Annotated in this window: 47 protein-coding genes (2 of these 47 cut by a window edge); 20 read left to right on the top strand and 27 right to left on the bottom strand. The window is 44.3% G+C overall.

The window, feature by feature from the left end:
• From rseP to Q3W13_RS19270, 6 genes are all read right to left on the bottom strand, one after another.
• Window positions 1–702, bottom strand: the 5' portion of a protein-coding gene (gene rseP / locus Q3W13_RS19295) for an RIP metalloprotease RseP (protein ID WP_302866572.1). 636 nt of this gene lie to the left of the window's left edge; the window shows 702 of its 1,338 coding nt (coding positions 1–702); it begins with the start codon at window positions 700–702; the stop codon falls past the left edge of the window.
• 12 nt (window positions 703–714) lie between these two features.
• Window positions 715–1,899 carry a 1-deoxy-D-xylulose-5-phosphate reductoisomerase gene (locus Q3W13_RS19290; RefSeq protein ID WP_302866570.1) on the bottom strand — a complete coding sequence of 395 codons (1,185 nt, stop codon included), beginning with the start codon at window positions 1,897–1,899 and terminating at the stop codon, window positions 715–717.
• A 12-nt stretch (window positions 1,900–1,911) separates the two neighbouring features.
• The gene (locus Q3W13_RS19285) at window positions 1,912–3,411 is read right to left on the bottom strand and encodes a GH3 auxin-responsive promoter family protein (protein ID WP_302866568.1); all 1,500 of its coding nucleotides are present in this window, start codon (window positions 3,409–3,411) and stop codon (window positions 1,912–1,914) included.
• A gap of 3 nt (window positions 3,412–3,414) precedes the next feature.
• Window positions 3,415–4,116 (bottom strand): hypothetical protein, encoded by a 702-nt coding sequence (locus Q3W13_RS19280; RefSeq protein WP_302866566.1) that lies wholly within the window; start codon window positions 4,114–4,116, stop codon window positions 3,415–3,417.
• A 4-nt stretch (window positions 4,117–4,120) separates the two neighbouring features.
• Entirely contained in the window at window positions 4,121–5,089 is a 969-nt protein-coding gene (locus tag Q3W13_RS19275) for a glycosyltransferase family 2 protein (protein WP_302866565.1), read from the bottom strand.
• A 213-nt stretch (window positions 5,090–5,302) separates the two neighbouring features.
• Window positions 5,303–6,253, bottom strand: a complete 951-nt coding sequence (locus Q3W13_RS19270; protein WP_302866563.1) for a glycosyltransferase family 2 protein — start codon at window positions 6,251–6,253, stop codon at window positions 5,303–5,305.
• Between the two features lie 435 nt (window positions 6,254–6,688).
• On the opposite strand from Q3W13_RS19270, the gene Q3W13_RS19265 reads away from it, so the two are divergent.
• The gene (locus Q3W13_RS19265) at window positions 6,689–7,189 is read left to right on the top strand and encodes a hypothetical protein (protein ID WP_302866562.1); all 501 of its coding nucleotides are present in this window, start codon (window positions 6,689–6,691) and stop codon (window positions 7,187–7,189) included.
• 66 nt (window positions 7,190–7,255) lie between these two features.
• Here Q3W13_RS19265 and Q3W13_RS19260 read toward each other — a convergent pair whose 3' ends face one another.
• Both Q3W13_RS19260 and Q3W13_RS19255 read right to left on the bottom strand, forming a co-directional pair.
• Entirely contained in the window at window positions 7,256–7,687 is a 432-nt protein-coding gene (locus Q3W13_RS19260) for a cytochrome c (RefSeq protein ID WP_302866561.1), read from the bottom strand.
• Window positions 7,687–8,970 (bottom strand): sorbosone dehydrogenase family protein, encoded by a 1,284-nt coding sequence (locus Q3W13_RS19255; RefSeq protein WP_302866559.1) that lies wholly within the window; start codon window positions 8,968–8,970, stop codon window positions 7,687–7,689. The genes Q3W13_RS19260 and Q3W13_RS19255 overlap by 1 nt, the downstream gene beginning before the upstream one ends.
• A 146-nt stretch (window positions 8,971–9,116) precedes the next feature.
• Here Q3W13_RS19255 and Q3W13_RS19250 point away from each other — a divergent pair, with 146 nt between their 5' ends.
• Genes Q3W13_RS19250 through Q3W13_RS19240 form a run of 3 tightly spaced genes read left to right on the top strand, consistent with a single transcriptional unit; the run spans window position 9,117 to window position 10,651 of the window.
• Complete coding sequence (locus Q3W13_RS19250; protein ID WP_302866557.1) at window positions 9,117–9,881, top strand: hypothetical protein; 765 nt, start codon at window positions 9,117–9,119, stop codon at window positions 9,879–9,881.
• A 3-nt stretch (window positions 9,882–9,884) separates the two neighbouring features.
• Window positions 9,885–10,220 carry a Rieske 2Fe-2S domain-containing protein gene (locus Q3W13_RS19245; protein ID WP_302866556.1) on the top strand — a complete coding sequence of 112 codons (336 nt, stop codon included), beginning with the start codon at window positions 9,885–9,887 and terminating at the stop codon, window positions 10,218–10,220.
• Window positions 10,217–10,651, top strand: coding sequence for a hypothetical protein (locus tag Q3W13_RS19240; RefSeq protein WP_302866555.1), 435 nt, complete (start codon window positions 10,217–10,219; stop codon window positions 10,649–10,651). The genes Q3W13_RS19245 and Q3W13_RS19240 overlap by 4 nt, the downstream gene beginning before the upstream one ends.
• Window positions 10,652–10,697: 46 nt before the next feature.
• Here Q3W13_RS19240 and Q3W13_RS19235 read toward each other — a convergent pair whose 3' ends face one another.
• The 8 genes from Q3W13_RS19235 to pbpC all read right to left on the bottom strand — a co-directional run bounded on the left by Q3W13_RS19235 (window position 10,698) and on the right by pbpC (window position 22,335).
• Window positions 10,698–11,417 (bottom strand): hypothetical protein, encoded by a 720-nt coding sequence (locus Q3W13_RS19235; protein ID WP_302866553.1) that lies wholly within the window; start codon window positions 11,415–11,417, stop codon window positions 10,698–10,700.
• Between the two features lie 14 nt (window positions 11,418–11,431).
• Window positions 11,432–13,030, bottom strand: coding sequence for a M1 family metallopeptidase (locus tag Q3W13_RS19230; RefSeq protein WP_302866551.1), 1,599 nt, complete (start codon window positions 13,028–13,030; stop codon window positions 11,432–11,434).
• Window positions 13,031–13,032: 2 nt separating this feature from the next.
• The gene (locus Q3W13_RS19225; protein WP_302866548.1) at window positions 13,033–13,797 is read right to left on the bottom strand and encodes an energy transducer TonB; all 765 of its coding nucleotides are present in this window, start codon (window positions 13,795–13,797) and stop codon (window positions 13,033–13,035) included.
• A 51-nt stretch (window positions 13,798–13,848) separates the two neighbouring features.
• Window positions 13,849–14,823, bottom strand: a complete 975-nt coding sequence (locus Q3W13_RS19220; RefSeq protein ID WP_302866578.1) for a polyprenyl synthetase family protein — start codon at window positions 14,821–14,823, stop codon at window positions 13,849–13,851.
• 92 nt (window positions 14,824–14,915) lie between these two features.
• A complete protein-coding gene (rnr, locus tag Q3W13_RS19215) occupies window positions 14,916–17,051 on the bottom strand; it encodes a ribonuclease R (protein ID WP_302866546.1) in 2,136 nt (711 codons plus the stop codon).
• Between the two features lie 218 nt (window positions 17,052–17,269).
• Window positions 17,270–19,000, bottom strand: coding sequence for an ABC transporter ATP-binding protein (locus Q3W13_RS19210; protein ID WP_302866544.1), 1,731 nt, complete (start codon window positions 18,998–19,000; stop codon window positions 17,270–17,272).
• Window positions 18,976–19,686 carry a 3'-5' exonuclease gene (locus Q3W13_RS19205; protein WP_302866543.1) on the bottom strand — a complete coding sequence of 237 codons (711 nt, stop codon included), beginning with the start codon at window positions 19,684–19,686 and terminating at the stop codon, window positions 18,976–18,978. The genes Q3W13_RS19210 and Q3W13_RS19205 overlap by 25 nt, the downstream gene beginning before the upstream one ends.
• Before the next feature lie 342 nt (window positions 19,687–20,028).
• Window positions 20,029–22,335 (bottom strand): penicillin-binding protein 1C, encoded by a 2,307-nt coding sequence (pbpC, locus tag Q3W13_RS19200; protein ID WP_302866542.1) that lies wholly within the window; start codon window positions 22,333–22,335, stop codon window positions 20,029–20,031.
• A gap of 92 nt (window positions 22,336–22,427) precedes the next feature.
• Here pbpC and Q3W13_RS19195 point away from each other — a divergent pair, with 92 nt between their 5' ends.
• Window positions 22,428–23,153 (top strand): glycosyltransferase family 2 protein, encoded by a 726-nt coding sequence (locus Q3W13_RS19195; protein WP_302866541.1) that lies wholly within the window; start codon window positions 22,428–22,430, stop codon window positions 23,151–23,153.
• A 48-nt stretch (window positions 23,154–23,201) separates the two neighbouring features.
• Here Q3W13_RS19195 and Q3W13_RS19190 read toward each other — a convergent pair whose 3' ends face one another.
• Entirely contained in the window at window positions 23,202–24,575 is a 1,374-nt protein-coding gene (locus Q3W13_RS19190; protein ID WP_302866538.1) for a dipeptidase, read from the bottom strand.
• Window positions 24,576–24,918: 343 nt separating this feature from the next.
• Complete coding sequence (locus Q3W13_RS19185; RefSeq protein WP_302866536.1) at window positions 24,919–25,458, bottom strand: hypothetical protein; 540 nt, start codon at window positions 25,456–25,458, stop codon at window positions 24,919–24,921.
• Between the two features lie 542 nt (window positions 25,459–26,000).
• Between Q3W13_RS19185 and Q3W13_RS19180 the strand changes: the two genes are divergently transcribed.
• Entirely contained in the window at window positions 26,001–27,437 is a 1,437-nt protein-coding gene (locus Q3W13_RS19180) for a tetratricopeptide repeat protein (protein ID WP_302866535.1), read from the top strand.
• Between the two features lie 305 nt (window positions 27,438–27,742).
• Here the strand turns inward: Q3W13_RS19180 and Q3W13_RS19175 are convergent, their stop codons facing one another.
• The 3 genes from Q3W13_RS19175 to Q3W13_RS19165 all read right to left on the bottom strand — a co-directional run bounded on the left by Q3W13_RS19175 (window position 27,743) and on the right by Q3W13_RS19165 (window position 31,067).
• Entirely contained in the window at window positions 27,743–28,036 is a 294-nt protein-coding gene (locus Q3W13_RS19175; RefSeq protein WP_302866533.1) for a hypothetical protein, read from the bottom strand.
• Between the two features lie 198 nt (window positions 28,037–28,234).
• Entirely contained in the window at window positions 28,235–28,603 is a 369-nt protein-coding gene (locus Q3W13_RS19170; protein WP_302866531.1) for a helix-turn-helix domain-containing protein, read from the bottom strand.
• Window positions 28,604–28,763: 160 nt separating this feature from the next.
• A complete protein-coding gene (locus tag Q3W13_RS19165) occupies window positions 28,764–31,067 on the bottom strand; it encodes an ATP-dependent helicase (protein WP_302866529.1) in 2,304 nt (767 codons plus the stop codon).
• 281 nt (window positions 31,068–31,348) lie between these two features.
• On the opposite strand from Q3W13_RS19165, the gene Q3W13_RS19160 reads away from it, so the two are divergent.
• From Q3W13_RS19160 to Q3W13_RS19145, 4 genes are all read left to right on the top strand, one after another.
• Window positions 31,349–34,009 (top strand): DUF5686 and carboxypeptidase-like regulatory domain-containing protein, encoded by a 2,661-nt coding sequence (locus Q3W13_RS19160; RefSeq protein ID WP_302866528.1) that lies wholly within the window; start codon window positions 31,349–31,351, stop codon window positions 34,007–34,009.
• 212 nt (window positions 34,010–34,221) lie between these two features.
• A complete protein-coding gene (locus Q3W13_RS19155) occupies window positions 34,222–35,361 on the top strand; it encodes a family 20 glycosylhydrolase (RefSeq protein ID WP_302866527.1) in 1,140 nt (379 codons plus the stop codon).
• Window positions 35,362–35,523: 162 nt separating this feature from the next.
• Window positions 35,524–36,288 (top strand): hypothetical protein, encoded by a 765-nt coding sequence (locus Q3W13_RS19150; RefSeq protein ID WP_302866526.1) that lies wholly within the window; start codon window positions 35,524–35,526, stop codon window positions 36,286–36,288.
• 82 nt (window positions 36,289–36,370) lie between these two features.
• Window positions 36,371–37,042 (top strand): cytochrome b/b6 domain-containing protein, encoded by a 672-nt coding sequence (locus Q3W13_RS19145; protein ID WP_302866525.1) that lies wholly within the window; start codon window positions 36,371–36,373, stop codon window positions 37,040–37,042.
• A 73-nt stretch (window positions 37,043–37,115) separates the two neighbouring features.
• On the opposite strand, the gene Q3W13_RS19140 is transcribed toward Q3W13_RS19145, so the two are convergent.
• From Q3W13_RS19140 to Q3W13_RS19130, 3 genes are all read right to left on the bottom strand, one after another.
• On the bottom strand, window positions 37,116–37,955 hold the full coding sequence (locus Q3W13_RS19140) for a hypothetical protein (RefSeq protein ID WP_302866524.1): 840 nt from the start codon (window positions 37,953–37,955) through the stop codon (window positions 37,116–37,118).
• 251 nt (window positions 37,956–38,206) lie between these two features.
• Window positions 38,207–38,734: a DinB family protein gene (locus tag Q3W13_RS19135; protein WP_302866523.1), complete on the bottom strand. Its 528-nt coding sequence runs from the start codon at window positions 38,732–38,734 to the stop codon at window positions 38,207–38,209.
• A 2-nt stretch (window positions 38,735–38,736) separates the two neighbouring features.
• The gene (locus Q3W13_RS19130) at window positions 38,737–41,268 is read right to left on the bottom strand and encodes a glycosyl hydrolase (protein ID WP_302866522.1); all 2,532 of its coding nucleotides are present in this window, start codon (window positions 41,266–41,268) and stop codon (window positions 38,737–38,739) included.
• Window positions 41,269–41,538: 270 nt separating this feature from the next.
• Between Q3W13_RS19130 and Q3W13_RS19125 the strand changes: the two genes are divergently transcribed.
• Window positions 41,539–43,542 carry a thioredoxin domain-containing protein gene (locus Q3W13_RS19125; RefSeq protein ID WP_302866521.1) on the top strand — a complete coding sequence of 668 codons (2,004 nt, stop codon included), beginning with the start codon at window positions 41,539–41,541 and terminating at the stop codon, window positions 43,540–43,542.
• A gap of 58 nt (window positions 43,543–43,600) precedes the next feature.
• Window positions 43,601–44,098, top strand: a complete 498-nt coding sequence (locus Q3W13_RS19120; RefSeq protein WP_302866520.1) for a peptidylprolyl isomerase — start codon at window positions 43,601–43,603, stop codon at window positions 44,096–44,098.
• A 65-nt stretch (window positions 44,099–44,163) separates the two neighbouring features.
• On the opposite strand, the gene Q3W13_RS19115 is transcribed toward Q3W13_RS19120, so the two are convergent.
• The gene (locus Q3W13_RS19115) at window positions 44,164–45,195 is read right to left on the bottom strand and encodes a LacI family DNA-binding transcriptional regulator (RefSeq protein ID WP_302866519.1); all 1,032 of its coding nucleotides are present in this window, start codon (window positions 45,193–45,195) and stop codon (window positions 44,164–44,166) included.
• A gap of 106 nt (window positions 45,196–45,301) precedes the next feature.
• Here Q3W13_RS19115 and Q3W13_RS19110 point away from each other — a divergent pair, with 106 nt between their 5' ends.
• From Q3W13_RS19110 to Q3W13_RS19100, 3 genes are all read left to right on the top strand, one after another.
• The gene (locus Q3W13_RS19110) at window positions 45,302–46,780 is read left to right on the top strand and encodes a xylulokinase (protein WP_302866518.1); all 1,479 of its coding nucleotides are present in this window, start codon (window positions 45,302–45,304) and stop codon (window positions 46,778–46,780) included.
• Between the two features lie 85 nt (window positions 46,781–46,865).
• A complete protein-coding gene (gene xylA / locus Q3W13_RS19105; protein WP_302866517.1) occupies window positions 46,866–48,176 on the top strand; it encodes a xylose isomerase in 1,311 nt (436 codons plus the stop codon).
• A 44-nt stretch (window positions 48,177–48,220) separates the two neighbouring features.
• Entirely contained in the window at window positions 48,221–49,912 is a 1,692-nt protein-coding gene (locus Q3W13_RS19100; protein WP_302866516.1) for a sodium/solute symporter, read from the top strand.
• 245 nt (window positions 49,913–50,157) lie between these two features.
• On the opposite strand, the gene Q3W13_RS19095 is transcribed toward Q3W13_RS19100, so the two are convergent.
• Entirely contained in the window at window positions 50,158–50,850 is a 693-nt protein-coding gene (locus tag Q3W13_RS19095; RefSeq protein ID WP_302866515.1) for a toxin-antitoxin system YwqK family antitoxin, read from the bottom strand.
• Window positions 50,851–51,165: 315 nt separating this feature from the next.
• On the opposite strand from Q3W13_RS19095, the gene Q3W13_RS19090 reads away from it, so the two are divergent.
• Entirely contained in the window at window positions 51,166–53,082 is a 1,917-nt protein-coding gene (locus tag Q3W13_RS19090; protein WP_302866514.1) for an ATP-binding protein, read from the top strand.
• A gap of 98 nt (window positions 53,083–53,180) precedes the next feature.
• Here Q3W13_RS19090 and Q3W13_RS19085 read toward each other — a convergent pair whose 3' ends face one another.
• On the bottom strand, window positions 53,181–53,693 hold the full coding sequence (locus Q3W13_RS19085) for an SHOCT domain-containing protein (protein WP_302866513.1): 513 nt from the start codon (window positions 53,691–53,693) through the stop codon (window positions 53,181–53,183).
• Between the two features lie 283 nt (window positions 53,694–53,976).
• Between Q3W13_RS19085 and Q3W13_RS19080 the strand changes: the two genes are divergently transcribed.
• From Q3W13_RS19080 to Q3W13_RS19065, 4 genes are all read left to right on the top strand, one after another.
• Window positions 53,977–55,140 carry a DUF1624 domain-containing protein gene (locus Q3W13_RS19080; protein ID WP_302866512.1) on the top strand — a complete coding sequence of 388 codons (1,164 nt, stop codon included), beginning with the start codon at window positions 53,977–53,979 and terminating at the stop codon, window positions 55,138–55,140.
• A 1-nt stretch (window position 55,141) separates the two neighbouring features.
• A complete protein-coding gene (locus Q3W13_RS19075; protein WP_302866511.1) occupies window positions 55,142–55,288 on the top strand; it encodes a hypothetical protein in 147 nt (48 codons plus the stop codon).
• A 221-nt stretch (window positions 55,289–55,509) separates the two neighbouring features.
• Complete coding sequence (locus Q3W13_RS19070) at window positions 55,510–57,042, top strand: hypothetical protein (RefSeq protein WP_302866510.1); 1,533 nt, start codon at window positions 55,510–55,512, stop codon at window positions 57,040–57,042.
• Window positions 57,043–57,056: 14 nt separating this feature from the next.
• Window positions 57,057–57,671, top strand: partial view of a sugar phosphate isomerase/epimerase gene (locus Q3W13_RS19065; protein WP_302866509.1) — the 5' portion only. The gene runs 306 nt beyond the window's last position; the window shows 615 of its 921 coding nt (coding positions 1–615); the start codon lies at window positions 57,057–57,059; the stop codon falls past the right edge of the window.

Here is a 57,671-nt window from a genome sequence, read left to right as displayed (position 1 = left end):
TTTGGCAGCAACCGAATCAACAGAGAATTTAAAACGGGGCGATCTGCTGATAAATTGCTCGATGCCAACATTTACCTCCGAAATATCATTTAAGATATTGCCGGGTACTTTTATGTGTAATGTTTTATCGCCGCGTTCTACGGTTAAATCGGTATTCCCCAATATCACTTCAGTACTGGTCAGTTCTTCAAAGCGTACCACCTCTTTACCATTCACAGCGGTGATCTTGTCGCCGGGCCTTAACCCGATTTTTTCGCCTACCGTACCCGGAACTATGCCGTACTTCAACTTAGCATTCGGCATATAGGTTTCGCCATATTTTATGGTCAATACCCAGAATATAAATATGCCCAATATAATGTTTACGATAATGCCGCCAAGCATAACGATAAGTCGCTGCCAGGCAGGTTTCGAACGGAATTCCCAGGGCTGCGGCGGACCGGCGAGCTGCTCGGTGTCCATTGATTCGTCAATCATCCCGGCAATCTTTACATAGCCGCCCAAAGGTAGCCAGCCCACGCCGTATTCCACATCTTTATATTTGAACTTGAACAGGCTGAAACCCCATGCATCGAAAAACAGGTAGAACTTATCTACCTTAATGCCAAATGCGCGGGCAGCCAGGAAGTGGCCAAGTTCGTGAAGGATTACCAGGATAGAAAGGCCCAGGATTAACTGGCCAACCATGATCACTATATTCATTTATACGTTTTATTAAAATTGTAATGCTTTTAACGGCATTTGTTGTATTAAATTTTCCGCAAAGATGCGTGTTTCCTTATCTGTATTCAAATAGTCCTCCAAATCCGGACTCCGGACGAAAGCAATTTGTTGCATACATTGTTCAATAATGTTGCTCATCGCTAAGAATCCTATGCTTTTGTTCAAAAACCCGGCCACGGCTACCTCATTGGCAGCATTAACGATACATGGCATATTTCCACCTTTTTTCAGCGCTTCAAACGCCAAACTTAAGTTACGGAATGTCACCATGTCAGGTTTTTCAAAAGTCAGATTCGGATAGCTTGTAAAATCAAACCGCTTGAAACTGGTTTCAATCCTGTCAGGGTAGGTGAGGGCATACTGAATGGGCAGCTTCATATCAGGCAAGCCCATCTGGGCTTTGATGGATCCGTCCGTAAACTGCACCATTGAATGAATGATGGATTGCGGATGGACGATTACCTCAATTTGCTCTGCTTCCAGTCCAAACAGCCACTTAGCCTCTATCACTTCCAACCCTTTGTTCATTAACGAAGCTGAGTCGATAGTAATTTTGGCGCCCATTACCCAGTTAGGATGTTTGAGTGCATCCTCGCGGGTAACATTCTCCAGGAAGGCCAAAGATTTATTACGGAATGGCCCGCCTGATGCAGTAAGGATTATTTTTTCGATGGGATTATTTCCCTCCCCGGCAAGACATTGGAATATTGCCGAATGTTCCGAATCAACAGGCAATATATTAACCTTATGTTTTTTAGCGAGGGCCGTGACAATTTCGCCGGCAACAACCAGTGTTTCTTTATTTGCTAACGCGATGTCTTTTCCAGCCTTTATAGCCGCTATGGTAGGTTCCAGTCCTGCAAAACCAACCATTGCGGTTAACACAATATCGATTTTTTTATCGGTGACAGTTTCAACAACTGCGTTAGCGCCGGCCAGTACTTTTGTAACGGTTTTTGCCAGCGCATCCTTAACGTATTGGTATTTGCTTTTGTCGCAGATGATAACATACTCCGGGGCAAACTGCAGAGCCTGCGCAATCAGTAAGTCAGCGTTGCTTTGAGCGGTTAACAGGTATGGGTGAAAAAGGCTCGGGTTGGCGCCGGTAACTTCCAGCGTTTGCGTGCCTATGCTACCTGTAGAACCGAGGATTGCTATATTTTTTTTATTGCTCAAGTTTTTCCTTTGTTATGCTATATATCCCTTCAATTCGTCTGCTATTTTCCTGTCGTTCGATAACCTTGGAACCTTGTTTTGGCCGCCCAATTTACCTTGCGATCTCATATAGTCTATAAAGGTATCTTTTTTTAGGCTTTGGATAACCAATGGCTGCAAAATGTTACCGGTAATCAGGTCGGAATAATAAATATTTTTCTTTTGCAGCGCTTCGTCAACTGCTAGTGCAAATGCTTTAAGGTCGGCGGGTTCTTTACCAAATTCTATCAACCACTCATGATAAGGCAATTGACCCACCGGTGGATTCACCTGGGGCGCTACCGTAAATTCAACAATGTCGATCCCTTGCTGATTAGCTACGCTTAACAGTGCATGCTCTACCTCCTCGCCAATAACATGCTCGCCAAAGGCCGATATATAATGTTTAATGCGGCCGGTTACAACAATCTTATAAGGGTTTTTTGATATAAACTTAACCGTATCGCCAATGCTGTAACCCCACAGCCCGGCACTGGTGTTAAGGATCAACGCATAGTTTTTGTCAAGCTGTACATCTTTCAAGCTGATACGGGTTGGATTTTCGTTAAAATATTCGTCAGTCGGGATAAACTCATAGAATATACCGGAATCAACCATCAGTAACAAACCTTTTTCTTTTTGCGAATCCTGAAAAGCAATAAAGCCTTCGGATGCAGGATAGGTTTCAACAGTATCTATTTTAAAGCCAATACTTTCTTCTATCCTGGCGCGGTAGGGCTCGTAGTTTACACCGCCATGCACGAACAGCTTGAAATTCGGGAAAACGTCTTTTATTTTTTTACCTCCTGACACTGCCGAAAGCCGGTCGAAATACATCTGGCACCAGGGTGGAATACCGGATATCAGCCGCATGTCTTCGTTTTTAGTCTCTTCAACAATAGCGTCGACTTTTTGCTCCCAATCTTCAATGCAATTGATATCGTAACTGGGCATACGGTTTTTTTGAAGGTAGGCGGGCACATGATGCGCCACGATGCCCGATAGTCGCCCCGTAGGAATTCCTGCCTTTTCAGCCAAGACGGGGCTGCCTTGTAAAAATATCAGCTTTCCGTCGACAAAATCAGCGTTACCGGTTTCATGAATATAGCTAAGCAAAGCATTGCGGGCCGCTTTAATGTGCTCGGGCATGCTTTCTTTGGATATGGGGATATATTTTACGCCCGAGGTGGTGCCTGATGTTTTGGAAAGATAGGCTGGTTTGCCGGGCCAAAGCACATTTTCTTCGCCTTTGGTTACGCGCTCGATGTACGGGCGCAGGTCTTCATACTCCCTTACCGGCACATTTTTCCTGAATTGCCCGTAATTACGGATCTCGTCAAAATGATGGTCGACCCCAAAAGCTGTGTTTTTTGCTTTTACAATAAGCTGCTCAAATACCTTTTGCTGCAGGGCCACTGCATTATAACGAAGCTTGTTTAACCGGAAATTAACAATTGCGGCGAAAGGTTTGCTTAATGCTGCCTTTAATCCCATAACTTAAACAGTTTCGGTAATATCGTCATCAACATCCATATGACTGTAAACCAGCTTGCGGTAGGCAACCACCAGCAAAATGTTTACAAACGGGATCACAAAAATCATCCCGATGCGGGTTATGGTGCCAATCACAACCATGGCCTCAATCAGCAGGAACAGAAGAAAATACTTAAAAAAATTTCCTTTTATGAGTTTAAAGCTCTGCGCCACAGACTCAAACGGTCCGGATTGATCGTCAACTATAAAGCACGCACAAATAGGGAAATAAAACAAAAAGAAAAATTGGATGAACATGAATATGCCCAGCCCCAGGATACTTTGAATAATGCCATCGCCCAGGTATTGTAGTGCATTGTTCATAAACACGGCAAGTGTGCTCACTATCACCAGTAAAAGCAGGTAACTTCCAAGCATTTTTATTTTTGGTACGATATCGCCAAATCCAAAGTCATAAAACTCTTTATCAATCAACTGGAAAACCAGCTTAATAAATCCTAAAAAAAGGAAACTCACACCAATCAATAGCAGCACTACCCCAATAGATGTAAGTACTTCGTCATTAATCAGGTTATAAATTACAAATCCGGCTCCGCCAACGATAATGAACGAAACTATAGTATACACCGCAATGGTAGCCACATTCTTTTTCAGAATGTGCCAGGCTATACTTAGCGTTTCTGTTACCGAAAATGGATGGTACATAGTGTTATGATATTTTAAAAATTATGCGCTTCACAAAATCCTGCATAAACCCCAGGCCATAAGCGGTAAGTTGTATAAAGGCTGCTACTAAGCTCAAAAATGCAATTTTTAGCGACTTGTTTTTAATCAACGAGTGAAAAAATATCAACAAAATAATAAGCAACAGGACAATATTACACACGATTGCAATTCTTAGTGTAAATATGTTGGCAACTAGTGTGAAAATGAGGCCAAGCGTGAATAGTGCCGGAAAGAAATGTACTGCCTTAAGCTGATCAGGAAAGAACTTATACACATTTATCCGGGCCCGGCCAAAGAAGTGTATCTGCTTATAGAAGTGCAGAAAATTGGTACGCCGCTTATGATAAACCCTGGCTTCGGGGATCAGCCCGATTTTAAACCCGAGGGAATGGATCCGTATGCTATACTCCAGGTCCTCAGCGGAGCGCGTTATGATAAATCCGCCTGCCTTTTCCCAAACCGCGCGGGATACCCCCATGTTAAAGCTGCGGGGATGGAATTGCCCGATGCCCTTTTTGTTGCCGCGAATACCACCGGTTGTGAAAGGCGAGGTCATGGAGTAGCTGATTGCCTTTTGCACAGGAGTAAACGAGGGATGGGATGCGTCCGGGCCGCCATAAGCATCCAGCCAGTTTGTCTTCAGCGAATCGTTTACGATTTGAAAATAATCTTCCGGTATCAGGCAATCCGAATCGAAGATAACAAAGTAATCGCCCTTAGCACGTTCAAAACCGTAGTTACGGGTGAAGCCCTGCCCGGAGTTAGGCTTTACAAAATATTTTACGTCTAACCGGCCGGCAAAGCTTTTTACAATATCAGCCGCATCATCTTTCGAGCCATCCTCAATCACCAAAACCTCAAACTGCTTATAGGTTTGCAGCGTAAGGCTTTCCAGCAGTTCTTTTATTTCCTGCGGGCGATTGTATAACGGTATGATAATGGAAAAAAACATTTTTTGGATGTGCGGATTATGAATGTGCGAATGTGCAGATGTAAGAACCTGAAAGTTGATGTGAGGATGTGCGGATGTGCAAATATGCGAATGGAGTGATTGATGGATTTGTGGATGAACAAATGTCGCAATAGATGTTACCCTTAGGTGGGTAGTTTATATTTTCCATTTCTTTCATTCGCACATCTGCATATCCACACATTCGCACAACTTTTAAAGCGTTTCTTCCACCTGGTAATTATTACGCTCGGGGGCGCTGCGGGCTACCAGTTCGGCCACGAAGCCGGTTAAAAATAATTGCGAACCTAATATTACGGCAACAAGTGCAATGTAAAATAAAGGCTGACTGGTAATGTCTCTATAATGCAATCCTTTTGATATAGCGTGAAGCTTGTCAATTATCATCCAGATAGTAATGATTGTTCCCGTAAGAAAGCTTAGCACCCCCATTGAGCCGAAAAAGTGCATCGGCCGTTTGCCAAACTTGCCAACGAAGAATATCGACAATAAGTCTAAAAAACCGTTGATGAAACGGCTCATGCCGAACTTGGTTTTGCCGTATTTACGGGCGCGGTGCTCAACAACCTGTTCACCGATCTTAGTGAAACCGGCCCATTTGGCTATTACAGGTATATAACGGTGCATTTCGCCATACACCTCTATGTTTTTTACTACCCGGTGCTTGTAAGCTTTCAGTCCGCAGTTAAAGTCGTGCAGGTTATGTATGCCCGACATGCGGCGTGTTGCAGCGTTAAAAAATTTAGTAGGAATGGTTTTGCTGAGGGGATCGTGGCGTTTGGCCTTCCAGCCCGATACCAGGTCGTAGTCCTCAACCATTATACGGCGGTACAGCTCAGGTATTTCGTCAGGGCTATCCTGCAAATCAGCGTCCATAGTAATCACTACATTGCCTTTTACAGCTTCGAAACCGGTATTCAGCGCCGCAGATTTACCATAATTACGCCTGAATTTGATACCCTTGATAAAAGGATTTCCATCGCGCAGTTTCTTTATCATTTCCCATGAACCATCCTTACTGCCATCATCAACAAGGATGATTTCGTAAGTAAAGCGGTTTTCATCCATCACTTTGCTGATCCATGATGTGAGTTCCGGCAATGATTCAACTTCGTTATAAAGTGGTACTACTACTGATATATCCATTTACTGGGAATAAGAAATAAAGGGCAGGGGTATAACGCCTTTAATCACCCGCAAAAATATAAAAATTATTGTTTTGTAATTTGACTGATTGTTTTTTGTGACTTCAAGGATTGTGAAAAGATTGCTTCGATTTGTTGATTTTCAGCGGCTGCGATTCGGCCATCATTGTTTAATCAGGCTTTTATTAAATCTAACTGCCGTATCAAAAAAACATGATATTTTAAAAAATCAGTAAAATCATGTATTTTTGTAAGATGCAACGTATTTATTCCTTTTCCAAATACAATTGTGTGCGGGCCTTTATGGCGCGGCAGCGGGCGCATTTTTAGAAACTTGCCGGCTGATAACGATTTCTACCATCTATCTTTCGAAAAACACGCTTGATTTAAAATCTTACGCTTTGCGGTTAGCATAGCTATTATTTATTGAATTTTTATGAACTCATATTATACCATTGAAGAAAAATACCTGAAAGCCGTAGACCGGGCCGTTTATGGAAAGGCGCAGAAGGCCCTGCAGTTATTTAACGAGATAATCAGCAACGACCCGCTTCATGCCAAAGCTCATCACCAGCTCGGGAAGATATATTACTATGAAATGGAAGATTACCAAACCGCTGGCTATCATTTTAAGACCTGCATGGAACTGGAGCCTTCTTACCCTGGTAATTACGGGCACTACCTGCATTTAGCAGTTTTCCTGAACATGGAAAAGCTGGTAAAGCAAATTGCCGGCAAAGCCTTAACGGTGCCCGGTGTAGATGTTTCCGATATCCATGACCAGCTTGGTTTAAGCGCAGAAAAGAACAAGCGCTGGCTGGACGCCCTGGCTTTTTACAACGAAGCCCTTGAAGAAGCGGTCAATAAAAAAGACCGTGAGAAAATTGAGGAAAGTATCGAACGCGTTACCGCAAAAATAAAACGCGCCGGTAAGTAAATGCCGGCTGCGAAGGGGATGACTGCCAAAGGCCTGCAACGTTTTTAAACTTTGCAGGCCTTTGAACTATTTACCGGCACGTAAATTTCGCGCTCTTACCTTTTTTACCTCTGCAACAGTAACAGCGCTTGCCTTATTACCAAAGCTTTTACGAACATAGGTTAACACATCGGCCATCTGCCGGTCTGTCAGATCCGGGTGCGGTGTCATGGTATTTGAGTAGCTCTGACCGTTGATCTTTACATCTTCATTAAATCCGTTCAGGACAATTTTTATCAGTGCTGCCTTGTCGCCCAAAACATATGTTGTGTTAACCAACGGAGGATTTAAATGTGGCACTCCCGCACCGGTTGCCATATGGCAGGCCAGGCACACGCTTTTATAGACAATTTGCCCCCGCGCCATGACAGCCTCCGTCCCGCTGCGCCTTGTCTGGGCCGACGCAACTGTCGCCATAAAAAAAGCTAATGGAAATATTAGCAGAAATAATCTCTTCATTATTTTTTGTAGCTGATTTTATAAAGTGAACCGCCCTGGTCATCAGTTACATATATCGAGCCGTCCGGACCCTGTGCCAATCCGCAAGGACGGTGCAGCGCGCCATCGGGTGTTTTTTTAGGGCCGGCAAAACCATCAGCAAATATTTCGTATTGACCGTCAGACTTTCCGTCTTTAAATGGTTGGAAGACCACGCAATAACCTTCCTGTGGTTCCGGTGCACGGTTCCATGAGCCGTGGAAGGCAATGAAAGCGCCATTTTTATATTTTTCAGGAAACTGGCTGCCTGTGTAAAACAGTAAGCCGTCCGGCGCAAAATGGCCGGGATAGCCCATCGCCGGACGGAGGTATTTAGCATCCGCTTCTTTTTTGCCGTCGCCCCCATATTCAGGGCCTTGCATTAGTTTTTTCTGTATCCAGTCGTAATATACATATGGCCAACCGGCGTCATCGCCTTTCTTAAGTGCATACATGCATTCTGATGGCAGGTCGGCGGACTGTTTAGTACTATACAATGATGGAAAAAGATCGTGCAGTGCATCGCGGCCATGCTGCATTACAAACAGCTGGTTGTCCTGCTGGTTCCAGTCCAGACCGACCACATTGCGCAATCCCGTCGCATATTTAACGCCATCGCTTTGTTTCTGGTTGAGCTTGTCGGCTTTAAACTGCCATATACCTGCGGCATCATTTAATACCGGGCAGCCCTTTTTATCTTTATCGTACTCTTCGCAGATATTTGAGTAAGCCCCAATGTTAACATAAATGTTTCCATCATTATCCAGCACAATCGACTTGGAGTTGTGCATGCGCTTATTGGTTAGTCCGCTCACAACGGTTTCGGGCGTTGCCGGGTTGATAACCTGGTTCTTATCATCTAATTTATAACGGTAGATATCGCTGTTTGAGGTGGCATATAAATAGCCATTTTTGATAGCGATACCCGTTCCGCCATAGTTGCCAAAATGAGACTTTACGGTAGCCTTGCCGCCATCGTCATGTAATACAACAATGCCATCACCGTTATCCTCCGATTGCTTAACGTAAATATCTCCCTGCGGAGTAACAGCGAGATGACGCGGCCCTTTTAATTTTTCTGCCAATACTACAGCGCTGAATCCCGAAGGTACTGTTAATCCTGCGCTGGAAGTTGTCGGTTTTATCGCGGTAGCAGTGCTGTCATTGGCAGCTGTTGAACCTTTATCCGGGCTTTTACACGCGTTGAATAATATCAATCCTGCCGATGCATACGCCGATAGCAGGAAGACAGATGCTTTCTTCATTTTCATAAGTTTATGTGTTAGCTTTTCAAAGTTACCTAAACAACAATTAAATAATAAATCTGTTATGCAGAAAGGGTGTAACATCCGGCTTTGATTTCGCTTTTTACTTTTCTGTTTTTTCGGTATTTTTACTTAAATTTTGCATTATGAAAAAACTTTACTTCCTGGTGCTGTTTTTCGTTCTTTGCAGCCTTTCTTCATGTCTCGATATAGAAGAACATTATACTTTTAAGCAGGATGGTTCATGCGACGTAAAGTATGGTTTTGATATGAGCAGCGCCATATCGGTACTCACCAACCTGCTGTCTGACTCTTTGCGCGAGACGCCTCAATTTTCATTGGTGAAAGACACCACACTGAATTTTTATTCCGCATTGCCCGACAGCACGCAGCAAAAAATGACGCCTGATGATATCAATATGGCTAAAGCAAGCGATCTGTCGATCAAAATGGATTTAAAAAAATCTATTATGAAGGTAAATGTTACCCATTCTGCAAAAAATTCAGCCGAACTTGAGTATTACCTCAAACATATTTCAAAGATATCGATGGATAGCCAGTTGAAAACTTTGCAGAAAGGGGAGAAGCCGCCGGTAGGTTTCAGCGCCCAGCAACTTATAGCTGGAGAAGATTACTATACATACGAAATAACACCTCATAAATTTTACCGCATAATCGATAAGGATAAGTTTAATGCATTTTTAAAGAAAACGCAATCGGCTTTTACCATGGCGAAAGCAATGCTGATTGATATGCCTTACAAGGTAATACTTAACTTTGCAAGGCCGGTTAAAAAAGTAAACAATCCTAAAGCGATAGTTTCTGCCGACAGAAAACGTGTTACACTTATCACCAATATGGACGATGTGATGAAGAATCCGTCACTGATGAACTTGAAAATTGATTTCTGATCTATGAATTGGTACCCGGTACCTGGTGTCCCCGATGTCAATAAACCGTTTATGACTAAAGTTAAAGTCCCCGGCGCCAGTATTTGCGTGGTAGGCTATGAAGGCAAAATATATGCGGTATCGGCAATTTGCCCGCACCATGGCTATGATATGACCGGGGGCGGCTGGTGCGAAAACGGAAAAATTATTTGTTCGCTGCACGGTTATTCATTTGATTTGCAGACCGGCAAAGGTTCATATGATTATATAAAAACTTACCCCGTTAAAATAGAGGGCGACAAAGTGTTTGTTAGCGCCGGATCTATTTGGAACGATATAAAACAACTATTTATTAAATGACTACAAGGGCGATTGATTACGTTACAGAAGATTTTTATGAGTCGTTAAGCTTTCAGGACGGGGAACTGCCCGACCTGGAAACCGTAAAGGAATTATTTTATGGCAATGGTGTTCTGATCAATAACAGTTTTGCCAGGCCTGTTGAGTTTACGCTCGAAACATTTACGCAGGCTATAGAGTCGCAGGTGGCTGAAGGAAATTTACAGCAGTTTATGCAGCGCGAGCTATTTTCAAAAACAGATGTCTTCGGAAAAGTTGCCCAGCGCACCAGCGTTTACGAATATACTTTTGCTGATTATGGTACAGATAAACTGCCGCGCGGGATTAATTATATTCAATATATTATGGTTGATGATCATTGGCTGATCACGTCAATGGTCTGGAGCGATGAGAATGAGAATTATCAGATACCGGAAGAATATTTAAGCTAGATTATGCTGAGACCTGCAGCGCTAAAAAACGTCGCAGGTACAAGGTTTATTTTCCGTATTCTTTCTTAATTTCTTTTTGCACCTTTTCAGCCTGCGCTATCATCCTGTCATAGCCGGCAATTACGCCATTAGAATAGCTGATGGAAAATGTGAGAGCCATTTTACCGCGCGGGCTGCTTATTACGCGTAAGGGGTTGTCTTCCGCGGCGTTGTTACCCTGGCCTGAATACAAAATTTCCTCTATCCGCGCCTGATTGGCATTGAAGGCGTTCTCTGAAAAATCAATAAAAGGCACAGATTCCTGATAAAGCTTTAAGATATTATTGCGCAGCGAATCATTTTCGATAGTCTGTATCTTTCCGCTGGATTTAAAACCTTCGTAACGCCCATTGAGCGGCCGGTTATTAAACTTAGGTATAGTAAAGCTTTCTTTGATGTGATTTCTCTCTATACTATCGATAGTTTTTGACGTAAAATGAATTAATTTTTTATAATCAGCGACTAGTTCTAACATCTGTGTTTTGGAATGTTTTATCTGCTGCTCTTCGTACCGGATATCATCGCTTAGGCCCAGTAAAAATTCCTTCGCTTCGCCCTGCTCTTTATAATGCTCGCGGGTACGCTCGATAAATGCGGCGAAGGATACAGCAAAAATTATTATGGCGACCTCTATCATTACTTCCTTGAATTTTTCGCCCAAACCTTTTTCTTTGTTTCGTATCGCCTTTATTGCCTTTTTGGTATGGCCCATTATTTCGTGTTCCATCAGCTCAGTGGTGTTTATTCTATTATCAGTTTTTTAAGGTAATAGCAATCTTTATCGATTACCGGTGCGGTTTTGCTGGTCAACAAAATACCTTTGCTGTCTATCACCATGCGTTTGGTACCGGCATCCGTAGTTATATCCAGCGGCAGAGGCATCGAAATATTTTCTAAACTTATAGCATATTTATTCCCCGGCAGCGCCTTAACATGAATGCCGAGCTTATTTACTGAACGAAGATAAAGATCAAATAAGGGTTTCAGATTCCTGCCTGATTCCTGGCTGAAGAACTGCTCCACATCATCTGTAACAACCAGGTTGTCGTAAGTGTATTTGGGTGATGTGGCGAATTTTCTGACAGCGGGATAGAACACGCTGTCGCCAATTACATAGCAAAGGGTATGCATAAAAAAGGCGCCTTTGCCATAGATGTCGCCGTTATAGGCTGATTCCTCGTCGATATCTTTCCCCATAACTATTGGTATCTTGTTCTGAAACGTCACCGAGGCCTGCTTCCAGTGCTGAATATAAGCGTCGTTTCCCTCAAATTCTTTAATATAAAGCGCATCACCAAATGTGCAGATGCCTTCGTGTATCCAATAGTCGGCCCAATCTTTGGCGGTTACCTTATTTCCCCACCATTCGTGGCCAAACTCATGGTGCATCAGCCAGTCGTAATCTTCCCCGCCTATTTTGGCATATTTAAATTTATTGCCATAAGCTACCATGCTCTGGTGTTCCATACCCAGGTGCGGTGTCTCTACCATCCCGATCTTTTCCTTTGCCCACGGATATTCACCAAAATATTTTTCCTGCTCGCGGATGGTTTTTACGAAGATATCCAAAAAATGCGGCGCTTTGTCCTTGTGCTCGTTCAGCACGTAAAACTGTATTGGCACATTATGCCCGTCGCAGGTAGTGTATGGACGGGTGGCTACGGTATAATCTCCTGCATTAAACAATATGCTATAATTGTTAATGGTGTAATTTGTCTTCCAATGGAACGTGGTAGTTTCGCCATGTTTTTTAACGCTCTGCAATAAGCCCGGTCCGGCAACAACCATTTCTTTGGGAACGGTGATAATGAGATTAACTCCTTCATTTGGTTCATCAGAAGGATGGTCTTTGCATGGAAAATAAAGCTTGCCGCCAGTGCCCTCGGCAGTGATGGCCATCCACGGGTGCCCGGTTGAATCACGTGTCCAGATAAAGCCGTCATCCCACGGCGGGCGGCGCGCTACATGCGGCTTGCCGCCATACACCACTTTTACGTTTGCTTTACCGGCAGGTAATTCGTTTGCCGTGTTGATGCGTATCAGGTTGTCCTTATACTCAAAAGGTACTTTTTTATTGTTGACCAACACCTGGCTAACATTTAGCGAATCCAACAAGTCGAACAATAAAACATGCGTTGGCTTCCCCACTATCAAATCGATTGTGGTGTAGCCATTGATGCTTTTTTGTGCAGGGTTTACATCAAGGCTGATGGTGTAATGCCTGATGTCCATGTTGGCCTGCTCAGGTTTAAGTTTGCCACCCGAAGTGAGCTTTTGCTCCTGGCCGAAAAGGCTACACGAAACTAAAATTGGAATTAAGGTAAATATGTAACGCATCATTTTTAAATGTTTGGTTTAATCGGAACAGGAACAGCGAATGCTACTCGTACCGGTCGCCCGTATCGCATGGCTGGCAGCCATTTTGGAGAATTTTTCAAAAGCTTTAATGCTAACGCATCGCTTTTTGCGCCAACACTTCGCGCTATTTTGATGTCTGTCAGACTTCCATCGCGTTCTGCTACGAATGACACAATAACCCGACCCGCATCGGCTTCAGTGATCTTCTCGTTTTTTAAGCCGTCTTCAATATATTGAAAAAACTTTGCCATGCCGCCTGGGAATTGCGGCGCTTTTTCAACCGAAGTGTAAATTTTATCAGGTGGGTCGTTAGCGTCATTCCCGGAAATGGGTTCTTCTATCGTGATATCGGCATTGTGGCCAGGTGATAATTGTACGTCCTTAACTCTTACAGGCTGAATCACCTGTACGATAAAACTTATCGGTACACTGTAATTCGACTTAATAAACTTATTATTTTGCCTTGCAGGCACCCATTTTGGCGAAAGATTTATAACGCGCATTGCTTCCATATCAAGTTTTGGCGACAAAGCTTTAACTATATGGATATTCGTTAACTGCCCATCTTTTTCTACCGTAAAACCTACCGTTACTATGCCTTGTACATTCTTATCAGGCCAGCTGATATTCTTATTAAGAAAATCATGAAACGCGTTTTTGCCCCCGGGAAATTCGGGTGGCATTAAGGTTTGCGCGGTGGCGACTGCCGATAATGATAATAGTAAAAGGATGAGGGTTAACTTTTTCACGCACTAAATATAGCCAAATATCTAAAGCGGGAATATCAATTACCATACATTTCAATGCTCTCTTACCAATAATCCATCGGCAAAATTCCTCAGGTATTGCTTGTGATTTTCAGGAAGGTTAATAGCATCAAGTGCCTCGAATGCCTTATCGGCGTAGGTTTGCATGGCTTCTTCGGCTAGCTGGCGTATGCTAAGACTGTCGTATATTGCTGTCACTGCCTGTACTTTTTCGGTGCTGTTAAACCGTTTCGCATTCAGCCAGCTGTTCAATTCAGCTGATTGAGAGCTGTCGGCTAATTCCAGAGATTTTAAAAGCAGGAACGTCTTTTTGTTCGATATAATATCACCGCCAACCTGTTTGCCGAATTTTTCGGGGTCGCCGTAAACATCGAGAATATCGTCCTGTAACTGGAAAGCGATGCCGAGGTTAACACCGAAATCGCTCAGCAAGTCTGCATCTTTCGCGTCTGCACCGCCAATCAGCGCGCCTATTTTTAACGCTCCACCCAAAACCACGGCGGTTTTAAGCTTTATCATATTCAAATATTCGCTGATGCTGACGTTGGTAAGTTCTTCAAATTCCATGTCCAGCTGCTGGCCTTCGCAAACGCCGATGGCTGTAATATTAAAAATATCAAGGATAGGCCGCAGCAAGTGGTCGGGCACCTGCATCATCAGCTTATAGCCTTGCACCAGCATCACGTCGCCGGAAAGAATGCCGACGTTTTGGTTCCATTTGTTGTGCACGGTAACACTGCCGCGGCGCAATGGGGCATTGTCCATAATATCGTCATGCATCAGCGTGAAGTTATGGAACACCTCGATTGCGAGCGCCGGAGGGATGGCCGCCTCTACGTTTCCTCCGAATAAATCGCAGGCCATTAACAGCAGCGCCGGGCGCATGCGTTTGCCGCCTAGCGCCAGGATGTAACTTATCGGCTCGTATAGTTGTGCAGGATATTCCGGAAAATTCAGCTTGTTTACAGCATCACTGATAATATCCTGCAATTCGTGTAGTTCTCTCATTTGTTTTTTATTCCTGGCGGGGGCTTCCATTCCCCGGTACGCTTCGGGTATCCATTCAGGCCTTATTATCTTATCTGCGCCCATTAGCTGCTTTAGTCTTGTACTAAAGAAAAATCTATCTGTTTTTTGGTAAGGTCGACATTTTTCACCTTTATCTTCACCTCATCGCCCAGTTGGTAAACCTTCTTTTTTCGCTGGCCAATTATAGCGTAATTTTTTTCATCTAAGGTATAAAAGTCGTCCGAAATATCGCGCAGCCGTATCATACCCTCACATTTGTTTTCTATTATCTCCACATACATTCCCCATTCCGTAACCCCTGAAATAACACCGGCAAAGATATTCCCAATCTGGTCGCGCAGGTATTCGGCTTGTTTGTATTTCACCGAGGCACGTTCTGCATCCGCGGCCTTTTTTTCCATCTGCGAACTGTGCTGGCAAAGCTTTTCATAATGCTCTGCATTTGCAGAGTTACCGCCGTTTAAGTAATGAAATAACAAGCGGTGCACCATTACATCCGGATAGCGGCGTATCGGCGAGGTAAAATGCGTATAGTGATCGAAGGCCAAACCGTAGTGGCTCGAGCTCTTGGTAGTATAAATAGCCTTCGCCATTGAGCGGATGGCAAGCTGTGTCAGTACGTTTTGCTCCTTTTTGCCTTCCACGTCCTCCATCAGGTAGTTAAGCGAACGGGCTGTTTCCTTGTCCGATTTGGTGTTTATTTTGTAACCAAACCTTGCCGCGAATTGAGCAAAACCAGCCAGTGCATCAGGCTTCGGTGTATCGTGTACGCGATATACAAAAGTGTATTTGTGTTTGCCTTTTCCCATTTTGCTTACATGCTCGGCTACCTTTCTGTTCGCCAAGAGCATAAAGTCTTCTATCAGCTTGTGGGCGTCTTTCCGCTCTTTTACATATACGCCGGTTGGCTTGCCGGTTTCATCCAGCTTAAATTTAACCTCTGTGGTTTCAAAGCTGATGGCGCCGTGCTTAAACTTGCGGTCGCGAAGTTTATAAGCCAGTTCATTTAATTTCAGTATTTCGCCTTCAAAATCGCCATGGCCACTTTCAATTACGCTTTGTACTTCTTCATAGGTAAAGCGCCTGTCCGAATGGATGACAGTTTTGCCGAACCATTCATTTATAACGTAAGCATTTTCGTCCAGCTCAAAAACGGCGGCAAAGCAAAGCTTATCCTCTTTTGGCCGCAGGGAACATAAGCCGTTAGACAAACGTTCGGGCAGCATGGGTATCACGCGATCAACCAGGTACACCGAAGTGCCACGGTCGAATGCTTCTTTATCCAAAGCAGAATCGGGCTGTATATAATGTGCCACGTCTGCAATGTGTACGCCAACTTCATAGTTGCCGTTTTCTAATACCCGAAAGGATAGTGCATCATCAAAGTCCTTGGCATCAAACGGGTCGATGGTGAAAGTTGTTACGTTCCTGAAGTCACGTCTGCGGGAAATTTCTTCCTTGCTGATAATATCTGATATTTCTTCTGATTCCCGTTCAACCTCTGCCGGAAATTCCAGTGGGAAACCGTATTCGGCAAGTATGGCGTTCATCTCAGTGTCATTCTCGCCCTGCGCGCCCAAAACATGTTTAATGCGGCCGACCGGATTCTTGGCGTCAGCGGGCCAGTCGGTAATTTCGGCAATTGCCTTAATTCCATTTTTAGCGCCGTTCAGCTCGTTCATTGGGATGAAAATATCGTGCAGCATTTTTCGGTCGTCGGGTATAAACAGCGCAAAACGATCAGATAGCTTTACGATACCGGTGAACTCCATTTTGGCACGCTGCAAAATTTCTATTACCTCGCCCTCTTTATTTTTACCCTTACTTTTGGCGTAAACATATACCTTTACACGGTCGCCGTTAAGTGCGGTGCGCAGTTTGCGGGGGGCGACGAAAATATCATTTTCAAACTCGTCGTCTGTTACTATAAAGGCCGATCCGTCCGCTGTCATATCCACGCGCCCCTCGATAAATGTTTTCAATTCAAGTAATTGATATTTACCGTGAGAGATTTCCTTTAATGTGCGCTTTTTGGTTTCATCCCGCAGGATGCCATGTATAATGTCCCGGTCGTCGGGGTCATTCAGGTTCAGTTTTGCAGAAACTTGTTTATAGTTTAATGGCGTGTTGCCATTTTGTTCAAATATATCAAGCACCATTTGGGTGAGTATCTTGTTTATAGATGAACCGTTTTTCTTTTTTGACATAGATAGTATTAATGTATTGTTGCAAAGATACGATTAAAAACGCCGTGAAGACGCGACACTCCGCGTCTCCGTATGCAAATACAAATTGCAAGATTCGAGTGTTTGATAACCTGAAATTAATAGATATCGCTCAATAATGCAGTTTAACACGCGCCTTGGGATGTGTTGATATAATCGTCATGGGGACGACGCGACGCATCTTGGCTCTCCGTGTTTTATCAAAATGTGCCGGGTATCGATGCGATTAGCCGTTTGGTATATTCTTCCTTCGGCCGATGATATATTTCCTCCGGATCACCCATCTCTACAATCTTTCCCTTATTCATCACCATCATCCTGTCTGAAATATGCTTAATAACCGCTAAATCATGCGAGATGAAAATATAAGTCAGATTCAATTCATCCTGCAATTCACGAATCAGGTTTAAAACCTGTGCCTGTACCGAAACATCCAGCGCCGAAACGGATTCATCACAAATTATAAACTTTGGCTGCAGTGCCAATGCGCGGGCTACTACGATACGCTGTCGCTGGCCGCCTGAAAACTCATGAGGATAGCGGTTAAAATGTCCGGGCAATAAGTTAACCCGTTCCAGCAGTTCCAGTACTTTCTTTTTTCTTTTTGTATCGTTGGCGTAGAACCGGTGCACCTGCAGCGGCTCCATCAATGATGCGCCGACAGTAAGCCTTGGGTTTAAAGAGGAGTAAGGATCCTGGAAAATAATCTGAATATCTTTCCTGATGTCCCGCAGGTCGTCTTTATTCAGGTTACGCAAATCAATACCACCGAACTCAATGCTGCCCGAAGTGGGCTCTATCAACCTCAGTATGCTTCGCCCCAGGGTTGTTTTACCGCAGCCTGATTCGCCGACCAACCCTAATGTTTCTCCGGGAAACACTTCAAAGCTAACCTCGTTCACAGCCTTTACTACAGATTTATCGCGATTGAAAAATCCGCCTTTGGTCGGGAACCATGTGCTTAGTTGATTGATTTTCAACAATGGTTCCTGGTTGTACAAACGATTTTTACGATCTGTTATTTCGGCCGGTTTATAACTCAGGCTTTCGCGTATATGCCTGATGCTTTGATGCTTTCCATCGTGCCGGTCAAGAAAATCAGCGATTACCGGCAATTTCTTTAAATGTAATTCCGGTACCGGGCGACAAGCCAGTAACCCCCTGGTGTAAGGATGTTTTGGCTGATTAAATAGTTGTTTTACTGTAGCTTCCTCAACCACTTCGCCTTTATACATCACCAGTACGCGGTCGGCAATTTCGCTGATAACACCTAAATCATGCGAGATGAAAATAAGGCTCATATTGCGTTCGGCCTTTAATTTCAGCAACAACTCGATGATAGTTTTTTGAACGGTAACATCCAGCGCGGTAGTGGGCTCGTCGGCTATCAGTATTTCCGGGTTACAGCAAAGCGCCATGGCGATCATGACGCGCTGTTTCTGCCCTCCGGAGATTTGATGCGGATAGCTGTCGAAAATTGCTTCCGGCCTGGGCAGCTGCACTTCCTTAAACAGATCGATAGTGCGTTTTTTTGCTTCCGCTTTGGTGGTTTTAAGATGGAGCTGAATTGCCTCCGTTATTTGATAACCGCAGGTTAGTACCGGGTTGAGCGAGGTCATGGGTTCCTGGAAGATCATCGCCATTTGGTTACCGCGGATTTGGCGCATCTCGCTTTCAGTCAGTCCGCACAAACTTATATCATTTAGCTGTACTGCACCGTTAATTTGTGCCTGGTTTCCATCCAGCAAACGCATCAGTGCCAGCGAAGTTACCGATTTGCCGGAACCCGACTCGCCGACGATGCCGATTGTTTCTCCCTTTTTAAGATGGAATGAAATGCCTTTAACCGCGTCGAACAGGCCATTTTGTGTTTTAAACTTAACGGAAAGATTATTTACCTGCAGCATCAGGGGGTTACTATGGTAATGCATTCATCCGGTATCAAATCTTCGCCGCGATATCGTTTCAGCAATTGGGCGGTGGCTATCACATCTTTCTGGCAATAGGTGCAAATGCGGTCAAGATCATTTTCGTTCCAGTATACACTGCCCACCATGCTTCCGTCAATATCATCTTTAGGAGTGGGTATATTAAAGATGGCCGTAAGCAGGCTAAGCGAGGTGTAATTTTTATAATCGCCGAATTTCCATAGCTCCATGGTATCCAGGTGATTTATTTCCCAGGGCTTTTTACCGGACAGTTCTAATTGCGAGGGAATCTTTACACCATTTACCAGCATGCGGCGACAGATGTATGGAAAATCGAACTCCTTTCCGTTATGCGCACAAAGTATCAGGCTGGGCGGCTGATTATTCAATATCGAGGCAAATTTTTCCAGCAGTTCTTTTTCATCGTGCGATGCAATAGATTTTACCCTTAACCCGGTTACGCGGCCATTGGTAAAGATACCCATCGAAATACAGATGATCTTCCCAAATTCCGCCCAGATACCAGCACGCTCGTAAAATGCTTCAGCCGTTTCCTCTTTGCGCTGGTGTTGCGTTTTAGTATCCCAAAGTTTTTGAAAAACCTCCGGCATTTGATCGTGACTGCTGTATTGCGGCACGGTTTCAATGTCGATTACCATCAGGTTATGAAGGTCGTATTGTTCGAGCATTTCTTTTGAGTTCGATTTTTTGAGCAATATATGTAATCAGTTGGCAGTTTAGAGTGAGCAGCCGGCAGTTTTTTAACATAGAACAATAAATATTACAATTGAACCAATAAACGATTGCGTGCTTCAAATAATATGCCTGGAAACTATCTGAATCCAATGTGCCTGTTACAGCGTCCGTCCAAACCGAACTCCGGCGCATAATATTGAATCGTGCTGATAAAAAAGGTTTACAGGTACTTTACAGTTTTTAACTGTAACCTTACTTTAAGTAATTGATAATAAGTTATTTAATTGTTTCGGTAAGGTTTCACCTGAAACCATCTTTATAGTGAAACCTGGAAACTATTTTTCCAATACCTCAAATCCCAACCGTACCGTGTTACCGTTACCGTCAACTAAAGTGAGCAAGTGTTTACCTGCCGTGGGATTAAGTGCGAATTGGTGAAAACCCCTGGTTTCGCCCATATATTTATCATCCACATACCAAAAAATTTTCACGCCTGCCTGCCGGTGTGCGGCATTGAAAATCACCCTGCCCCGGGTACCGTCAGCCTCCAGGGGTACATATATTTTAGCGCCGTCTTTAGGATAGATAACTTCCATCGGCTGTGAGCTTTCTGCCTGTGCGCAATCTGGTCTGAAAGGGGGTAAAACCCGGTATTGGTAGTTTTTGGTTTTGTAATAATACTCCATAGAAGGCGGCAGCACAAACCAGGTTTTATTGATGATTTGATTAGGCGGGACACAATTACCCGTTACCTGCCATTTGCCATCGGCACTTAAATGTACCAACTGATGATAGGGGCAAACCGGCGCTTTCAACCCGCTTTTGGGTACCCATATTTCATCCGTATCATCGCAATACTGACCTGCACGGTAGCCGCTTTGCCGGCATACTTTGATCTTTACCATGTCGCTTACGGGCATCTCAAACCAATCAAGTGTTACAGGCAGCAGACGGAAAATTTCAAAAAGTATCGGGGCTGCGGTATTGATGCCGGTGAGGTTAGGCCTCCCTTCGCCATCGGTATTGCCTACCCAAACACCCACCACATATTTAGGGGTGATTCCTATTGCCCAACCATCGCGGAAGCCAAAACTGGTGCCTGTTTTCCAGGCAATGCGCTGGCTCGAGCTGAACTGCTGCCAAAGCATTTCCTCGCCCGGGCGCATTACTTCTTCCATGGCTTGCAGCGTATAATATATGGAACCCGCATCCAGGAGTCCATTTTTTTCTAATTCGGGCTGATGGTTTTCAATCTGGTTATAAATAGGGTTATGATAATCTGCCGGGTCGTATTTGCCTTTGTACTTGTTGTAATGATTAAGTACACGCGCCATATCTGCATAGGCGCCGACGAGTTCCCATAATGTATTTTCACCTCCGCCTAATATCAGCGAGAGACCGTAATGGTCTGCAGGTTTTTTCAGCGTGGTAATGCCCATTTTGCGCAGCACATCGTAAAAACGCTCGTATTTAAACTGCTGCAGCATCTTTACGGCCGGCACATTTAACGAACGGGACAAGGCCCTTGATGCCGGAACTGCACCATCGTAACCCAGGTCAAAGTTCTCCGGGTGATAGCCTGCAATTTGTGTAGGGATATCCGGCATAAGGCTGTTTGGCAGCAAAAGCCCGTCATGAAGCATATTGGCATACAGTAAAGGCTTGAGCGTACTGCCCGGACTGCGCGGCGCATCTGCCACGTCGACATCGCTTTCCATTTCGGGATCTTCCGGGTGAGAAATGTTTCCCGCATATGCCAGCGCTGCGCCGGTTTCCACATCCAGCACAACAGCAGCGATATTGTTTATTTCGTTCGATTTTAAAACCTGGTGATGCCGCTCCAGTACGTCGCTAACCTGTTGCTGCAGCGTTGCTTTGATAGTTGTTTTTAAACGGGTATCGCCATGTATCGTGGTTTCGTTGTCTCTTTTAAACCGCTGCAGCAGGTGAGGAGCGAGCTGGGGTAATGCTACCGGCCTGTCGGGTACCGGCTCAAATTTGGCCAACACCGCCGTTGTTGAATCGATTACGCCCTGGTGATAGAGCTTGTCCAGCAATAAATTGCGCTTTTTTAACAGTATCAACCGGTTTTTGCCCGGATGTACAAGCGATGGCGAGTTAGGCAGCACGGCCATCGCCGCCATTTCTCCCCATGACAATTTATCCGGGCTGCGGCCAAAATAACGCCATGAAGCCGCGTCAAGGCCGATAACATTGGTGCCAAAGGGCGCGTTACTGGCATACAGGGATAGTATTTCATCTTTGGTGTAACCGGCTTCTAACCGCAGTGCCATAAAAATTTCTTTCAGTTTGTTCCATAGGTTGCGTTTATGTTTTGTTGCCAGGCGGATAACCTGCATAGTAATGGTGCTGCCGCCGCTGGTTACTTTGCCAGAGTGAAAGTTTTGCTTCACAGCCCGAGCTAAAGCAAAAATATCGACACCCGGATGGTGCATAAAGCGCTTATCCTCAAAGGCCATGATGCACTGTTTAAACTTTTGAGGCACGCTGGCGTTATGCGGGAAACGCCATTGCCCGTCAGAAGCAATTGCAGCGCCGAGTAATTGGCCGTCCGCGTCATCTATAACATATGAGGTTGGGCTATTAAACATGGGTTTGGGCAGGCAAAACCAGAACAGCATCAGCAGTCCCAATAAAATCGTGAGTATTATTATTACTTTTGGTTTTTTCAGGAAAGTTTTAGCTCGATTTAAACCCAGTCGCATTTGTTGGAATGAAGATAGGAAAGTTATCAATTATTATCCCGGCTTACAACGAAGGTAATACCATACATTTAATTTTAAATAAAATCAAAGCTGTTGATCTGATTGAAGACATCCAAAAGGAAGTTATCATCGTTAACGATTTTTCTAAAGACAATACCGAAGAAGCCATTTTTACCTATCAACGCGAAAATCCGGAATTACCCATCAGCTATTACAAGCACGAATATAACAAGGGCAAAGGCGCCGCCCTGCATACCGGTATTGCCAAAGCTACCGGTGAATATCTTATCATCCAGGACGCCGATTTGGAGTACGACCCGGCCGAATACAACGACCTGTTAAGGCCAGTGTGCGCCGGTTTTGCTGATGTGGTTTACGGCTCGCGCTTTATGGGCAGCAACCCGCACCGTATCCTGTTTTTTTGGCATACCATTGGCAACCGCTGGCTCACGTTTGCGTCGAACATGTTCAGTAATTTAAACCTGACTGATATGGAGACCTGCTATAAACTATTCGATACAAAAATGATACAGTCCATTAAACTCACCGAGCAGCGTTTTGGGTTTGAACCGGAAGTAACGCAAAAGGTAGCGCGCATTCCCAAAATACGTATTTATGAGGTTGGCATATCCTACTATGGCCGCACCTATGAAGAAGGAAAGAAGATAGGATGGAAGGATGGCGTCCGCGCAATTTACTGTATATTGAAATACGGGCTGTTTAAAGCCAATTGATAATCATTTGTTTCATGTGTTCCACATGTCCCTGGTTCTATCCCGCCTTTACTCCGCGCTTAATTCCGCAAAATATTTATGGAAGAGCGGAATGGTTTCAATCCCTTTGTAATAGTTAAAGATGTCGTATTTTTCATTTGGCGAGTGGAGTGCGTCGCTATCCAGCCCGAAGCCCATCAAAACAGTTTTTATACCCAGCTCTGCTTCGAATAAAGCGACAATAGGTATGCTGCCACCACCGCGGGTTGGTATAGGTGCTTTGCCGAAAGATTCTGTAATTGCTTTCTCAGCAGCACGATAAGCAATGCTGTCAGTCGGTGTTACAACGGGTTCGCCGCCATGGTGTGGCTTAACAGTCACCTTAACCGATTTCGGAGCGATGCTTTCGAAGTGTTTGGTAAACAATTCTGTAATCTCGTCCGAAACCTGATTGGGCACCAGCCTCATCGAAATTTTTGCGAAGGCTTTAGAGGGCAATACGGTTTTTGCTCCTTCGCCTGTGTAGCCTCCCCAAATACCGTTTACCTCGAGGGTAGGGCGGGTTCCGGTGCGTTCAAAGGTAGTGTAACCTGTTTCGCCCCAAAGTTCGGTCACATCAAGATCCTTTTTATATTCATCCTCGTCATAAGGCGCATTGTTTATCGCTTTACGCTCGGCTTCGGTTAATTCAATTACCTTATCGTAAAAGCCAGGGATGGTGATATGGTTATTCTCATCATGCAGCGAGGCGATCATTTTTGCCAGGATGGTTGCCGGATTGGCTACTGCACCGCCATAAACACCCGAATGCAGGTCGCGGTTAGGACCGGTTACTTCTACTTCAAGATAGGAGAGGCCGCGCAGCCCTGTCTCCAGCGATGGGTGCTCCATACTGATCATAGCCGTGTCTGATATGAGCACAACATCAGCCTTTAGCCTTTCTTTATTTTGCTTTACAAAAATACCCAGGTTGTTTGACCCCACTTCCTCTTCACCCTCGATCATAAATTTGATATTGCAAGGCAAAGTGTTGGTTTGCATCATGAGCTCAAAGGCCTTAACATGCATATAGAATTGACCTTTATCATCGCAGGCGCCACGGGCATAGATCTTACCGTCACGAACAGTGGGCTCAAAAGGAGGGGTTTTCCAAAGTTCCAGCGGATCCGGCGGTTGTACATCATAATGGCCGTAAACCAATACTGTGGGCCTGGAGGAATCAATTATCTTCTCGCCATAAACGATCGGGTAGCCGGCCGTTTGGCATACCTCAACCTCATCAGCACCGCTTTCCCGTAGTTTTTGTGCTACAAATTCTGCCGTTTTTAACACGTCAGCCTTATATTTAGGGTCTGCGCTAACAGACGGAAAACGGAGCAGGGCAAAAAGCTCATCCAGTAAGCGTTCCTTGTTTTGATCGATATAAGCGGTAATATGCTGCATGGTTGATAATTTGAAGCAAATATAGCAACGGAAGTATAAAAGGCGAACCCTGGGCAGGGAAAGATTAAAATATCCGGCAACAATACCTTTTTGAGTTAGAGGACTCAATTTGCCGATCAGCCACTTACGGCTTTTGAAGTGTTCGTCCGTTCGCTAAAGCGACACAAATTAAAACAGATAAGACAATAAATGTAATTGCCTGCGCAAAAAAAAAAACAGCCCCGGAAATTGGAAGCTGTTTTGCAATATTGGTTAAAGATATACTTCAGTATAAAATTCAGACAAAATACAGCCATTAAGGCTAAAAATAGCCAGCTAAATGCTGTATGATGGTGCTTAAAACTTAAGCTAAATCTGAACTGCCGGTGTTGTGCTTGTCTAACAAGTCAGAGCTGCCAGTATTGTGCTTGTCTGAAAAGTCAGAGCTGCCGGTGTTGTGCTTGTCATAAGCTAAATCCGAGCTACCGGTATTATGCTTGTCTAACAAGTCAGAGCTGCCGGTGTTATGTTTGTCTGAAAAATCAGAGCTGCCGGTATTGTGCTTGTCGTAAGCAAAGTCAGAGCTGCCGGTATTGTGCTTGTCATACAGGTCAGAGCTGCCGGTATTGTGTTTATCGAACAAGTCAGAGCTACCGGTGTTGTGCTTGTCTGCAAAATCAGAGCTACCAGTGTTGTGCTTGTCGTAAGCGAAGTCAGAACTGCCGGTGTTGTGCTTGTCGTACAAGTCAGAGCTACCGGTGTTGTGCTTGTCTGAGAAATCAGAGCTGCCAGTGTTGTGTTTGTCGGCAACAACCTGATTTGCAGTTACGTTTTTAGCGTGCATAGAGCTTGAGAGAGATGCCGCGCTTAAAACTACTACTGCTGAAAATAATAATTTTTTCATACTGAGTGTTTAACGATTTTGTTTAAAATTTAATGATATGCTAATTTATTGTATGCTAATTATGCTGATAAATTAGTTGTATCCACGCGTATCTTTTTAATAGATTTTGCGTACAAAGCGTAGAAAACACCGGTATGGAGGGCTAGCAGCAAGGCTTTTTTAACGCCTCAGGAAGCAATGGTAAAATGGTTTTCATTCTCACAGTTTTGCCGGCCACATTTGTATGGAGACGACAAAACACCCGAACGAAATAACTCGTCCGAATGAAAAATACCATTGTTTCAAAGTGCTAATTCCAGGAAGTTAGTATTGATTTTAGAACAGAGCATACATGTTGGCAAAACGCTAAATAGCTTTACCCAAAACCCCTCTATCAATCTGACTTCGATGTCAAATAATTTATCAGCCTCAAAAGTATATAATACTTTTTAAAAAAACAAATAAAGTGGCGATTTTTTTAATTGAAACGATTATTATTTTCAATGCCGATTAATTGAAAATAAAATATAACCCTAATTCACTTTTGAACGTAATAGTCCCTGATGAACAAATTCCTGTTACTTGTCTTCAGTATTTTATTTGCAGGCATGGCTTTTGCCGACGGCACAAAGACGCTTGCTGCAGATGATACAACCAGCGTAATACAGCTGAATAAGCAGGGGTTTGACATGCGTTTGACCAGCCCTGAACAAACCATCGCCGATGGAAAGAAAGCCCTGGCAATGGCGAAAAAGCTTAACTATGTACCCGGCATGGCTGAGGCTTACCGTGTAATAGGCATCGGTTATTATTACCTGGACGAATCCGTAAAGGCAATAAATAACTACCTCACGGCCCTAAATTATTTCCAGCAGCTTAAGGACCTGGCCAGCCAGGGTAAAGTTTATAATAATATAGGTAACCTCTACCGCTATACCGATTACGATCTCTCCCTGGAGTTTTTTAATAAGACCCTCGTTATAGCAAAACAGCTTTCTGATGAGGCACTGATGGCCGGTGTGTACAACAACATGGGTACTGTTTATTACCATAAGAACAGCTTTAACCAGGCGTTGATCTATTACGAAAAAAGCAGTGCCCTTTATAATAAACTAAAAGATTCTACCAATATCGTTCAATTGATGCAAAATAAAGGCCTGATGTACTTCAACCTGCATCAGTACGACAAGGCTGAGGAGTTATTGCTGAAAGCAAATAAGGCGGCACATCAGCTGGATTTGAATGAGGTAGTTGCCGGTATCGACCTGATACTTGCCGAACAATACATCGCTCAGGAGAAATTTGCGGAAGCTAATAAAGCCATTGAAGAGGGCACTGTGTACGCAGGTATGATAAAAAGCGATAAGATGAAGTCGGATTTTGAGTATACCAGCTACCAGCTTGAATCCAAACGCAAGAATTACGAAAAAGCCTTGCGCTATCTGCGTAATATCTACACCAAAGACAGTCTTAACTTTAAACAGGGCGCTTCCACGCAGATAAAAATGATGGAGGAGCAGGTGAAACAGCAGGATGCTCAACGAAAAACTGAGATATTACTGCAACGCCAGGCTAACGACCGTATAAAGTTTTGGGCCGTTACCATTGTAGCTGGCTTATTACTGGTGCTGGTAGGCTTGTTGGTAAGCAACGTAAAACGCAAAGCCAAAACCAATGAGCAATTATCTACCCTCAACGACGAGGTATCGCGGCAGAAAGATAACCTGGACCGCATCAACCATCACCTTGAAGAAATAATTGATGAGCGTACCAAAGATCTGCAGATAAAAAATAAGAAGCTTTCCGAATACTCTTCATACCTGTCGCACCAGATACGCGGACCAATAGCCACCCTTAAAGGGTTAATGAACCTGGAAAAAGAGGGCCTTGTTGACCAGCCAGAGTGTATCCGCATGATGAACAAATGCGTAGGTGAGATCGATAACAAAATCATCGAGATGAGCGACATGCTGCATGATCCGGTGAAGACAAGCCTTTGAGTCGATAGTCGATAGTCGATAGTCCATAGTCCATAGTCCATAGTCGATGGTCGAAAGCCGGAAGTTCATAGTCTATAGTCGAAAGGCCATAGCCTATAGCTGTAGTGTTGGTGTATGCACCAGGGTTTTACTGTTTATCCTGATATATTGCGGAGACCGGGCCGCGCTTCTGCAAAACTATGGGATGATCTATATATAGGGATCAAAAGAATGGCTTGTTTAACAGCAAGTGTATATTCACCTGCTCGTGAGCCTTAAAATTTAACAGCAAGTTATCGTTTAATTATAAAATAAACCCCGCCCTGTTATACGGCTAATGGCAGGCTACTATGTATCTGGGCTTCAATTAAACCAAGATAAAGACAATACCAGGCTATCATATGCAGGATCAGCAGTTCACGGTGCTGATTGTAGCCTTTAGTTTCAAATGCAAGCATTTCGCCGTTCGCGTCAACAAAAAACCTTTTTTCGCCTTTTAACGGACCGATAGTCGATTGAAGCAAACGCACAACCTTAACTTTCAATTTGCTTGAAGGGTCGTGGATAGTACCGTCTTGCGCCGTACCACTGTTTGGGATCGATATCAGGTAGTTTGCCATGGCAGATAACTGTTGATGTGTTTAGGTCGCTGCAATTATTACTCCAAAAAACGCAGATAAATTAATATCATGCCGAATTTTGGAGTAATATAGTGGGTAGGGTATGAATGAAGTTAAAAGGAAAACAAAACAAAGGTGTTCTAAACGCCTGATAGTTTAGACATTAATGTAATGTTTAATGAACAGTGCTTGTAGAAATTACGCCATAACAGGTATCCTGTTCCTTAGTTCTTCGTAAAGTAAAATCACTTTTCGCTGCAGGTTTGCAATTTCGGCCTCGCGGTCCAGTATCTTTTTCTCTGCAATGCTCAGATGAGAAACCTGTGGTTCTGTATCTTCAGCATCCAATGCTAAAAGATTCACCACGTTGATTTCGTAAATGTTGGCGATCTGTTCCAAACGCGACAAATTAATGTCGGTTACACCTGTTTCGATTTTTGAGAATGCAGGAATGGAAATGCCCAAACGATTTGCGACATCTTCCTGGCTCCAGCCGCGCTGATGACGTACGGTGCGGATGTTCTTGCCAACAGTTTTGTTGGTTTTCTTTTTAAGGTTTTCAGTCATGAGTTTACTCGATAGTTTAAATTATAGAAATGGATTTAAGTAAACATTCAAACCTTATGCCATATTAATTAATGGGCAATACGCATTTGCTAAATGATTTAATAATTAACCGGGTGGGAAAACTGGGGAATGATTTCTACAGAGGTAGGAAAAAAATTGCTTAATTGTTAACTATGCGAAGCTTCGCGAATTTTAAAAGCAACTGCTTTTGGCCAATTTCCTTAAAGAAGATGGTAGCCTTTATATCGGGTTTATTCCCTTCAAGATTAATCACCTTCCCGAACCCGAACCTTTCATGTTCAACTTCCATACCAACCTGTAAGTTTGATGTGTCTGACGGTGCAAAACCGGCGCTTGGCACATGTGCTTTAGCTAATATAGATGTAGTTTTAACAGGAGGGGCCTTCGGTTTGGAAAACGTATCGGCAGATGGGCGATTACTGCCTTGTGAACCCGGGCCGCTGCTCCAGGCCTTGCGCTCATCTGCAAAAAATGGGTTATTGCTGCTGGTTGGGCGCGCAGTGAAATCAAGCTCCAGGTATTGGGCGTCAATTTCGTCCAGAAAACGGCTTGGCTCGCAGTTTATCAGCGAACCGAATTTAAAGCGGGAGGTAGCATAGCTTAAGGTAAGTTTATTTTCAGCACGGGTAGTGGCTACATAAAACAACCGGCGTTCTTCTTCCAAATCGCTGCGCGAGTTAAGCGACATCTGCGACGGGAATAAATTCTCTTCCAAGCCCACAACGTATACCTGCGGAAACTCCAATCCCTTGGAAGAATGAATCGTCATCAGCGATACCGTATCGGCGTTTTTGTCCTTGTCGTTATCGTCGTTGGTGAGCAGGGCCACATCCTGCATAAACACATCGAGGCCTTTTTCTTCAATGTCCTCGCGCTCCGAAAACTCCTTGATACCGTTCAAAAGCTCCTGAATATTCTCATAACGGTTCAAACCCTCTACCGATTTATCCTCATACAAGTCCTTCAACAAGCCGGAGTGCTGCGCTATATGCAGGGCCGCTTCATAAGCGCCTAAGTTTTGCGTGATCACCTGGAAGCTCTGGATCATGGTGGCAAAGCCGTAGACTTTGGCAGCTGTCCGTCCGTCCAGGTACTTCTGTGCGTTGATGATCACTTCGAACGAGGTAATGTTATTAGCCCCCGCTGCTACAATTAACTGATCTACCGTAGCGTCGCCAATACCGCGCTTGGGGTAATTGATAACGCGTTTTAATGCTTCTTCATCGGCAGGATTGAAAGTGAGCCTGAAATAAGCGATCAGATCCTTAATTTCCTTACGCTGATAGAAGGACAATCCTCCGTATATTTTATAAGGCGTGCCCTGCTTGCGTAAAGCCTCCTCCATGGAGCGCGACTGGGCGTTGGTGCGGTACAGTATGGCAAAGTCGTTCCATTTAAGGCCTTTGGTACTGCGTTCCTGCATAATAGCTTCGGCCACCAGCTTGCCTTCCTCGTTATCGCTGTAGGCACGCATCACCTTTATCTTATCACCCTTCTCTTTTTCGCTGAACACGCGCTTTTTCAGCTGCTCTTTATTATTGGCAATGATGCTGTTAGCCATATTCACGATATTTTGCGTAGAGCGGTAGTTCTGCTCCAGTTTAAACACCTTCAGATCCGGGTAATCCTTCTCGAAGTTCAGGATGTTCTGTATGTTGGCGCCCCTGAAGGCGTAGATACTTTGTGCATCGTCGCCCACCACGCAAATATTCTCGTTCACTGCAGCCAGTTTCTTTACAATCAGGTACTGCGAAAAGTTGGTATCCTGGTACTCATCCACCATCAGGTACTTAAACTTATGCTGGTATTTGTTCAAAACTTCAGGGTGGGTTTTCAGCAGCTCGTTAGTTTTAAACAGCAGGTCGTCAAAATCCATCGCACCGGCGCGGTAGCAGCGGGCAACATAATTTTGGTAGATGGCGCCCATCAGGTTCCTGCGGGTCTCGATATCATCGGCCTGTATCTGCGGGTTCTGCTGGTATTCCATCCACGATACCAGGTTGTTTTTGGCTGCCGAAATACGGTTGAGCACAAAGTTTACATTGTACAGCTTATCGTCGAGGTTCATCTCTTTAATAATGGCCCTTAAAACGCTTTTACTGTCGTCGGTATCGTAAATGGTGAAGTTGTTCGGGTAGCCGATCTTGTCAGCCTCAACCCTCAGGATCTTGGCAAAAACGGAGTGAAAAGTGCCCATCCAGATGTTTTTGGCATCCGGGCCTACCAGGTTAGTAATACGCTCGCGCATTTCTTTAGCCGCCTTGTTGGTAAACGTAAGCACCAGTATATTAAAGGCATCCACGCCGCTGCGTATCAGGTGCGCCACGCGGTAAGTGATCACGCGTGTTTTGCCCGACCCTGCGCCTGCAACAATCATCACCGGTCCGTCAATCTGCTCAACAGCTCCCCTTTGTTCGGGGTTCAATCCCTGTAGGTAGTCCAATATTCTTTTCCTCTTTTCTGCAAGGCGAAATTAATCGTTTTAGGCGAAAGCAGAAAGGGCGGAGGCGGAAAGGTTATTAACAGTGACGGCGTGAGCCGGCGAAAGGTTAAAGGTAAAAGCTGTTGGAGAGGACGATTTGTTGTACCCGGAATTATCTGTTAAAACATATTTCGCCTGATACGGGTTTAACTAACCGGTACCCTTAAAAATTTGGGCCATAATACTTTATAGTGCACATATACGTTTGTTTAGTTCCTGTTACTTATTTAGTGTTTATTACTTTGTTACGCATTCGTTGGGTTGGGGCATGTGGACCGGCTTATTATTACAGAAGTATCATTGACCGTTTAAGGCCGGTTAGTATCCCGTTAAAGTTAGCGGGCTGCCTGTGTTTGTGCCTGTTTGCCTTAAACACCGCCGCACAGCAAACCGACACCATTAAAGACGCCGCTGATACCGTTAAAGTAACCACCATTACCGGGCGGGTTTATGATGCTGCAACCGGCAGGCCGCTGGTGTATGTTACCGTAGGTTTTACCGGCACCATCTACGCCGTCAGTACCGATTCGCTGGGGAGATTCCGGCTGAGCAAGCCCGGCGCTTTTACAAAGGTTACCTTCTCGCAGGTGGGGTACCAGCCGGTAACCAAAGTAATTAAACCGGAGCAGGTTAACGAGTTGAATATAAGCATGTATGGCAGTCAGACCCAGCTAAAGGGCGTGCTGATCACATCAGCCAGGAAACAAAAGTACCGCAACAAGGATAACCCTGCAGTTTCTCTTATCCAGCAGATCATTAACCATAAGGCCGAAAACCAGATGGAAGCAGCCGCCTACTTGCAATATAACCAGTACGAGCGCACCGGAATTTCCTTTTTCGACCTTTCGCCAAAGTTTGTTAACGGTAAGTTTTTTAGTAAGTACCGGTTTATGCTGGATACGGTGACCGATGAGAACGGTAATAGCAAAACCCTGCTGCCCGTTATCGAGGGCGAAAAACTGTCGGAGATTTACTACCGCAAACAACCCGAAAAAAAGATACAGGTGGTAACTGCCCAAAAGCAGGTGAACATTATTAAGTTTATTGATACCGCCGGGCTTAACGTATATGTGAACCGACTGTATGGCGATAATCCCGACATCTACCAAAACAACCTCTTTATCATTAATAAGCAGTTTTTAAGCCCCATTGCCGACCACTCGCCCAATTATTATAAATTTTTTATAGTTGATACCATCAGCACACCTGCCGGTAAGCAGATTGAAGTTGCCTTTACCCCGCGTGTGAAGGGCGATCAGCTATTTGAAGGAAAGCTGGTGGTTACGCTCGACGGGCATTACGCCGTTACAGCCTGCGAGATGAACGTGAATAAGGATATCAACATCAACTTTATGCGCAGTATGCGGATACGGCTTGACTTTGCGCACCAGCCCAACGGCAGGTATTACCTTACCAAAAGTGATGTTACTGCCGATTTCGGTATCTCCAAAACAAAAGGCTGGGGAGCCATGGGCCAGCGAACGGTGAGCTATACCAACTATAAGCTGGACGCCCCGCAGCCCGAAATGTTTTATGACGGAAAGCCCCTGCAAATTGCGCCGCATGCCAACAATGCCGATACTGCTTACTGGGCCGCGCATCGTACTGACACGCTGACCCCGCAGCAGAAACAGGTTTACGGCAAAATGAACAGGCTGGCACAAATGCCCTCTTACAAGCGTACCATGTGGTGGGCAGCTACCATTATTGGCGGATATGCCGATGCAGGCCAGGTGCAGATAGGCCCGGTAGGCAGGTTCTTTTCGTTTAACAGCCAGGAGGGCATAAGACTTGAAGGCGGGGCACGCACCACGCCAAAGTTCGACAGTACCTTTTATTTGCAGGGATACGCCGCCATCGGCACAAAGGATAAAAAGGCCAAGGTGGACGCCGTCGGCTATATCTCGCTCAACAAAACTTCGCCTTACCGTTTCCCTAACGACTACTTTAAGGTGAGCTATTTATATGATGTGGATGTGCCGGGGCATACCTTTTCCATCACCAACAGGCAGGCTGCTTTTACCTCGTTCCAAACCGGAAAGACCAATTACTGGCTTTACAGCGGCATTTTCGAGCTGCAATATGTAAAGGATTTCGAGAACCATTTCTCCTGGAACGTCGCCTTTAAAAACTGGAACCAGTCGCCGGCGGCGCAGCTGGTTTACCAGATGAATGATGCAGCCGGAACCATGGTGCATAACCTTACCACCAGCGAAATTGACGTACACCTGCGCTATGCCCCGCACGAAATTATATTGCAGGGCACCGAGCAACGGCACTTCGCCCACGGCAAATACCCCATTTTTGACCTGCAGCTTAACCGCGGCATTAAGGGCTTTATGAACGGTTCCTACAGCTATACCGACATCGGGCTTAACCTGTACAAACGCTTTTATTTCGGGCAGTTTGGCTTTGCCGATGTTACTGCTATCGGCGGGTATGTGCAGGGTAAAGTGCCTTTTCCGTTGCTGAACATCAGCCCGGCTAACCAGTCGCTGGCCTATGAGCGCGATTTTTATAATGGCATGAACTATCTTGAGTTTGTGAGCGACCATTATGCAGGCATCAACTTTACCCAAAGCTTCAACGGCTTTTTCCTGAACCGCATACCGCTCATCAAACGCCTGAAGTGGCGCGAATACCTGTCGGCCAAAATTTTGTATGGCGGCCTGCGTGCCGAAAACGACCCAACCCAAACCGGGGGCCTTTACCGCCTGCCGCCAGCCACCAACGGCGCTTATGGCACCTACGCACTTGGCAGCACCCCATACGTTGAGGGCGGCGTAGGCATAGGCAACATCTTTAAGTTTTTACGGGTGGATGTCATCAGGCGCTTCAACTACCTCGACCATCCCGGTGTGTCGCGGTATGGGGTGAAGTTCAGCTTCCATCCGGATTTTTAAATCAGGAAAAAAGGAGAGAGACAGTGTAATATTTTCGTTTCAATATACAATGGCTTATCGGATTGTTATTACAAGGAATCGTTTGTGCGACTAACCGGGAACTATCATACTATTTTTACACTACAGTACTTAAATAAACGCTGCTGTTATATAAAACCCGGCCCATTTTGCTTTAACTTAGGTTGCCGGTTGATCCTTTTAATCCTTAACTAATGAAAAAGCTTAAATTACTGATGCTTGCCTCAATAAGCATCATTGCCCTGAATGTATCCGCCCAGCAAATTACAGACAGCCTATACCAGGTAAAAGGGTTTGCGATAGCCGCCCCCCGGCCAAACGGTGTCGCTGATTTTGTGAAATTTATAAATGAAGAACTGGCCCCGCGCAAGGTGAACACGCTGATTCTTCGGGTGGATTATAATTATGAGTTTAAAATCCATCCGGAACTGCGCGACTCTATTTGCCTTTCAAAAAAGGATGTCAAGAAGATCGTTGCGGCTTGCAAGGATCATAACATTGCCATCATTCCCCAGATTAACTTATTGGGTCACCAATCATGGGCAAGTAAACTAGGTAGTTTATTAAAAGTATATCCTGAATTTGATGAGACCCCGTGGATAAAAATGCCGGCCACGCCTGCCGAATACAAATGGCCCAATGCTGACGGTTTGTATTGCAAGAGCTATTGCCCGCTGCACCCCAGTGTGCATAAAATTGTTTTTGATGTGATGGATGAGGTGTTAGATGCGTTTGAGGCAAAGGCCTTTCATGCAGGCATGGATGAGGTTTTTTACCTGGGCGAGACTAAGTGCCCTCGCTGTGCAGGTCGCGACAAAGCTGTTCTGTTTGCTAATGAAGTGCAAACCATCCGCGATCACCTCGCCGAGAAAGGGCGTGAATTATGGATATGGGGCGACCGCCTAATAGATGGTCGTACTACCGGCATAGGCCAATGGGCTGCCAGCTATAACGATACCTGGAAAGCTATCGACATGATTCCCCGGGATGTGGTGATTTGCGACTGGCAATACGACCGCGACAATCAAACCGCGGTGTATTTTGCTATGAAGGGGCTGCGTGTCGTTACCTGTGCATGGAATCGCCCGAATGTAGCCTTAAGCCAGGTGGATAACTTTTACAAATCACGATTAATTTCAGGCAAAGAAATGAAGCCGCGTTTTTATGGCATTGCCGAAACTATATGGTCGACTACGCCGCAATTCCTGGACGGTTATTACGGGCGAACCGTTGCCACCCAAAACGGCGACAATACGCCCTGGGATACTTTTAGGGTAATGTTTGCAAAAATGGCGGAAGCCGAGCAAACAGCGCAAGCAACTACCAAACAATGATGAAGTGTCACGAGCCGGCGCTTTACTTTGTTACCGACAGTCTACCAATAAAGGTAAGTTGCAAATAGCAGGATTAAGCGCGAGAGCCGTGTATCGTCTACAAAAAAATGCTTCAATTTTAATACAGATTTTAACTTTAGTTTTAAAACGTAATTGGTTACTATGCTTAAACACTATCTTACTGCTCTTTTTGTATTTATTATTGTTATTTCCGCGCAAGCTCAGGATAATTACGAAATACAGGTTTATGGCTCTGAAACTGTTAAAAAGGGCCATACAATGCTTGAACTTCATAGCAATTTTACCTTTGATGGAAGCAAAACCGTTGTGGATGGCGTATTGCCGACCAACCATGTCTTCCATGAGACTATTGAAATTACCCATGGCTGGACACCCTGGTTTGAAACAGGGTTTTATTTTTTTAATACCATCGGCAGCGATGGCCGAACGGCTTATGTGGGTTCACATATTCGTCCCCGGGTAGCCGTTCCGGAAAGCTGGAAATGGCCTGTTGGTGTGAGTATATCTATGGAGTTCGGGTTTCAAAAGGCACAGTATGATGCCAATACTGCGAGCCTTGAGATCAGGCCGATAGTTGACAAGAAATGGGGCGCACTGTATGTAGCTATAAATCCAACGCTTGAGCAAAGCTTCAAAGGGCCGGAACAACACAGCGGAATGATTTTTTCGCCCAATGTAAAAGCAAGTTACGATGTGTCAAAAGTAGTTGCCCTCGGGCTTGAATATTATGGTAGCACTGGTCCGTTTTTTCATTACTATCCAATCCGGGATGAAGAACATCAGTTATTTATCGCCACTGATTTAAATTTTAGTCCGAATTGGGAATTCAACGCTGGTTATGGTTTCGGGCTTACTGATGAGACAGATAAATCTATCTTTAAAGTTATTCTGGGCCGCAGGTTTTAATTTAATGTAATCTATCGCCAACCGGAAGGACATTTTGTTGTTACTACTTACCAAAAAGAGTTACATAGTTAAATTAAAAAATATGGCCGTTATCGAACCAAAACGCAGAGACGTAGAGCACCCGGAACAAATAAAAAAATATTCAGCGCCTTTACGGCTGTGGCATTGGCTAAATGCTATTGTTATAACAGGTTCATTGTTAACTGTATTGCTCAATTCGACTCTTTTAAAAGGACGCAAAAATGCAGCGTTTATAAAAGATACGCTGCATGAGGCCGGCGCATCGGTAACGGATGAACAGGCACGTTCAGTAGCGCACGAGTTGACAGACAAGGTTTGGGCATTGCATACATATTTAGGCTATACATTGGCAGCGCTGGTCATATTCAGGATCATACTTGAGTTTTTTCAGCTCGCAGACCAAAAACTGATACGCAAGATAAAAGTTGCTTACCAGGACTACCAGGTGATAAAACAGCATAGGGAATTAGCCAGGCATGAATTTTGGGTTAAAACCATATACGCCATTTTTTACCTTTTTATAATCATCATGGCGGTAACCGGCCTGTGCCTCGCCTTTGAGGACGATGTGCCTGCGCTAAAGGCCATCCACGCTATAAGGGAAGTTCATCAGTTCACCATGTACCTCATACTCACCTTTATTGCAATACATATTGCCGGCGTAATACTGGCAGAAAGAAAGGATAGCAGTGGTATTACTTCAGACATGATCAATGGCGGTAAAGCGTCATGATAAGTTTGCTGATTTTGCTAAATCAAAAGCTCCCGTGGTTATTCCGGGAGCTATAAACTGATTCCGGCTGGGCTTAAATGTTGCGCGTTAAGCTGTTAATATCTTCCTCCCAAATATCCGCTGCGGCCGATGAAGATTTTTCCCGGGTTGCAGCTGATGTATTGCCAAGTAATTTGCTTTCTGCAAGGCTTGCTGAATAGCCGTCGGGAAAAACAGGTTTAAGTCTCATTTGCGAGTCAACATAGTGCCTTAGGCTAAATCCGCCTGGCGATGTGCCCAGATCGCGAAATTCGAGCCCATTGCCACGGTTAATTGCTTGCCATATCTGCTGACTTTCCGGATCGAACCAACTGAGATAACCGCCGGGCAGCACTTCCCGGGGCTTTTTTATAGAGCCTGTGAAACTATAACGCACAGAGGCCGATGCTACCGGGTCATGGTAGTTAGGGGTTATAAAGTCTGACACGGTGATGCCGTTAATGGTGTACGCAAATTGTCCGGCTTCACAAGGGTCACAGGCTTCCAGCAAATACATTACGCGTCCCTGACCCGGTTTTAGTGAATCTGCAGCAACAGTTTGATTACCCCATGGATCAATCAACATTTCAAGCACCTCGTGGCCTGTAGATAGCACCCAGTCGTTGCCCGCTTGTATTAGTGCAAATGGCTGATTGTGTCTTTTGGAGTGATAACCGCCCGCTCCGGCCTGGTGTATATTGTCTTTTATAACAACAGGCCAGTAGCCCGTGGGCACCGATTTAAGATGTTTAAAAACGTTTATGGTTGCCTTTGTGCCCCAGATAGGAGCCACGTCCCTGCTTACCTGTTTTTGAAGTGCTGCTGCAACTTCGTTCAGGTCGTCTGCCGATACTGAGCGGCTTTGACTGATAAGTGCCAGATTTTTGGTTAACATTTTCTGCGATTTTAATGGTTTAATAATGGGGTTTGTTATTTTACCGTTGGTTATATCAACAGGTGTTATATATATCTATATAAAGATAAGAGGCGAACGCCATAACCGGCAAGAGGAAAATTCCCTTATTTCTACCGTATTTTTACGCGACTTAAACTACGATTAAATGAATATTGCCTGGATTGGTTATAGTTGGTTCTGAATATCCTTATCGGGATTGAATTGGTTGTAACCTTTAAGGCTTTAGGGGTCTACTTTTGGAACAGTTCTTCGTCTATCCTTTTCTTTTGGCGTAAATGATGCCGCATATGCATTTCTGCAAACCGGAGCCAATCAAGCGCACTGAAATAAAGCAAGCCGGGGTGGCGGGTTTTGCCTTGAGCAGAATCCAGGTTGTGATCTGCACAAAGCGCGGCTATTTCCTGCTTAATGGTGTTAAGGTCATCTTTTAAAGCTGCTATATTAAATGGCTGAAGAGGTTGACCTGCTGTAGTATTAACAATTTTAATATCAGGAAAGCCATCATTTTTAAAGATCATAATAGCATCTTCATGCATCGGTTTATCAGTATTGTCATTTGTTTTGAGGGCAAGCCTGATCTGTTCAGCAAAATAGTGCGTATCATCAATGATATGCATATAAACCTGCCCGAGCGACCATGATTTATCTGCCGGTTTTTGCAGCAGCATTGCAAGGCTGTAATGATCAACGTTATCAATCCACTGTTGTATGGTATCGTTAAACCGCTCAAAATAAAAGTTGGAATTCACTTTACTCATTGCTAATACTCGTCCTCTGTGATCTTTACCGGGCCCAGCAATCCTGATGGCGATAATTTGGAATGACTGTCGAAATAATTCCAGGTGGTAAAGCAATACCTGCCTTTGGATGGCCGTGGCTGATTCTTCAAAAACCAGTCCGGGAATTCTTTTAAATACTCACCGCTGTTGTACAGGTACATACCCGGGGCCCATTTCATATCCTGTGGTTCCTGTTCATCACCTATAAGGCGGTTAGCCCAAGTGTTGGTTACCTCTATCCGCAGTTCATTGGTAGTTTTAAGTATAGATGATGGAATGGCTATTTTCCAGGGCGCAGTCCAGATCACTCCCGCTTCTTTATCATTTATAAACACCCTGGCAATATTGTCAACCTGGCCAAGATCAATGTAAGCAATGCTGTTCAATTTGGCCAGGTCGGTGTTCGGTATTTCAAATGATTTGGTATAGACAGCGGTGCCGCTGTAATATTTAATACCTCTGTTACTATTTATGGCCCAATCGCTTAGTACGTCAAACTTAACCGGATTTTGCGGTCCGCCCCAGGCGGCATCAAACTTTACTGTCCACGGACCGCCGATGTCAGCTACCGTTTTCGCTGCGGCAAAATTCGGCTTGCGCAACAGGCCCTGCCCGGTAAGTTTTTTACGGAACACAATAAAGAAACTTTGTGCGTCGTCGAAGTTTATCTCTATGGTTGTTTTGGCGCCATTTTCGCTGAAATCCTTCAGATCGCGCATTTGGCCGGTCACCGGATCCCATAATTCCGGCTGCATACCCGAAACATTAAATGTACAAATGGCCTTCCCTGGATAATGGGATGTATTAGCTACGAAATAAAGATCGGTACCCTTTTCTTTACGATGGATACATTTTACCACCATATTGATATTACCGGGTTTCAGACTAAAATCATCAAGCGTATTGGGCACATAACGTCCCCATTGCAACACTGCAGAACAACGACGCAGGTAATAAACAAAAGCTTTGGCCGGTTTCCACCAGGTTTGCGTGCGGTCGAAATGTGTTCCCCATTGGCCCATGGTAGCGCCGGGCAGGTATTTACTGTCCCAGGGCTGGTGCACGAAACGATGTATCAAAATTTTATTTACCCCGGCGCAAAAGGCCTCATCACCAATCGGCTTTAAAAATGCGGGTGTTTCCGTCCATTTGCTATCGGCAGGCTGCCCGGTAAATGCCTCGGCCACGAGTATATTCTGGTTGGTCTTGCGCAGGCCGGCAATTACGCCATCTAACTCATAAGGAGCAAATGTGCCGTCGTGTGTCCAGAATTCACCCATAACATTGGTTACCATCGGCAGAACTTCATCAACTTTCCAGGGACCGCCGTATGCTTCGCTCAGAAATTTCAGATTAGCGGCTTTTAGTTTTTTTGCGATGATAGTAAAGTAAATGTCGCGGTATAAATCCTGAATTGTATTGTAAAAATCCTGCCTGAAGCGATCGGTTTGTTCACGGCCCTCGATTGTCCGGCCGGCAAACGTGGCCAGGTAAGGCAAAATATCATATCCCCTGCGACTGGCGAATTCTTCGCGCATCTTTGGCGTCCAGGTGGCATCGTTTTCTTCGTAGCTGTCGAAATATATGTGGTCGACTGTAGTGCCCACCAGGTCGCCCAGGTGGCTTTTCATTTGGTTTATTATATGGTCAACGTGAAAAGACACGGCTTCTGGATTCATTTTATCGCATTCAAAGCCTGATGCCTGCCATTGCGCCGGCTGCCCTTTTTCGCCAAGCAGGGTATGGCCGAAGCGATAAATTACCCACTCTCCCGGAGGCGCATCCCATTGCAGCTTTCCCGCCGGTGTCATCAAAGGCGTCAGCTCGATGATGTTTTTCTTTGACACTGTATCTCGCGCGGGCATAGCAATAATAGCTATATCTTTATAATAGGTTTTGCGCTCAGGTATCTCCGGTAGCTCGATTTTTCCGTTTTTAGGGTTGTAAGTGGGGAAACGGGCATTCGCGCGAGGATTAACCGTTGGCCGGCTCAATTCTATTTGCTGTTTCCCTTTGCCGCCGTTTATCCGCTCTTGCGACCAACACAATTGCTGCATCGACAAATCCGGTGTAATCCAGGTGCCGCCGCTGGTAGCGTACCCGGCACCGTTGAACATACCCATTTTCATGCCCAGGCGTTTGGACTCAAGCGCTGCATGTTCAATAAGCTTCCACCATGGCTCGGTCCATGCTATCACTTCGGGTGTCGGATCTTTTTCAATCGGCGCACCCCATGGATTGGTAATATCGGCCAGGCTGATGGTGGTGGTTGAGTTAAATCCCTCTTCCTTTAAGGCTTCCAAGTCCCTGGTAATGCCTGCCTTACTAACATTGGCGCCCATCCACATCCATAAAACACCAGGTTTGGCCGATTCAGGCGGGTTAACGAACAGTTGCTCAAGTGCCGACACGGCATGTTTGACCTGCGCTTTTTTTGCCTGTTGTGCGAACGATACTGAAACAACGAAAATTAGAATTGGTGACAAAGGAACACGCTTTTTTAATACGGCCATGCGAAAGGGTTTAACTATTGCATATTTAATGATTTAAATATTGAAATCCGCATGCCGGCTGCTATCAAACTAAAAAATTACAGTGCGCATAAAAAAGCAAAATTCATCACGGCTTTAAATAAAAATATCTGACCATGCTCATTGGGCTTAAGCGCAATAATCACGCTATTATCAGGACTTCAATGTTACTTTCCGAAAACTTTTCCAGATCCCAGTTGCTTTCCAAATAAAGCCCGGTAATATTCGCACCTTTGCGTGTAAACATTTGCTATGAATCGACTTGCCAAATCCACTTCGCCGTACCTTTTGCAACATGCCAATAACCCGGTCGACTGGTATCCCTGGGGAGTTGAAGCCTTGCAAAAAGCCAAAACCGAAAATAAACTGATATTGGTAAGCGTCGGCTATTCGGCCTGCCATTGGTGCCACGTAATGGAGCATGAAAGCTTCGAGGATGAAAGCATAGCCGCCTTAATGAACGAATATTTTGTGTGCATTAAGGTGGACAGGGAAGAACGGCCTGATGTGGACCAGATTTATATGAGCGCTGTGCAGCTGATGAGCGGAAGGGGGGGGTGGCCGCTTAACTGCATTTGCCTGCCCGACCAGCGGCCTATCTATGGTGGTACTTATTTTCGCAAGCAGGACTGGGCGAGTTTATTATACAGCCTGGCTGATTTTTATAATACTAAACCTGAAGAAGCCGAGGAATATGCAACGCGCCTTACTGAAGGAATTCAGCAATATGAGTCTGTTTCGTTTGTAAAAGAGAAACAAGAATATACCAAAGCGGACTTAAAGACTATTGTAGACGCCTGGAGCCGTTATTTTGATAAACGGGAGGGTGGCCTCGGTTCATCGCCAAAATTCCCGATGCCCAATAACTGGCAATGCCTGGTACGTTATGCACATTTAATGAAAGATAGGGAAATAGCGGATGCTGCCAGATTAACCTTACAGAAAATGGCATTCGGTGGTATTTATGACCATGTTGGCGGCGGTTTTGCCCGTTACTCGGTAGATGATCACTGGCATGTACCGCATTTTGAAAAGATGTTGTACGATAATGCTCAACTTATTAGCTTATATGCAGAGGCTTACGCCTGGCAGCCAGATAAACTATATGAACAAACGGTTGGAGAGATAGTTGACTTCTGCAAGCGTGAGCTGATGTCTGCTGATTATGGTTTTTACTCTGCCCTTGATGCAGACAGCGACGGTAAGGAAGGGAAATTTTATATTTTCACCAAAGCTGAGATTGAGGAAATTTTAGGCAATGAAGCTGAACTTTTCTGTATCTACTATAATATCACCGAAAAAGGTAACTGGGAGGAAGAAAGCTCCAACGTTCTATTCAGGAAAGATAGTGACGAGAGTCTGGCTGAAAAGTTAGGTCTATCGGTTGATGATTTGATCAAAGAAATAAAGGCAGCACGACGAAAAATATTTAATGTGCGGGCCTACCGGATCCGCCCTGGATTGGATAATAAGATACTCGCCTCCTGGAATGGCTTGATGCTGAAGGGGCTTTGTGACGCCTACAGAGTATTTAATAAGCCGGAATACCTCGGCATTGCCCTAAAAAATGCGAGCTTCATGTTGAATAGTTTTTTAGGGAATAATGACAGGCTGACGCGTGTTTACAATCCCGGCGAAACTGCGCAGACTGTCGCCTTTCTGGATGACTATGCGAATGTCATAGACGCGTTTATCGCTTTGTACGAGGTAACCTTTGATGAACTTTGGCTCAGGCATGCAAGAACTTTAACCGATAATGCAATAAAGCATTATTATAATGCAGAAGGCGGTATTTTTTACTTTACTGCCAATGATGATGAACAACTTATAGCCCGCAAACCGGAGATTATGGATGGCGTAATTCCGTCGTCTAACTCGGTAATGGCGCGCATTCTTAAAAAACTTGGCCTGTTATTTGACGATGAAAATTACGCGCAAATTTCAGCGCAAATGCTGCGGAACATTGTGCCGCATATGGCCAGATACGGATCCAGCTATTCAAACTGGACTATGCTGCTAATGGAAGAGGTGTTTGGAACTTATGAAATCGCTATTACCGGCAACGATTTTGAGGTCAAACGACGAGAAATTGAGAATAACTACATCCCGAACAAAATAATGTTGGGCGGTAAAAAAGGAAGTTTACCTTTGCTGCAGGGAAAGTTTGACGCTGAAACACAAATCTATATATGTAAAGACAGAACTTGCGGACTGCCGGCAACAGACACTGAACAAGCATTAAAACAGATAGAATAGTACCGATGGCAAGATCTAATCGGCGTAATTAACAAAAAATCATAAAAACACATTTATCATGAAAATTGAACCTCAACACGTGGTATCGCTTACATATGACTTGTATGTTGACCAGGATGGCTCGGAAGTATTGCAAGAAAGCGCTACCGAAGAACAGCCGCTAACATTTTTATACGGCGCAGGACAAATGCTTCCGAAATTCGAAGAAAACCTGAGCGAATTGTCGACCGAAGATAGCTATGATTTCAGCCTCTCGGCTGAAGATGCTTATGGTGAATATGACGATGAGGCGGTTGCAAATTTACCCAGGGAAATGTTTAACGAATCAGGAATTCCCGAAATTGGCAGTATATTACCTTTGCAGGATAACAACGGCAACCGTTTCCAGGGTGTTGTTGCTTCAATTGCAGAAGATGGCGTTATCGTTGATCTGAATCACCCTATGGCTGGCCGGGAACTGCATTTTAAAGGAAACATTATTAATGTCCGCCCGGCAACTCCTGAGGAATTGTCGCATGGTCACGCGCACGGCCCGGACGGACACCATCATCATTAATCGGGTCATAAGTCAATAGTCTTGAGTCGGAAGTATCGATACATTTTCGACTCAGGATTACCGGCTCAAACCATTCGGCTAGTCGACCCTCTGATAATCAATTCCGGTTTAATACTTACCGTTTTGGCAGCTATGGCATCGGCCTGTTCTTCTATTCTGTCAAAAAATAAATTCGCAACAGTTTTACCCATATCAACGCTGTACTGGTCTACGGTAGTGATAGACGGGCTGGTAATCTCTGTAAATGCCTCATTAGAATAACCGCAAATACCTAATTGCGAGGGGACTTTTATATTAAGCTGATTAGCAACCTCGAGCACACCGAGTGCGGAGAAGTCTGAGGTAGAAGCAAATATTGCGTCAGGCGCATCGTTGAAGCCAAGTAGTTTTTTTGTTGCGGCTGCGCCAAGTTCTTTTGTCCAGGCATTTTCAATAATGTAATCATCTTTTACCGGCAGGCCATGTTGCTTCAGTGCCCTTAGGTATCCGTTTTTACGTTGGCGGAAGATAGCCAGGTTTTGCGGCCCTTCAAGCAGCGCAATTTTTTTATAGCCCTGCTCAATCAAATGTCTAATTGCGTCGAACGAGGCTTGCTCATTGTCATTTATGACCTTAAGGGTATCCAAATCCTCAGCAACGCGGTCAAATTGTATCAGCTGTATGCCCTGGTCTATGACGTTTTGCAGGTGTTTGTAATTATAACTGTCTGCAGATACGGATATCACGATACACTCCACCCGTTGGTTGATCAGCGTGTTCACTGATTTTACCTCTTTTTCATTCTGTTCGTCACTTTGACAGATAATCAGGCTGTAGCCCTTCTCGTAGGCGATATTTTCTATACCGGCGATTACGTTCGCAAAAAAATTTTGGTTTATGCGCGGTACAATTACGCCAATTGTCTTGGTTTGCCCCATACGCAGGTTCGAAGCAACGGTGTTACGTTTATAATTAAGCGCCTCGGCAGTTTCCCGCACTAACTGGCGGGTAGCATCGTTTACATAACCGTTGCCGCTTAGTGCACGCGATACCATCGAAGGTGTGATCTTCAACTGCTGCGCTATGTCGTAAATGGTGACGCCCTTTTTACTGTTCATAAATCTCTGTAAAGATGACAAAATAAATTTGTGCAATCGATTGCATATAGAAAAAATTATTTAGATTAGTTGCCGCAAACAATTTATAAACTATAGGCTTTAACCCATGCTGTTATTAGGTATAGATATAGGCACTTCGTCTGTCAAGGTCTCCGTTGTTGATGCTGCTACACAAAAAGTAGTTGCTTCGGCCCAATGCCCTGATGAAGAGGCGCCAATTATTGCTGTAGAACCCGGCTGGGCCGAGCAGTCCCCAGGCAGCTGGTGGGACTATACGCAGAAGGCGATTATCCGCTGTAATCAGACCGGCAGTTATAATCCTGCTGACATAGCGGCAATAGGCATTGCCTACCAGATGCACGGGTTGGTTTTAGTTGACAAGGAGCAAAATGTACTGCGCAATAGTATTATCTGGTGCGATAGCCGGGCTGTAGAAATCGGGGATAAAGCGTTTGAAGCGATAGGGCAGGACCAATGCCTGCAACATTTGCTTAATTCTCCCGGAAATTTTACAGCGTCAAAACTGGCCTGGGTGAAAGCAAATGAGCCTGAAATTTATGCCAAAATCGACAAAGCGATGTTGCCGGGGGATTTTATTGCCATGATGTTTACCGGTGAAGCGACTACCTCTGTTTCAGCGCTGTCAGAAGGTGTGTTTTATGATTTTCAAACCCATACGCTGTCCAAAGATGTGATGGGTTACTACGGGTTTGATGAAAAACTTATTCCAGAAGTAAAGGATGTTTTTTCTTCACACGGTATTTTAAAGACTGGCATAGCGCAAAAACTGGGTTTAAAACCCGGCACGCCTGTAACTTATAAAGCAGGAGATCAGCCAAATAACGCGCTTTCTTTGAATGTGCTCAACCCGGGAGAAGTCGCTGCGACTGCCGGCACTTCCGGCGTAATTTACGGCGTAAGTGATCAATTGGCTTATGACGATCAATCCCGGGTAAATACATTTGCCCATGTAAATTATACCCCGCAGCAAGCGCGTTTAGGGGTATTGCTTTGTATAAACGGCGTCGGCAGCATGTACCGTTGGCTACAACAAGTTTTTAGTGCATCAGAAAGTTACGTGCAGATGAATGCCAAAGCTATGGAGGCGCCAGCCGGCAGCGAAGGGCTTCGCGTTTTACCATTCGGAAATGGCGCCGAACGTATGCTTAATAACAAAATAATAGGAGCCCATTTTCATAATATTGATTTGAATATTCACACCCAGGCGCATACTATAAGAGCCGTACAGGAGGGTATCGCCTTTGCCTTCAGATACGGATTAGATATTATGCGTGGGAACGGAATGACCCCATCCATTATCCGCGCCGGGAAGAACAACTTGTTTTTAAGTGAGCTGTTCACCCAAACTTTTGTGGATATTACCGGTACTACCGTAGAACTTTACAAAAACGACGGTAGTGTTGGCGCAGCCTTAGGCGCAGGAATAGGGGCGGGTATATTTAAATCGCCGCAGCAGGCATTTGAGCACATGCATGCCATACAAATAGTAGAGCCATTGGGCCGGCAATTAGAAGCTGCCTACCAGGATTGGAGAGAATTATTAGAGAGACAATTAACAAACTAATAGACTGGCTGCGAAGGCTTACAAGGTTTCAAAAATTCCGTAAGCCTTACGAGCCGGTGAAATCAAACTAAAAATCTGTGAAATCATGAATGAATTTTTTAAAGGCATAGGCCACGTCAAATACGAAGGACTACAATCAGATAACCCGCTGGCTTTTCGCTGGTATGATGAAAATAAAGTAGTTGCCGGTAAATCAATGAAAGATCATCTGCGCTTTGCCTGCGCCTACTGGCATTCATTCTGCGGTAACGGCGCCGACCCATTTGGCGAACCTACTCATATATTCCCATGGAATAAAAAGGCGGACGCTGTTGAGCGCGCTAAAGACAAAATGGACGCTGCATTTGAATTTATTACCAAAATGGGTATTCATTATTATTGCTTTCATGATGTAGACGTGGTTGATTATACGAACGATGTAAATGAAAACGAACGCCGTTTGCAAGCGCTGGTTGATTATGCTAAACAAAAACAAGCCGACACCGGCGTTAAGCTGCTTTGGGGAACGGCAAACCTGTTCAGCAACCGCCGGTATATGAATGGAGCTGCTACCAATCCGGATTTTCATGTTTTGACACATGCGGCCGCTCAGGTAAAAGCGGCATTAGACGCCACCATAGCCCTTGGCGGCGAGAACTATGTTTTCTGGGGAGGACGTGAGGGCTACATGAGCCTTTTGAACACAAACATGAAACGTGAGCAGGAACATTTGGCAAGATTTCTTCACACTGCCAAAGATTATGCCCGCAAACAAGGTTTTAAAGGGACATTCTTCATTGAACCTAAACCATGCGAACCAACCAAGCATCAATATGATTATGACGCCGCCACCGTACTTGGCTTTTTACAGAGATACGATTTGATGAACGACTTTAAACTGAACCTCGAAGTTAACCACGCCACTTTGGCCGGTCATACTTTCCAGCATGAGCTGCAGGTGGCAGCTGACGCAGGCTTATTAGGTTCGATAGATGCTAATCGTGGCGACAGCCAGAACGGCTGGGACACCGATCAGTTCCCGAACGATATTAATGAGGTAACCGAAATTATGATGATAATACTGGAAGCCGGTGGTTTTCAGGGCGGTGGCATCAACTTCGATGCTAAGATACGCCGCAACTCAACAGATCCGGCCGATTTGTTTTACGCACACATTGGTGGTATGGATACATTTGCCCGTGCGTTAATCACCGCCGACAATATCCTGCAAAAATCGGAATACCTTAAGCTGCGTAAAGACCGTTATGCATCATTCGACAGTGGTAAAGGTAAGGAATTTGAAGAGGGCAAGCTGTCGCTTGAAGCTCTGCGGGCGTACGCAGTTGAGCATGGCGAACCTTCGGTTACAAGCGGCAAACAAGAATATCTTGAAAATTTGATAAATAGATATATATAGTTTATAATTGTCAAACCAACAAATAAAACTAACTAAACTAAACTATGAGCTTGAAATCCCTTTCTTCCGGCGACTGGGCCGTTTTTCTTGTCTACTTTGTAATTGTTTCCCTTTACGGCTGGTGGGTATACAAGCGAAAAAATAAAAGCGATGGCACTTCAAAAGGTTACTTTTTGGCTGAAGGTTCACTAACCTGGTGGGCTATTGGCGCCTCCTTAATCGCTTCAAATATTTCTGCGGAGCAGATGGTTGGGATGAGCGGATCAGGCTTTAAAATGGGTTTAGCTATCAGTACGTACGAGTGGATGGCTGCGGCTACATTGGTTATTGTAGCCGTATTTTTTATTCCGGTTTATCTTAAAAATAAGATAGCTACTATGCCGCAGTTCCTTCACCAGCGCTATAACGGTACCGTGGCCATGATAATGGCCATTTTCTGGTTGATGCTCTATATTGTGGTGAATCTTATGTCAATCCTTTACCTGGGGGGGGTAGCAATCGCCGGTATCTCGGGCCTTGACCTGAAACTTGTAATCTTCTTGTTAGCTGTATTCTCAATAATTATCACACTGGGCGGTATGAAGGTTATCGGCTATACCGATGTAATACAGGTGTTTTTCCTGGTACTGGGCGGCCTGGCTGCTACTTATATCGCGCTCCATTTAATAAGCGAGAAATCCGGCACAACCGGCCTCTGGAATGGTTTTAAGTTGCTGCGTGCTGACGCCAGCGACCACTTCCAGATGATATTCCATAAAGGGAACGCCAATTACCTCGATCTGCCCGGTCTGTCGGTGCTCATTGGCGGTATGTGGATTACTAACTTAAATTACTGGGGATGTAACCAATACATCACACAAAGGGCGCTGGGGGCTGATTTGAAAACAGCCCGTTCGGGTATTCTTTTCGCGGCATTCCTTAAGTTACTAATGCCCGTGATTGTGGTGTTACCGGGTATAGCAGCTTACGTACTTTATCAAAAGGGTATGTTTCACCAGGAAATGCTAAGTTCAAAGGGCGTTTTAGATGTGAATAAAGCCTACCCATCTATACTTAATTTGTTGCCAAACTACCTGAAAGGATTATCATTTGCAGCCCTTACAGCAGCAATTGTGGCCTCTTTGGCGGGCAAAGCCAATAGTATTGCTACAATATTTACACTAGATATTTACAAAAAAGCAATAAATACCAGAGCGTCTGAGAAAAACCTGGTTAATACCGGTAAAGTTGCTGTTGTGGTTTCTATGATATTGGGCGTTTTGCTCTCATTTGTAATCGGCGATTTGCTGATGGGCGAAGGTAAGCAGGGCTTTCAGTATATCCAGGAATACACAGGATTCGTATCGCCGGGTATATTTGCCATGTTTATTTTAGGTTTTTTCTGGAAGAAGGCGACATCAAATGCTGCGCTATTCGCTACCATAGGCGGTTTAGGGTTTGCGATAGTATTTAAGTTCCTGCCTTACTGGACGAATCTTTCATGGTTGTCGCCATTCGGTTTTTCGAAGCTTAATGGCGATGGCGTTTATGAAATTCCATTCCTTGACAGGATGGGTTTTGTTTTCATTATTTGCCTTGTTGGTATGTATGTCATATCAATGATTGAAAATGCCCGGGGAGTGAAGACGACCGGATTAGAAGTTGATGTAAATATGTTTAAGACTAACAGAAGCTTTGCTATAGGCGCCATCGTAGTTGCCGTTATTCTTACGTTTTTGTATACATTTTTCTGGTAATAAGTTATTTAAGAACAAAAAAGAGCGTCGGGTTTACTATTCCGACGCTCTTTCTCATTTGAGGGATTTCTTTATACCTGGTTTTGAAAAGCGTTAACTGATTGCCAGTGGCCGTCCTAGCATTGCCCGATAATCGCCATTCAAATCACCAATTCCGCAATAACATCAAGAAGCTGTCAATTCAGCCAGATAAACCTGGTGAACAGGCTGCAGCCTGCAACGGTTATCGGATCATTAACCATTAATTAATAGAAATCCAGACTTCCATCATTGTTAACTGAACAATGGATAAAAATTCTTGATAATATCGGGATACGGTTAAGGGTTGCCGGAGAAAATTGCTTATCTTCTTCGTTAAAAAAGTCTAGCCCAAAGTTGAAGGTTTGCTTATAATTATAAACCCTTGAGATCAGGTGTACTTTGTAGTCGGCAAGCCTTCCTCCCGGACTGATCAGGAGCTCAACTACGGCGTCGATATAGTCTACATTTATGCCTTCTGTTTCAAATGGCAGGCGGAAGGCCGTTATGTAGGGAATGAGCCCATAATAATTGCCGCCTATTTTAATGGGCCGGGTAAGCCTGTCGCCAGCTTTAATTTGTGAATCGAAAGCAAAGCTTATATCGGTATCTGTGTCCAAGGGCGCTTCATAAATAAATTCCGTTTTATCGAAATCATATTTTTGCATCAGTTTACCCTCATCATCATAAAAATTCCAAAGGCCAGTTTTTCGCCCCTTGTTATAATTACCCTCTGCCACCAGCGTCCTGCGTTTGTAATAAGCTTTGTATGGTCCGACTCTAACATCCTCGTTACCTTTAACAACCTTGTATCGCTCCAAAACCTCGTTTGACAGCCATTTGCGCTTGTTAATGGTATCTTGCCCAAAGCAAACAGTTATATAAAAAAGACTAATAAATAAAAAAGTGACAGATTTCAAAACATCAGGTTTTGCGCAATATAAAGCATGTATAGCCAAAATCAAAACTAAAAAAGCTAGTTATGATAGATAGCTGGCCAGCCTGTTTTCTGCCATCAGTATTAACTATGTCGTCAGCCAAATTTTAGCCTGCTATCTGATAATAATCTTGCATTAAACCGGGCTTCTCATGCAGTTGTGGCTTGAGGTGTGTGCATGATTATTAAATACCATTCACCTAATATATAGGCCTCATTATGCAACTTAATCTTATCTCATAAATTAAAAATCATTGAAAACGAAACACTTTAGGGTGTTACTGCCGTATTAATACGCATGAAAGGTTTTTTTATAATCTTATCATTACTCATCACGGTCAAACTGTTTGCAGCTCAAAAAGCTGCTTACAGTGATTCTGCTGCAATAAATACGCAACGGTTATTTACCCGTATTGATAATTTAAACAACACCGCTTACCGTATTTACCTTAACTCGCCCGACTCGGCGCGCAGATTAGCCGAGGCGGCCCTGCTGCTTTCTGAAAAAAACAATTACTTATTGGGTAAGGGTCGCAGCTATTACAATATAGGGCTTATTTACTGGTCGCAATCTTATTATACTATCAGCCTTTTTTATCTCAATTCAGCGCTAAATAACTTGCCAAAGCATAGTAATTTATACTTATCTGACTGTTTCAATGCCCTGGGCCGTACCTATGCCGATCTGGGCAACTATAACCGGGCGCTAATAAATTTAAATAAATCGCTTGGGCTTGCAGGTAATGACATTGGAAGGCTTGCTGAAGTGTTCAGTGAAAAATCATACGTGTATTGTGCTCTTAAAAACTACCCGCAGGCTATAGCTGATGCCCTGCATGCGTTGGCCCTGCATTCAGGTATAAAAGCAACCGGCGATATTGCTATACTGAATGCGCGCCTCGCAGGCATATATAAAAGTAAGGGCGATTTGAAAAAAGCACTTTATTACGATAATATTGCTTTAAAAATGAGCCGGGTTATAGGCAATAAACGCTTACGGGCAAAAATTTATGTTGAATACGCAATTATAAATAATAGCTTGAATAAATATAACGAAGCGATTAATTACGCTCAAAAGGGTATAGCGCTAGCCGATAGTATCGGTTTGATTGATGCCCAGAAAGACGGATTTAAATCACTCGTCCGCAGTTTCGAAGCAAAGAACGACTTAAAACAAGCGCTTGCTTATCAAAAGAGGTATAGTTCTTTAAATGATAGTATCAGTAATGCATCAAAGCTAAAAACTGCAAAGCTTATAGAAAATTATCATGACCTCAGTGCTAAGATAAGTGGCATTAAACTGATGGAAGTAAGCGACCGGGAGAACAAAGCCAAAATAAAAGCTCAAACCAACCTGATAATATTTCTTTCTGCATCGTTGGTTGTTTTGATCGCCCTATTATTTGTCACCTGGTACCTTTACAAACAAAAGAAACTGCTCAGCACTAAACTTGAACAGCAGCATAAGGCATTGCTGGACCAAAAAGTGCTGATAGAGGCACAGACTGTCAATCTTCAATCTGTCAATGGTTTGAAGGATAAACTGCTGGCTGTTATTGGTCACGATCTCCGTACTCCGGTTGCTAATATGAGCAACATCATTGAACTGTTTAACGATGAATACCTTAGCGCGACTGAAATTAGTGACCTGATGAGAGAAATAAGGCCGATTATTAAGGGCGCGGAATTAACCCTTTCGAACCTGACGGAATGGGCCGGCAGTCAAATTAAGGGCAAAAATGTGAATTCAATCAATATTGATGTTTTTCTGTTAGGGGTCGAAATGGAACAAACCTTTACACATCACCTGCAGCAAAAAAATATTGAGTTTATTAATAGTGCCTTTCCCGGGCAATCGGTGCTGGCCGATGAAAATCATATTAAAGTTATACTGCGCAATCTTATAAGTAATGCCATTAAGTTTACAAATAATAGCGGCAGAATCACTCTCTCCACAGCAATGGAGGACAATTCCATTATAGTAAGTGTAACCGACACCGGTAAAGGCATGAGCCCCGAAGAAGTCGAAAAGCTATTTTCATTAAATACGCATTTTTCAAACTCCGGTACATCTGGCGAGCGCGGCACTGGTATCGGCTTGCTGTTATGTAAAGAACTAGTGGAGCTGAATGGCGGAAAATTGTCTGTTTCTTCGGCCATTAGCAAAGGCAGTACATTTTATTTCAACTTGCCGCTGGTTGGCGCTTATGCATAAAATTGTCCGATAAGACAGAGGCCGACACAGAAATTGGTCAACAGGATATATTCAATGCATGGCGTGGATCGCTTAGCAAGGCCTTTTCAACTCCCCGGTCATTCACCAAGTAATTTCTTTTTTTGCGCATTAAATTCCGCTTGTGTTAATGCGCCGGAATCTAAAAGTTTTTTCAACTTCAAAATTTCATCCGCAACGCTGCCGCCTGTCGTCCCCGTGCTAGTTGAACCTGCACATGGTGTTACCTCACAAGCCGCAATCGCTTCGGCAATCCACACATCATAGGTTCCAATTCCGCCCGCTTTTACGGTAAAAACCACTTTGTCTGAACCGGTAACCTGTGAGGCGGTTTTGATTTTCCGGATAACAGCGGTGCTCATCGAAAAATCTTTTCGGACGTTCATGCCGTTGCCATTTGGCCTGGGCGGAAAAAACGGTGGAGGGGTGACTTGTATATATTTAAAATTGCCATCGGATGTGGAACCCATGCCGATTTTGAGTGTATCGCCAACATGGTAAGTCCTGCCATTAGCCGCTTTGTATTCTTTCAAATTTTGAGCAAGCAACAGGGATGGCATAAGATATATCATTAATATCAACAGCTTTTTCATTATAAAATATTTAGGTTTATGGCTCTAAGTTTTCTTTTTCGATTATTTCATCTGTTAACAGTAAAATCCACATTATGTTTAGACAGGACTGGCACATCAGGTATTAAAAAGTATGGTGGCTTGCAACTAATTGATTTTTAGGGCGTCTTCCCTAAATAAATACTCGGACAGTTAATCATGTATATTCTAATAAATAGAATCGCAGCGGACGCCGAATTAGAGGCGTATAACTTGTTAGACACTACCTGGAAGTAAGGATATCACTGAGTTAGAACCTAAAATTATGACAAATCCTATTTCATCCTTGTCGCCGGGCAAAAGGGTACAATCCGTCGACCTGCTGCGCGGCGCGGTAATGGTTTTAATGGCCATCGACCATGTGCGCGTTTACTCAGGCCTGCCTTCAGGCTCCCCTGAGCCTCCTTTGTTTTTTACACGATGGGTTACTCATTTTTGTGTGCCCGCGTTCGTGTTTTTAGCAGGTACCAGCGCGTTCTTATATGGTAAAAAAATAAACGACAGACGGGCGCTCTCACGCTTTTTACTTACGCGCGGACTTTTGCTGATAGTGCTTGAATTGACCTTAATCAGGCTTTTCTGGACATTCAATCTCAATTTTGGACAATTTATGCTGGCGGGCGTTATTTGGATGCTGGGCTGGTGTATGGTACTAATGTCGGTCTTGGTGCATCTGCCGTTTAAGGTTATTTGGATATCGGGTCTGTTGATGATCGTTATTCAGCAGGTTTTTGCCAGAGTGCCTTATTTGCTACCAGAGTCGTCGCGCGCACATTTTAGCTGGATTTGGGAGTTTATCTATTCGTCAGGATTTGATGGTCCGCCGGGCATAGCTATTTTATATGTTGTAGTGCCCTGGGTAGGCGTAATGATGGCCGGCTACGGATTCGGGCAGCTCTTAATGATTGAGCAGGCCAAAAAGCGAGTGCTTTGTATACGGATGGGGCTTGCCGCTATCGCGTTGTTTGTAGTTGCCGGTGTGCTGCTTATTTATTTTGGCCCTGCATATAAAGGAAATATGCCATTCCTTTTCAGACTGTTAGGCCAACAAAAGTATCCGCCATCGCAGCTTTATCTGCTAATGACGCTTGGTCCGCTGATAGCCCTGATTCCTTTTGCTGAGAAAATAAAGGGCTGGTTTGCGGGCGTATTGATAACTTTTGGGCGGGTGCCGTTTTTTTATTACATCTTACATATTCTACTGATACACCTGGCTGCATTAATAGTAAATATCATTAGAACCGGCAATCCTCACGAGGAATGGTATAGCACTGCACCGTTTACAGAATTGCCTGATGCGGGGCGGTGGAACTTGCCTGTGTTGTACCTCGTCTTCGTTATTTTGGAAGTGATATTATATTTAGTATGCAGGCAATGCGCAGGATATAAAGCTAGTCACCCGGAAAAGAAATGGCTTAAATATATCTGACATGAACGCACAAAAACGAATTCCCGAAAATGAAAATACTGCGGCCCTGCGAGCTGTTATAGGCGGTGATGAGCCGCTGGTGCGCGCGAATAGAAAAGGGCATAAGAAGGTGGCTGATTTATTGGAAGAGCACGGAGCTCATGAATAAGAGAGCACGGAGCTCATGAATAAGTTGGGTAACTAAGATACTAATTTAAGCAGACCATCCCGGCGGATGCTCCTGAATTGAGGGCTATTGTTACTATCCTCTGTAACAATATTATCTAAACCACCCAAAAATTCACTATTGTTAAAAAAGTATTACACCATTTGCAAATGGATTTTTAACTTAGTAAACCAATTTCTCACCTATTTAGCCCCAAGTTCAAAATGAAACAAAAGATATGTTCTTTGTCTATTACCCTTGTGGTTATAGTTTGTTTTAGCCGGAATGCTCTTTCACAATCAATTGGAATTTTCGACGGACAAAGTGATGTGGGCGTGGTAAAGCATAAAGGAACTGGTACGTATGATGCCAAACTACAGCAGTATACGCTGACGGGCTCAGGGTCCAACATTTGGGCAAAAGCCGATGGTTTTCATTTTGTATGGAAGAAGATGAAGGGAGATTTTATATTGCGCACCAATGCGGCCCTGATCGGCAAAGGTGTGGAAGAGCATCGCAAGGTTGGCTTTATGGTGCGTTCTTCGCTTGACTCTACATCAAAACAGGTTAACGTTGTTGTACACGGTGATGGCCTTACTTCATTACAATTCCGAAAAGAGACAGGCGGCATAACTGATGAAAAAAAATCAACCGTAACCCACGCTGACGTTATCCAACTGGAAAGACATGGTAATAGATATATTATGTCTGTTGCACGCAAAGGCGATCTATTTACAGAGGACGCTGTAAGTGATGTCGATTTGGGAGATGATGTTTATGTGGGAATATTCATCTGCTCACACAACGCGAATGTAGTCGAAAAAGGGGTGTTTACGAATACAAGGATTGTTGTGCCTGCACCGGCAACGCTGGTCCCTTACAAGCAATATCTTGGCAGCAATATCGAGATACTGGATGTTACCACTCAAAATAGTACTATTATCTATCAATCGCCGAAATCATTACAGGCGCCAAATTGGATGCTGGATGGTAGGCACCTGCTTTATAACAGTGAAGGTCTGCTCTATAAATTTGACCTGAAAACAAACACGCCAACCGTATTCAACACAGGCTCGGTAAATAACAATAATAACGATCACGTATTGTCATTCGACGGGAAATGGATTACTATCAGCAGCAGTGTGGACAAAAGTGGTCCTTCGATAGGGTGGGTAGTGCCAGCCACGGGCGGCGAACCACGCAGAATTACAGTGACCGGGCCGTCATATATGCATGGCTGGTCTCCCGATGGTAAATGGCTGGTGTTTTGCGGATCGCGCAATAATGAATATGATGTTTACCGGATACCCGCGGCCGGCGGCGCAGAAGAACGGCTGACCAACACGCCGGGTCTTGACGATGGCCCTGAATATTCCCCAGATGGTAAATACATTTATTTTAATTCGGTACGCAGCGGCTTGATGCAGATATGGCGCATGAAAGCCGATGGCACCGAGCAAACCCAGTTGACCAACGATGATTATAACAATTGGTTTCCGCATATCTCGCCTGACGGTAAGTGGATAGAATATATTACCTTCCTGAAAAGTGAAGTTGCACCCGGCGACCATCCTTTTTATAAACATGTTTATTTAAGAATAATGCCGGTTGGCGGGGGGCCATCAAGAGTTATTGCTTACTTGTATGGCGGCCAGGGTACCATTAACACCCCATCGTGGTCGCCTGACAGCAAACACCTGGCTTTTGTAAGCAACACCAATTTATTATTCCCGGTATTTCCAACAGCAACTAATTAAAACCTATACATATTATGGATTCATCACGCAGAAATTTTATAAAGAACAGTGCCCTTGTTGTCGCCGGTGCTGCCATCATGCCCAACGCATTATTTGCCGAATCGAAAAAACTGACAAGGTTGGGTATCCAGCTTTACAGCGTACGCGATGCGATGGGTAAAGACCCAATGGGCACACTCAAAAAGTTGTCGGCAGGCGAGGTTAAACACGTAGAACATGCCAATTACATTAACCGTAAATTTTATGGTTACAGCGCTAAAGAATTTAAAAAGATATTAAACGACCTGGGCATGCTGATGCCGAGCGGGCATACCGTTATGACTGCAAAAGACTGGGATGCATCAAAAAATGACTTTACCGATAAATGGAAGTATACGGTAGAAGACGCAGCCGAAGTTGGCCAGCGTTATGTGATAAGCCCCTGGCTGGATGAAAGTCTGCGTACAGATATGGATGGCCTGAAACGCTTTATGGAGCAGTTTAATAAATGCGGCGAACTATGTAAATCCCATGGAATGAAATTTGGTTATCATAACCACGACTTTGAATTCAGCACCAGGGTAGGTGACAGTAACCTGTTTGATTACATCTTGAAAAACACCGATCCCGAGCTGGTTGTACAACAACTG

The organism is Mucilaginibacter sp. L3T2-6 (assembly GCF_030519355.1).
Classification (GTDB): domain Bacteria; phylum Bacteroidota; class Bacteroidia; order Sphingobacteriales; family Sphingobacteriaceae; genus Mucilaginibacter.
This window is presented reverse-complemented; position numbering and strand designations above follow the sequence as displayed.

Bases quoted from the DNA above. Each gene is read 5' to 3' on its own strand.
- Q3W13_RS19150 (WP_302866526.1), top strand. From the start codon at position 35,524: ATGCTTAAACACTATCTTACTGCTCTTTTTGTATTTATTATTGTTATT.
- Q3W13_RS19230 (WP_302866551.1), bottom strand. From the start codon at position 13,030: ATGATGCGTTACATATTTACCTTAATTCCAATTTTAGTTTCGTGTAGC.
- rnr (WP_302866546.1), bottom strand. From the start codon at position 17,051: ATGTCAAAAAAGAAAAACGGTTCATCTATAAACAAGATACTCACCCAA.
- Q3W13_RS19260 (WP_302866561.1), bottom strand. From the start codon at position 7,687: ATGAAGAGATTATTTCTGCTAATATTTCCATTAGCTTTTTTTATGGCG.
- Q3W13_RS19205 (WP_302866543.1), bottom strand. From the start codon at position 19,686: ATGCTCGAACAATACGACCTTCATAACCTGATGGTAATCGACATTGAA.
- Q3W13_RS19185 (WP_302866536.1), bottom strand. From the start codon at position 25,458: ATGAAAAAATTATTATTTTCAGCAGTAGTAGTTTTAAGCGCGGCATCT.
- pbpC (WP_302866542.1), bottom strand. From the start codon at position 22,335: ATGCTGTTCTGGTTTTGCCTGCCCAAACCCATGTTTAATAGCCCAACC.
- Q3W13_RS19280 (WP_302866566.1), bottom strand. From the start codon at position 4,116: ATGTACCATCCATTTTCGGTAACAGAAACGCTAAGTATAGCCTGGCAC.
- Q3W13_RS19170 (WP_302866531.1), bottom strand. From the start codon at position 28,603: ATGACTGAAAACCTTAAAAAGAAAACCAACAAAACTGTTGGCAAGAAC.
- Q3W13_RS19270 (WP_302866563.1), bottom strand. From the start codon at position 6,253: ATGGATATATCAGTAGTAGTACCACTTTATAACGAAGTTGAATCATTG.
- Q3W13_RS19075 (WP_302866511.1), top strand. From the start codon at position 55,142: ATGAACGCACAAAAACGAATTCCCGAAAATGAAAATACTGCGGCCCTG.
- Q3W13_RS19175 (WP_302866533.1), bottom strand. From the start codon at position 28,036: ATGGCAAACTACCTGATATCGATCCCAAACAGTGGTACGGCGCAAGAC.
- Q3W13_RS19115 (WP_302866519.1), bottom strand. From the start codon at position 45,195: ATGAACAGTAAAAAGGGCGTCACCATTTACGACATAGCGCAGCAGTTG.
- Q3W13_RS19140 (WP_302866524.1), bottom strand. From the start codon at position 37,955: ATGTTAACCAAAAATCTGGCACTTATCAGTCAAAGCCGCTCAGTATCG.
- Q3W13_RS19135 (WP_302866523.1), bottom strand. From the start codon at position 38,734: ATGAGTAAAGTGAATTCCAACTTTTATTTTGAGCGGTTTAACGATACC.
- Q3W13_RS19130 (WP_302866522.1), bottom strand. From the start codon at position 41,268: ATGGCCGTATTAAAAAAGCGTGTTCCTTTGTCACCAATTCTAATTTTC.
- Q3W13_RS19265 (WP_302866562.1), top strand. From the start codon at position 6,689: ATGAACTCATATTATACCATTGAAGAAAAATACCTGAAAGCCGTAGAC.
- Q3W13_RS19145 (WP_302866525.1), top strand. From the start codon at position 36,371: ATGGCCGTTATCGAACCAAAACGCAGAGACGTAGAGCACCCGGAACAA.
- Q3W13_RS19240 (WP_302866555.1), top strand. From the start codon at position 10,217: ATGACTACAAGGGCGATTGATTACGTTACAGAAGATTTTTATGAGTCG.
- Q3W13_RS19080 (WP_302866512.1), top strand. From the start codon at position 53,977: ATGACAAATCCTATTTCATCCTTGTCGCCGGGCAAAAGGGTACAATCC.
- Q3W13_RS19070 (WP_302866510.1), top strand. From the start codon at position 55,510: ATGAAACAAAAGATATGTTCTTTGTCTATTACCCTTGTGGTTATAGTT.
- Q3W13_RS19155 (WP_302866527.1), top strand. From the start codon at position 34,222: ATGAAAAAGCTTAAATTACTGATGCTTGCCTCAATAAGCATCATTGCC.
- Q3W13_RS19210 (WP_302866544.1), bottom strand. From the start codon at position 19,000: ATGCATTACCATAGTAACCCCCTGATGCTGCAGGTAAATAATCTTTCC.
- Q3W13_RS19195 (WP_302866541.1), top strand. From the start codon at position 22,428: ATGAAGATAGGAAAGTTATCAATTATTATCCCGGCTTACAACGAAGGT.
- Q3W13_RS19120 (WP_302866520.1), top strand. From the start codon at position 43,601: ATGAAAATTGAACCTCAACACGTGGTATCGCTTACATATGACTTGTAT.
- Q3W13_RS19275 (WP_302866565.1), bottom strand. From the start codon at position 5,089: ATGTTTTTTTCCATTATCATACCGTTATACAATCGCCCGCAGGAAATA.
- xylA (WP_302866517.1), top strand. From the start codon at position 46,866: ATGAATGAATTTTTTAAAGGCATAGGCCACGTCAAATACGAAGGACTA.
- Q3W13_RS19180 (WP_302866535.1), top strand. From the start codon at position 26,001: ATGAACAAATTCCTGTTACTTGTCTTCAGTATTTTATTTGCAGGCATG.
- Q3W13_RS19255 (WP_302866559.1), bottom strand. From the start codon at position 8,970: ATGAAGAAAGCATCTGTCTTCCTGCTATCGGCGTATGCATCGGCAGGA.
- Q3W13_RS19190 (WP_302866538.1), bottom strand. From the start codon at position 24,575: ATGCAGCATATTACCGCTTATATCGATCAAAACAAGGAACGCTTACTG.
- Q3W13_RS19285 (WP_302866568.1), bottom strand. From the start codon at position 3,411: ATGGGATTAAAGGCAGCATTAAGCAAACCTTTCGCCGCAATTGTTAAT.
- Q3W13_RS19125 (WP_302866521.1), top strand. From the start codon at position 41,539: ATGAATCGACTTGCCAAATCCACTTCGCCGTACCTTTTGCAACATGCC.
- Q3W13_RS19085 (WP_302866513.1), bottom strand. From the start codon at position 53,693: ATGAAAAAGCTGTTGATATTAATGATATATCTTATGCCATCCCTGTTG.
- Q3W13_RS19235 (WP_302866553.1), bottom strand. From the start codon at position 11,417: ATGGAACACGAAATAATGGGCCATACCAAAAAGGCAATAAAGGCGATA.
- Q3W13_RS19220 (WP_302866578.1), bottom strand. From the start codon at position 14,823: ATGAGAGAACTACACGAATTGCAGGATATTATCAGTGATGCTGTAAAC.
- Q3W13_RS19250 (WP_302866557.1), top strand. From the start codon at position 9,117: ATGAAAAAACTTTACTTCCTGGTGCTGTTTTTCGTTCTTTGCAGCCTT.
- Q3W13_RS19245 (WP_302866556.1), top strand. From the start codon at position 9,885: ATGAATTGGTACCCGGTACCTGGTGTCCCCGATGTCAATAAACCGTTT.
- Q3W13_RS19100 (WP_302866516.1), top strand. From the start codon at position 48,221: ATGAGCTTGAAATCCCTTTCTTCCGGCGACTGGGCCGTTTTTCTTGTC.
- Q3W13_RS19090 (WP_302866514.1), top strand. From the start codon at position 51,166: ATGAAAGGTTTTTTTATAATCTTATCATTACTCATCACGGTCAAACTG.
- Q3W13_RS19110 (WP_302866518.1), top strand. From the start codon at position 45,302: ATGCTGTTATTAGGTATAGATATAGGCACTTCGTCTGTCAAGGTCTCC.